The sequence below is a fragment of the Leptolyngbya sp. PL-A3 genome (genome assembly GCF_039962325.1).
Classification (GTDB): domain Bacteria; phylum Cyanobacteriota; class Cyanobacteriia; order Elainellales; family Elainellaceae; genus Vacuolonema.
Genome location: NZ_JAMPLB010000053.1, coordinates 1 through 47,722, shown reverse-complemented (window position 1 = coordinate 47,722; position 47,722 = coordinate 1). Strand labels below are relative to the sequence as shown.

The 47,722-nt window shown below is 49.9% G+C and carries 35 protein-coding genes; 13 read left to right on the top strand and 22 right to left on the bottom strand.

Annotated features, from left to right (window positions below):
* Positions 1–95 precede the first annotated feature (95 nt).
* A complete protein-coding gene (locus NDI52_RS26615) occupies positions 96–515 on the top strand; it encodes an XdhC family protein (protein WP_190771187.1) in 420 nt (139 codons plus the stop codon).
* Positions 516–889: 374 nt separating this feature from the next.
* On the top strand, positions 890–3,241 hold the full coding sequence (locus NDI52_RS26610) for a GAF domain-containing protein (RefSeq protein WP_190771186.1): 2,352 nt from the start codon (positions 890–892) through the stop codon (positions 3,239–3,241).
* A gap of 226 nt (positions 3,242–3,467) precedes the next feature.
* Here the strand turns inward: NDI52_RS26610 and NDI52_RS26605 are convergent, their stop codons facing one another.
* From NDI52_RS26605 to NDI52_RS26595, 3 genes are all read right to left on the bottom strand, one after another.
* On the bottom strand, positions 3,468–5,147 hold the full coding sequence (locus tag NDI52_RS26605) for a hybrid sensor histidine kinase/response regulator (RefSeq protein WP_190771185.1): 1,680 nt from the start codon (positions 5,145–5,147) through the stop codon (positions 3,468–3,470).
* A gap of 96 nt (positions 5,148–5,243) precedes the next feature.
* Positions 5,244–5,705 carry a response regulator gene (locus NDI52_RS26600; RefSeq protein WP_190771184.1) on the bottom strand — a complete coding sequence of 154 codons (462 nt, stop codon included), beginning with the start codon at positions 5,703–5,705 and terminating at the stop codon, positions 5,244–5,246.
* Between the two features lie 220 nt (positions 5,706–5,925).
* A complete protein-coding gene (locus NDI52_RS26595; protein WP_190771183.1) occupies positions 5,926–8,247 on the bottom strand; it encodes an ATP-binding protein in 2,322 nt (773 codons plus the stop codon).
* A 338-nt stretch (positions 8,248–8,585) separates the two neighbouring features.
* Here NDI52_RS26595 and NDI52_RS26590 point away from each other — a divergent pair, with 338 nt between their 5' ends.
* The 3 genes from NDI52_RS26590 to NDI52_RS26580 all read left to right on the top strand — a co-directional run bounded on the left by NDI52_RS26590 (position 8,586) and on the right by NDI52_RS26580 (position 10,941).
* Entirely contained in the window at positions 8,586–9,134 is a 549-nt protein-coding gene (locus NDI52_RS26590; protein ID WP_190771125.1) for a cyclase family protein, read from the top strand.
* 111 nt (positions 9,135–9,245) lie between these two features.
* A complete protein-coding gene (locus NDI52_RS26585; protein WP_199307582.1) occupies positions 9,246–10,496 on the top strand; it encodes a damage-control phosphatase ARMT1 family protein in 1,251 nt (416 codons plus the stop codon).
* A 16-nt stretch (positions 10,497–10,512) separates the two neighbouring features.
* Complete coding sequence (locus NDI52_RS26580; protein WP_190771126.1) at positions 10,513–10,941, top strand: EamA family transporter; 429 nt, start codon at positions 10,513–10,515, stop codon at positions 10,939–10,941.
* A gap of 337 nt (positions 10,942–11,278) precedes the next feature.
* Here the strand turns inward: NDI52_RS26580 and NDI52_RS26575 are convergent, their stop codons facing one another.
* From NDI52_RS26575 to NDI52_RS26535, 9 genes are all read right to left on the bottom strand, one after another.
* Complete coding sequence (locus NDI52_RS26575; protein ID WP_190773835.1) at positions 11,279–11,650, bottom strand: DUF1636 domain-containing protein; 372 nt, start codon at positions 11,648–11,650, stop codon at positions 11,279–11,281.
* A gap of 2 nt (positions 11,651–11,652) precedes the next feature.
* Positions 11,653–12,633 (bottom strand): iron-siderophore ABC transporter substrate-binding protein, encoded by a 981-nt coding sequence (locus NDI52_RS26570; RefSeq protein WP_347279996.1) that lies wholly within the window; start codon positions 12,631–12,633, stop codon positions 11,653–11,655.
* 15 nt (positions 12,634–12,648) lie between these two features.
* Positions 12,649–15,174, bottom strand: coding sequence for a TonB-dependent siderophore receptor (locus NDI52_RS26565; protein ID WP_348256583.1), 2,526 nt, complete (start codon positions 15,172–15,174; stop codon positions 12,649–12,651).
* Between the two features lie 247 nt (positions 15,175–15,421).
* Complete coding sequence (locus NDI52_RS26560) at positions 15,422–16,411, bottom strand: AraC family transcriptional regulator (protein WP_190773836.1); 990 nt, start codon at positions 16,409–16,411, stop codon at positions 15,422–15,424.
* A 402-nt stretch (positions 16,412–16,813) separates the two neighbouring features.
* On the bottom strand, positions 16,814–17,635 hold the full coding sequence (locus tag NDI52_RS26555; RefSeq protein ID WP_190773837.1) for an ABC transporter ATP-binding protein: 822 nt from the start codon (positions 17,633–17,635) through the stop codon (positions 16,814–16,816).
* A complete protein-coding gene (locus NDI52_RS26550; RefSeq protein ID WP_190773838.1) occupies positions 17,632–18,678 on the bottom strand; it encodes an iron ABC transporter permease in 1,047 nt (348 codons plus the stop codon). Before NDI52_RS26550 ends, NDI52_RS26555 begins: the two co-directional genes overlap by 4 nt.
* Positions 18,671–19,696 carry an iron ABC transporter permease gene (locus NDI52_RS26545; protein ID WP_190773839.1) on the bottom strand — a complete coding sequence of 342 codons (1,026 nt, stop codon included), beginning with the start codon at positions 19,694–19,696 and terminating at the stop codon, positions 18,671–18,673. The genes NDI52_RS26550 and NDI52_RS26545 overlap by 8 nt, the downstream gene beginning before the upstream one ends.
* Positions 19,697–19,698: 2 nt before the next feature.
* On the bottom strand, positions 19,699–20,115 hold the full coding sequence (locus NDI52_RS26540; RefSeq protein ID WP_190773840.1) for a biopolymer transporter ExbD: 417 nt from the start codon (positions 20,113–20,115) through the stop codon (positions 19,699–19,701).
* A gap of 3 nt (positions 20,116–20,118) precedes the next feature.
* Positions 20,119–20,769 carry a MotA/TolQ/ExbB proton channel family protein gene (locus NDI52_RS26535; protein WP_190773841.1) on the bottom strand — a complete coding sequence of 217 codons (651 nt, stop codon included), beginning with the start codon at positions 20,767–20,769 and terminating at the stop codon, positions 20,119–20,121.
* A gap of 301 nt (positions 20,770–21,070) precedes the next feature.
* On the opposite strand from NDI52_RS26535, the gene NDI52_RS26530 reads away from it, so the two are divergent.
* Complete coding sequence (locus tag NDI52_RS26530; RefSeq protein ID WP_348256582.1) at positions 21,071–22,870, top strand: TonB family protein; 1,800 nt, start codon at positions 21,071–21,073, stop codon at positions 22,868–22,870.
* A 620-nt stretch (positions 22,871–23,490) separates the two neighbouring features.
* Here NDI52_RS26530 and NDI52_RS26525 read toward each other — a convergent pair.
* A complete protein-coding gene (locus tag NDI52_RS26525) occupies positions 23,491–24,471 on the bottom strand; it encodes an aldo/keto reductase (RefSeq protein ID WP_190773843.1) in 981 nt (326 codons plus the stop codon).
* A 26-nt stretch (positions 24,472–24,497) separates the two neighbouring features.
* A complete protein-coding gene (locus tag NDI52_RS26520) occupies positions 24,498–24,995 on the bottom strand; it encodes a MerR family transcriptional regulator (protein ID WP_190773844.1) in 498 nt (165 codons plus the stop codon).
* Between the two features lie 905 nt (positions 24,996–25,900).
* On the opposite strand from NDI52_RS26520, the gene NDI52_RS26515 reads away from it, so the two are divergent.
* Positions 25,901–26,650, top strand: a complete 750-nt coding sequence (locus NDI52_RS26515; RefSeq protein ID WP_190773845.1) for a hypothetical protein — start codon at positions 25,901–25,903, stop codon at positions 26,648–26,650.
* An 80-nt stretch (positions 26,651–26,730) separates the two neighbouring features.
* On the opposite strand, the gene NDI52_RS26510 is transcribed toward NDI52_RS26515, so the two are convergent.
* Positions 26,731–27,387, bottom strand: a complete 657-nt coding sequence (locus NDI52_RS26510) for an SMI1/KNR4 family protein (RefSeq protein WP_190773846.1) — start codon at positions 27,385–27,387, stop codon at positions 26,731–26,733.
* 699 nt (positions 27,388–28,086) lie between these two features.
* Between NDI52_RS26510 and NDI52_RS26505 the strand changes: the two genes are divergently transcribed.
* The gene (locus NDI52_RS26505) at positions 28,087–28,272 is read left to right on the top strand and encodes a hypothetical protein (RefSeq protein WP_190773456.1); all 186 of its coding nucleotides are present in this window, start codon (positions 28,087–28,089) and stop codon (positions 28,270–28,272) included.
* Between the two features lie 27 nt (positions 28,273–28,299).
* Here NDI52_RS26505 and NDI52_RS26500 read toward each other — a convergent pair whose 3' ends face one another.
* Positions 28,300–28,500, bottom strand: coding sequence for a hypothetical protein (locus NDI52_RS26500; RefSeq protein WP_190773455.1), 201 nt, complete (start codon positions 28,498–28,500; stop codon positions 28,300–28,302).
* Positions 28,501–28,837: 337 nt separating this feature from the next.
* Here NDI52_RS26500 and NDI52_RS26495 point away from each other — a divergent pair, with 337 nt between their 5' ends.
* Together NDI52_RS26495 and NDI52_RS26490 are read left to right on the top strand one after the other, a co-directional pair.
* Positions 28,838–29,203, top strand: a complete 366-nt coding sequence (locus NDI52_RS26495; protein ID WP_190773454.1) for a hypothetical protein — start codon at positions 28,838–28,840, stop codon at positions 29,201–29,203.
* Between the two features lie 434 nt (positions 29,204–29,637).
* Complete coding sequence (locus tag NDI52_RS26490; RefSeq protein WP_190773453.1) at positions 29,638–30,807, top strand: family 10 glycosylhydrolase; 1,170 nt, start codon at positions 29,638–29,640, stop codon at positions 30,805–30,807.
* Between the two features lie 70 nt (positions 30,808–30,877).
* Here NDI52_RS26490 and bcsA read toward each other — a convergent pair whose 3' ends face one another.
* The 5 genes from bcsA to NDI52_RS26465 form a co-directional block, all read right to left on the bottom strand.
* Entirely contained in the window at positions 30,878–33,421 is a 2,544-nt protein-coding gene (bcsA, locus tag NDI52_RS26485) for a UDP-forming cellulose synthase catalytic subunit (protein WP_190773452.1), read from the bottom strand.
* Positions 33,421–35,955 carry a cellulose biosynthesis cyclic di-GMP-binding regulatory protein BcsB gene (locus tag NDI52_RS26480; protein ID WP_190773451.1) on the bottom strand — a complete coding sequence of 845 codons (2,535 nt, stop codon included), beginning with the start codon at positions 35,953–35,955 and terminating at the stop codon, positions 33,421–33,423. Before NDI52_RS26480 ends, bcsA begins: the two co-directional genes overlap by 1 nt.
* A gap of 65 nt (positions 35,956–36,020) precedes the next feature.
* Positions 36,021–37,307, bottom strand: coding sequence for a glycosyl hydrolase family 8 (locus NDI52_RS26475; protein WP_190773457.1), 1,287 nt, complete (start codon positions 37,305–37,307; stop codon positions 36,021–36,023).
* 682 nt (positions 37,308–37,989) lie between these two features.
* Entirely contained in the window at positions 37,990–40,302 is a 2,313-nt protein-coding gene (locus NDI52_RS26470) for a tetratricopeptide repeat protein (RefSeq protein ID WP_190775676.1), read from the bottom strand.
* Between the two features lie 7 nt (positions 40,303–40,309).
* Positions 40,310–42,343, bottom strand: coding sequence for a hypothetical protein (locus tag NDI52_RS26465; protein ID WP_190775675.1), 2,034 nt, complete (start codon positions 42,341–42,343; stop codon positions 40,310–40,312).
* A 187-nt stretch (positions 42,344–42,530) separates the two neighbouring features.
* Here NDI52_RS26465 and NDI52_RS26460 point away from each other — a divergent pair, with 187 nt between their 5' ends.
* On the top strand, positions 42,531–43,259 hold the full coding sequence (locus NDI52_RS26460) for a hypothetical protein (protein WP_190775674.1): 729 nt from the start codon (positions 42,531–42,533) through the stop codon (positions 43,257–43,259).
* 30 nt (positions 43,260–43,289) lie between these two features.
* On the opposite strand, the gene NDI52_RS26455 is transcribed toward NDI52_RS26460, so the two are convergent.
* The gene (locus NDI52_RS26455) at positions 43,290–44,087 is read right to left on the bottom strand and encodes a hypothetical protein (protein ID WP_190775673.1); all 798 of its coding nucleotides are present in this window, start codon (positions 44,085–44,087) and stop codon (positions 43,290–43,292) included.
* Positions 44,088–45,005: 918 nt separating this feature from the next.
* Between NDI52_RS26455 and NDI52_RS26450 the strand changes: the two genes are divergently transcribed.
* Together NDI52_RS26450 and NDI52_RS26445 are read left to right on the top strand one after the other, a co-directional pair.
* Positions 45,006–46,490, top strand: coding sequence for a cellulase family glycosylhydrolase (locus tag NDI52_RS26450; protein WP_347279997.1), 1,485 nt, complete (start codon positions 45,006–45,008; stop codon positions 46,488–46,490).
* 241 nt (positions 46,491–46,731) lie between these two features.
* Positions 46,732–47,613, top strand: coding sequence for an acyltransferase family protein (locus NDI52_RS26445; protein WP_348256581.1), 882 nt, complete (start codon positions 46,732–46,734; stop codon positions 47,611–47,613).
* Positions 47,614–47,722 lie beyond the last annotated feature (109 nt).

Below are 47,722 nucleotides of genomic sequence, written 5' to 3'. Positions count from 1 at the left end.
TGGCTCAAACGTGGGTGTTAAACGTTCAGCTTTTAGAATAGAAGCCTGAAAGCCAGTGATAACAGGGATGATAGAAAATATTAAGAAGCTCTCAAATGACCTTTAGAGGGCTGGACGATCGCCCTGAATGGGCAAATGCTCAGCGTTTTGCGCCGGAAACGTTGATTTTCACACACTCTATTGGCTGTACGGTTTCTCATTTAGCGAACCACCAGGAACTTTACGCGGCCTTGGTGACACGAGGGTATCAATATGATTTAGATGCGTTGCAAGTTCTGGCTAAACGAGAACTGCCCTGTCGCTACATTGGAATGATTGGTAGCCAGAAACGAGTTCGCCAGGTCTTGCAGTCTGCTGAAAAATTAGGTGTTCCCAAATCAAATTTACAAACAATTTATGCTCCCATTGGGCTGAGTCTTGGGGCACTCACTCCCGAAGAGATTGCTGTGAGTATTGGAGCAGAACTCATTATGGTGCGTCGCCAGGGTTCAGGCAATCTCTCTTCACATCATTAATTTTGCCTGTTGCTGGGAGGTATGAAATGGGATGTGAAACCGCAGTTCCACATCCCATTTCATACCTCCCAGCAACACCCAACTCTGGGCCGAGTCTCCATTTTTGCAGGCACCTCCACGCAAGCAACGAGTAGAACCCTGTCGATACAGACGTGAAGAATTTATAAGAAAACCAGGAAAAGCTCCCTTTTCTTAATGCGTATGTAAAAATCTTAAGAAAATCTAAAGAGAACGTGCCTGGCTCATTTGCAGGTTTCTAAGAAAGTGGGCGCAGCTCTCTCTCATGGTGGCTTCTTATTGTGCCGTCTGCTTAGCTTTCTCTTTTCTCGCAGATTGTCTATATGACCTGATAGGCCCAGATGTAGGACGTTCTTATGAATGCTAGCCATCCTGAAGATATTCGTGGTCATTACTTGAGGCAAAGTAAACTTTCTACAGGTTTAGATTCGGAGTTCAACGGGTCGTTCTTACAAAACATTTGGGACTCGGTCGCAGCCTCCATCTTCGTAGTGGATGTTTTGAAGAATGGTGACTTTCGTTATGCTGCCCTGAACCCCAGTTATGAACGCCTGGTCGGAATGCGCTCTCAAGATGTGCAAGGAAAATCGCCAGAACAGGTACTGCCTGCTTCAGAGGCGGCCGCGCAACGACAGCATTACAGGAATTGTGTGCGCTTTGGTCAAACAGTTTCCTATGAAGAACGCTTTTCCTTTAAGGGAATTCCCAGTTGGTGGATTACAACGTTAACTCCGGTACGAGGTGCAAATTCTAAGATTCATCGTCTGATTGGCACCAGTATTGAAATTACGGAACGAAAGCAGGCGGAGGAAACCCTACGGCTTCAGGCTGAACGTGAGCGGTTAGTGAGCGCGATCGCTCACCGAATTCGTGAATCTCTTGATCTCAACACAATTTTGAACCGGGCTGTCACTGAAGTTCGGCAGTTTCTTCAGACTGATCGTGTCCTGATCTATCGATTTGAGGATGACGGTAGCGGTGTGGTGATGGTGGAATCTGTCGGCACCCCGTGGCGCTCAGTTTTAGGAAATCAACTCAAAGATCCATGCTTTGCCGAGAAGCATTTTGAACGCTACCGCCAGGGCTATATTCAGGTTATCGAAGACATTTATGCTATGGGGTTGCATCCCTGCTACATTGAGCTGCTCGCTGCCTTTCAGGTTAGAGCAAATCTTGTAGTTCCAGTTGTTACAGAGCAGACCTTGTGGGGTTTATTAGTGGTTCAGCATTGCCAGGGAGAACGGCAATGGCAACAGATAGACATTGACTTGCTCAAGCAACTGGCTCTGCAAATTGGGATTGCTGTGCAACAGGCAGAACTGCATCATCAAGTTCAATGTCTCAATGTTCATCTAGAAAAGCAGGTGCAGCAACGTACCATTGCTCTACAACAGGCACTAACCTTTGAAACTATTGTTCGACAAATTACAGAGCGAATTCGAGACAGTTTAGATGAGCAGCAAATTCTTCAGACAGTAACCCAGGAACTGGGGCAGGTTCTGCAGTTAAATCGCTGCAAAATTGAGCTTTACGATCGCCACTACAGCACGGCAATAGTTGCCTACGAGTACACAACTCATCTGCCAGATTGCCAGGGGAAAAACAGGCGAATTGATGACTTTTTGGATATCTACCAACCGTTATTAGAAAAAAAGACCCTGCAATTTACCGAACGGGTGCCTGCTCTAAATCTTCCACTGGGGATAGTAACCCGCTTAGCCTGCCCTATTTTTGTGTACGGGTCAAACCCTGAGGAGATTGATCAGGAGGTGCTAGGTAACCTCTGGTTATTTAGACCCCGGGGGGAAGTTTTTTATGACATTGAGATTCAATTGGCGCAACAGATCGCGAATCAGTGTGCGATCGCCATTCGTCAGGTACGGCTTTATCAGTCATCGCAACTCCAGGTTACCGAGCTAGAAAAACTAAACCGCCTTAAGGATGAATTTTTAAAGACTCTCTCCCATGAGCTACGAACTCCAATTACCAGTATTAGTCTTGCAGCTCAAACGCTAGAAACAATTCTGGAACAGGCAGGTGTGTTCAATCGGGAGGATTCTACAGTCAAAAACCTCTTTGAGATGCTGCATCAGGGATGTCAGCGTGAAACAAAAATGATTGCGGATTTACTAACATTGTCCCATCTGGATGCAGAGACGGCACCACCCAGCATCGAGGTTGTTGATTTACACGGCTGGCTACCTACGGTTGCCCAGAAGTTTGAAAAACAAATTTCACAGCAGAATCAACAGTTATATATTATTCTTGATTCTGAGCTGCCGCCTTTATTAACGGACACCTCGGATGTCGAACGCATTGTTGTTGAACTGCTAACGAACGCCTGTAAATATACACCCAGAAATGAATTAATTAGTGTTACGGCTTACACCAATGAGGATACCGTTCAAATTAGTGTCAGCAATACCGGAATTGAAATTGAAACTACCGAAATAAACCAAATTTTCAATGCTTTTTACCGTATTCCAAATCATGACCCCTGGCAATATAGTGGGGCTGGGTTGGGGTTAGCATTGGTGAAAAAACTGGTAGAGCGCTTGGGAGCATCTGTAGAAGTAGAAAGTGCTTCAAACCAGACAACATTCACAGTAAAGTTTCCCTACAATGTAGCAACAGAAAAACTTGAAAATTCCACGCATTGCAGACGAGTGATTACGTTAGGATGCCACTCCACCTCACCCGCGCTGTAATATCACCTCAGTTCGGGATAGGCTGAAGTGCTCATTTTGGCATGCGCGAAGCGCACGCCAAAATGAGCGTTTTCAAGTGCCGCGCAACGCACGGCACTTGAAAACGTCCTTAACCCGAACTCAGGTTAATATCAATTCATGTCAATTTCGTATAGTCATAGAAAGAGTTGGTGTGGCGCTTAGCGCCACACCAACTCTTTCTATGACTATACAACTAGAGGTCATATCAATATTCAGATTGAATCAACTTTGTTCGCTTCGGTAGACAGATGGTAAATTGTGTTCCTTTTCCTTCCTGACTCTGGAACGTGATTTCACCATTGTGCAGATCTACACAAGCTTTGACAATTGCCAACCCCAAACCTGTCCCAGGAATCATGCCGACATTACTCCCCCGGTTAAACGCCTGAAGTACCTGATCGTGGTTCTCCATCGGAATGCCAATTCCTTGATCCTTCACTTCAATCCAGATATGGGTATCGTTACCCGTTAAATGCACCTCAACCTCACGACCATCAGGTGAGTATTTGATCGCATTTGATAACAGATTAACCAATATCAACCGTAGAAGTTTATGATCCCCAAAAAAACCTCTGGTATTGCCGGTAATTCTGAAGCTCAACGGGTAATGCTCACCATTTGTCTGTCGCTGATCGTCAATCACATCTGAAATGAATTGCAGCAGCTCAAAGGGTTGGGGGGCGAAGTTTACCTTGCCCGACTCAAAGGTTTCGAGCACGAGGAGGTCATCAACCAATTGGGTCATCTGTCTGGCTTTCGTCTCAATCATTTGGAGGAACTGCTGCTGCTTGGCTTCAGGCAGCTTACTGCGATGCAACTTAAGCGTTGAAGCAGCCGTTAGAATCACCGATAAGGGCGATCGATATTCATGGGAGACGGTCGCGACCAATTGGGATTTCAATGCACTGAGTTGCTTCTCTGCTTCTAAGGCTTGCAACACTTGAGCCAGTTGCTCAGATTGTTGCAAGGCGATCGCTAGTTGATTGGCCAGCTCCCCTAAAAAATCAGCCTCATCATTTTGCCATTGCCGTGCTGACGTCTGCGCCACCAACAAGCCCCAAACCGTCGATAAGGAGTCGGAAACATGGGCTGGCAGCAGGATAGGAGCGATTAAATAGGGCCCTTCGTGTTCTTCTAACCGCAAAACTGTTGCGACACCTATTTCTGGTGCAGCAGTGGTCTGGGTCGCCTTCCCATCAAGCAAATAGGCATCTGTCAAAAAAGAGGATAATGCTTCGATTGGATCGGGGGCCTGGTCGCTCCTTGGACGGGTTTCACACCGCTTGCTGAGTATTTGTGGACTCGTTCCATACGCTGACGTATTATCGGGGTTAGGGATAACCCGATAGATGACGACGCGATCGCACTCCAATACCTGCTGCACCTCTGTTACAGCCGTATGAAGAATTTCTTCTAGATCGAGCGATCGGTGGAGATGTAGTGCTACCTCTGCCGTTAGTTGACGCGGCTTTGATGTTTGACTGAATTGATTGCGTTGCCGGGATTGCTGAACCGCATTGCGAACCGTAACCTGTAGAACGTTGGGTTCTAAATCTTGTTTGATCAGATAATCTTGAGCGCCCCGTTTCATAGCCTGTACGGCTACCCGTTCATCGCCCTGCCCCGTCACCATAATGACAGGAAGAGGGACCCCTGCCTGCTGATAGAGTTCATCTAAAAACTCAAGCCCTGTCATATCGGGCAATGAAAAGTCGAGTAAGATCGCATCGCAGTGCTGCTTCTGGCACAGGGCCAATCCTACCTCTGCCGAACCCGCCTCAATGAACTGGTAAGACTGCTCAGGATCTCCAGAAAGGTATTCTCGGTAAACCTCTCGATCTTCCTGGCAATCGTCTGTAATTAAAAGCGTCCAAATATTTGACATAGCAGGATACAAAAGGGAGGACTTTTATCTCAAAACTGCCACGTACCTAGAGCTTGTAACGGAAATCTAAAGGGTACAAATACGTGTAGCCCTTGCTTAGTTCCCATCGGCTCCTTCTAGCGGAGGAACGTTGGCCTGTAGCCAGTAATTTACAAATGCCTGAACAGTGCGTTCCAGTTCGTCCGAGTCTACAGGTTTAATCAAGTATCCGTTGGCTCCATTCTGATAGCAGAATTCAATATCTTTGGGATTGGAGGACGTTGTAAACACAACGATCGGAATTTCCCGAAGGCTTTCATCCTGCTTTAATTGCTCCAGCACCTCGCGTCCATCGGTACCTGGCAAATTTAGGTCCAGAAGAATTACCGAGGGCCGTTGGGCATTGTGTTGTAACCCTCCCTCCCCATCTTGATAAACGAAATCTAAAACCTTGTCCCCATTTGTACAACGGTAAATCGGATTTTTAACCTGCATCTGCTGCATTAGCAGTTCAAGTACCTCAAAATCCTCGTCACTATCTTCCGCAATCAACAAAGGGCTAATAGACGAATTTACCATTTTGTATTGCTAAACACGGATCTAATGTCGATATATTACAACATACTTCTATGTTTCACAAAAACCGAACAATATGGCTGGAATTTCATTAGGGGGTGAAAGCTTTCAAAGTTTGAGGCATACTCGGACTTTGAAAGCTTTCACCCCGTAATGGGTTCATATCATTGGAAAAAGTGTTGTGCTACCTGGAGAGTACAGAGATGTCTTTTCCAATGGATGATTACTGCAAAGTGAAATAGAACGTTGAGCCTTCACCATAGCTGGATTCTACCCAGATTTGTCCACCATGCCGCTCAATAATTTTTTTGGCGATCGTCAAACCTGCGCCAGTGCCACCGCCATATAAATTTTGCTCGTGTAGCCGTTTGAACAAGCGAAAAATGCTGTTGAAATGGCGTTCTCGAATCCCAATACCGTTATCGCGAACGTAGAACGTCGTGGAGTAATCAACTGGATAGCTTTGTGAGTGCATTGATGGTGCTTCTGTTGTCTGTCTAGATGTCCACTCATCTTTCCCATCTATATAACCGATTTCTATCCATGGCTCTGGCTTGTCGTTATATTTGATGGCATTACTAATCAGATTAGTCATGACCTCCTGAATGAGGACAGGATCACAGCTCGCTTTGGGGAGGGGACGTGGGATACGAATTGCTGCTCGAAGCTCAGGACGGCTAACGGGAAAATCTTCAAGCACTTGATGTAAGGATTGGTTGAGATCAACGGAATGAAGATGGAGTTCAGTTTGTCCAAGACGTGAGAATCTTAGCAGAGCATCGATTAGAGATTCCATTCGACGAGTTAGACGAACCAGGGTTTGTAGCCGAGATCTCCCGGTCTCATCCAATACATCAGAGTATCCCTTCAATAGCAGGTTAGAAAAGTTATGAATACCACGCAACGGTTCTTTGAGATCATGAGAAGCCGCATAGGCAAAAGAATCTAGCTCCTGAATAGTGCGCTCTAACTCCTGATTCATTCGAGTTAATTCATCCGCCTGCTTAAGCACAATCCCGACGATCGCACTCCTTAAATCTAAAGCATTCTCCAATTCAGAACTTTTCCAGGGCAAGGAGGTTGATTGCACAATCTGCTGCCACTGCTGAAAGGATTTACGAGGGCCAAGGGTCATGCTGCCATCGGTGGTCACATGGAGCGAGGAATGAGGATCGCCTGCCCAAGTGACTGTTTTCAACACTTCTGGGCGAAACCAAAGGATTGTGTAGCGGCGAACTTTAGAGATCTGCAACAGAAGCAACCCACTGGCACTATCTTTGAAGGCCTCTGCTTCAGGGTAAAGCTTGGGTAACGAATCTGTATAGAACAGTGGGGATTGCAGGGTGGGTAGCGCTTCTGCCCATTCTATAAGAATGCGAACTTCTTCTAAAGAAGGGGTTGTGCCAACTAGCGTAATTTCATTATCCAGGCAAATGGCAGCACCCTGGGCACCTACCAGATCTAACAGGCGAGGAGCTGGATGAACGAGGGCTTGTCTTAAGTCATCGACCTGGGAGATGGATTGAACAAACTCTGATTGCAGCGATCGCAGCTTTGTTAAATAACTGAGTTCTTCTGTGTTGACTTTGTTCGCTAATTCCGATGCAACTAACTGAGCCAATAATTCACAGCTTTCCCGAGCCTCATAGGAAATGGTTTTAGGTGTTTGGTGATGGCAGGAAATAAGCCCCCAAAGGGTTTCCCCTTGAGTGAGTGCGATGACAAAAAGAGCTGCTACCTCCATGTTGTGGTGATATTCCACACAGCAAGTATCCACGCTTCGTAAGAGAGATAAACTGAGGTCAATTGGCTGTTCTGTTGTTGGGTTTTTATTCGGAATTAGCTCAACCGATTGGGCCTTTAAGTGGGGGATATAGCGTACCATTCCCCGTCGGTATAATTCTCGAACAGGTTCTGGAATATCGGTTGCAGGGTAGTGGAGCCCTAGATAGGGGGAGAGATGGCCATGTTTGGCTTCTGCTACGACCTCCCCAGCCCCCTGAGCATCGAATTGGTAAACCATAACCCGATCAAACCCAGTGATATGTCGAACTTCTATGGCTGCAAGTTGCAGAAACTCCGTTAGATCGGGGATTTGTCGTAGTCGAGCGATCGCCCCTCTAACGTACGTGTATGGATGGAGAGAACGCGTTTCTGCTTGAACGCTTGCAGGTTCTAATTCTAAAATGATGCTGGTGTCAGAGCTCCGGTGCAGCATGCCATTGAAGACTTGCTGATGCCATGAAATGCACAGATTTAAATGGTTGAAGCCATTAAAATTGATGTGCTTCAGGCGTTTTATAGATTGTTGAATCAGGGCGATCGCTGCTTCATCCAATAACCTTGTTAGTGGCTGACCCAATAAATCTTGGGGTAAAACGCCGAAATATTCCTGTATGTTAGCGCTAACTTGCAGTACAACGAGCTCAGAATCGCTCAATACCAGTAAAACACCATGGGGCTGAATCGATCTTGCAAAGGGATCAGGTTCGACAGCTTCTCTGAGATGATGGCTGGATGTGTTGTTGGATTCTAACCCACTCATGGCGAGACGATGGAGAGCCCAGTCACGGGTCTAAACATCTAAACAAAAGCCAGAGGATGGTCATGAGAATTGCTCCATCAGGAACACTCCATGCCTGCCCTGGTGTTTGCTAGCAGATTTACTTACAGCTAGCAGCATATCAGGTCGCCTAGAAATGTATCGGTATTATTACGACTAATTAAAGTACCTCAAATAAATCTAAAGAAAATACTAAGGAGATTTCCAGCAATGAAATTATCCCCCAGGATGTTGGTGTTTTGCCCGCTTCGCGGGCAAAACACCAACATCCTGGGTAAATTCTTATGCAGAAACCTCCTTAGTCATTGCTTTGATTGTGCTTGTACGATAACCACATTTCAGATGAAAGCGATCGCTCTCTTCAGAATAATGTCGATCCCATCTATTTCGGAGGCACAAGCACAGATGAAATTACTGCCTGGCTTATTCTTTATATTGACTGGATTGTTGTCATGCTTCTGATAGTGCAAGCACGTCCATCCCGTGCACAGTTACCAGTTCCTCCTTTAAGTAGTTGGCAGATTGTTGATCTAACACAGTCCCTAAACCCTGATATTCCGCTCTGGCCCGGTGATCCGACCATTGAAATTCAACCCTGGGCTTCTTATCAAGAGGATGGCTACTTCATCAACCGTATTGCGATAGGTGAGCACAGCGGTACCCATTGGGGAACGCCAAACACTTTCATCGAAGGAGCAACCAGTGCGGAGCAAGTTTCTATTCAGAAATTGGTTGTCTCAGCCATTGTGATGGATATTCGTCAGCAGTCCGCCCAAGATCCAGACTATCGGCTTTCCCGTAGCGATATTGCCCATCGCGGGTGGTTCAGGAAGCCCAGCACGGGTGTTGGCATTGCTTCCCCCATGTAAGGTCAGTCATTTATGTTGTTGAAAGAGGACTCCATACTGTAAACAGCATCAATCTAATGGCTGGCTACACAGCCTAAATGCAATCTTACACATCCGTTGAAAAGGGCAAATATGACACTGCACGCTTCTATGGAATATCCACGGCTACCAATTCCGCCAGCCATCATGGTTTCGGAAGCGCAATCGTTCGCTCAATACACCATTCGAGAACGATTGCCAGCAATTATCAAACAGGCGATCGCCGACAACTCGTTTTCGCAATCTGCCCTCGCCAACCTCCAATCATTAGCCGCAGAACTGCCGAATGGAGCAATTCGGCCCATTCAAGCCGATGGAGGGCCTGATGTTGCTGCCTGGTCAACCTATGTAGAGCCATTCGAGGGTAATTCCTGGCTCAATACTCCCTTCTACTTTGCAGAAGCTTATTTTTATCGGCGTATTCTAGAAGCCATTTCCTATTTTCAAGCTCAACCCGGCCAAGCTATTGACCCCTTTGCGATACAAAAGCATGCGAGCCTCGCAACAGCAATGGCGGCGATCCGATCGATCGCGCCCACCACACAGCCTTCAACCTCACCGGCTAATCATGGCTGGCAACCCATCGATCTGATTCGCTTCCTATCTTTGGCACTCTGGGGTAATCGAGTTGATCTCAGTCTCTGGTCGGCCACTGAAACCAGTCGTGTGCGTACCGAAGTCGAGCAGGATGAGGCAAATATCCTGGTAAATCACAGCCACCTTATAACTGACTATCTAAGCCAGATACGCTCTGCACGGATGGACTTTGTTGTGGATAATGGAGGATTTGAATTAGCCTGCGATCTGCTTCTGGTGGACTTTCTGCTATCAACTCACATTGCTGAAACAGTTCATTTACATCTCAAACCTTATCCAATCTTTGTCTCCGATGCCATGATCGGAGACGTTCACCACACCTTAGCCGTGTTGGCAGCAGACCAGGATGAGGGAGTGCGATCGCTGGCTGCTCGTCTACAGGGTTTTATCAGGAGCGATCGCCTCTCCTTACAGGATCACTTCTTTTGGGTTGCCCCTCTGCCCTTTTGGGAAATGCCATCTGGACTTAAGCAAGAGTTGGCTCAGTCTAACCTGGTATTTGTGAAAGGAGATGCAAATTATCGAAGGTTATTGGGAGATTGTCACTGGGCGTTAACAACACCGTTTGAAGAGGTTGTTAATTACTTTCCGGCTCCCCTGGCTGCCTTGCGAACCATAAAATCTGAGGCGATGACAGGATTACGCTCAGAACAGGCTGAACAGTTAACCCGTGATGATCCCACATGGCTTATTAATGGCCAGTGGGGTATTATTCATTTCGTCAATAAAGCTAAGACTGTATTTTAAGAATTTGGATGATTAAATGCATACTGAATATCATTGGTGGATTTTTGCATTGCTATCTGCAATCTTCGCTGCACTCACCACTATTTCTGCCAAAATTGGTGTTGAATCTGTAAATTCCAATTTAGCAACAGCTCTTCGTACCATTGTGATTTTGGTCATTGCTTGGGGAATTGTTGGGATAGAAGGACAGTTCAAATCTGTATTTCAAATTGCTCCTAAAACGCTATTTTTTCTGGCCCTATCAGGAGTGACTACAGGGTTATCCTGGCTCTGCTACTTCAGGGCGCTACAAATGGCTCCAGCATCCTGGGTTGCTCCGTTAGATAAATCGAGCTTAGTGTTTGTTATCCTATTTGCAGCCTTACTTCTGAAAGAACCATTAACTTTAAAGGCTATTCTAGGCACAATTTTCATGTTGGCAGGCATACTAATTTTGGTTGTTTAGCCTGCTTCATGTAGAGAGATACATCTCATCCATCGAAACTTCTATACCTGTTGCCATTCTTGTTAGGAGATTTCCAGTAATGAAATTACCCCCAGAATGTTGGTGCTTTGCCCGCTTCGCGGGCAAAGCACCAACATTCTGGGTAAATTCTTATGCAGAAACCTCCTTAGAACAGAAAGAGTGAGGCGGCGTACTGCGCCGCCTCACTCTTTCTGTTCTAACAAGAATGGCTAGGAGTATATAACACGAAGAACTAATATCAAATCCGTTTGAAGAAGCATAACATGCTTCTTCAAACGGAGATCATACCATCTGTCAAAATTGGCGTGGTGAAATACTAGGTTGCTTCTATTGGTGGAATCCTGACTAGTAAACGCGATCGCAAATCTCCTGGCATTTTTGGAGGCTTCACATATCCATCTGCACTGTTTATGTAAAGCTCACTGAATTGCTGTAACTCAGACACACTTTGAGAATAGTTCAGGTCCACAAAATGATATGTGTATTTACCGGGGCAAACAAAGGTGATAGAACAGGGGCGATCGCATGTCCATAAACACCCGACAGATTGAACATCCAACTCAGAGGAATGCAATTCCTGTAGCTGCCGAAGTAACAAAACACCCTCTGTAATGGTGTCATCTTCAACATCATCATGGGCGATTGTCGCACTACAGGATTTACAAACAAACAGCGTATGTTTTGTCATGCTTAAGCGCGCTCCACGAGGTATTTGAATAAGTCATCAATCACCAAATTCGCGGCGATCGGGCCACTACCAATCCAATAATTGGGAACTCGATAGACCTTACCCTGTTTCACCGCCTTGAGCTGCTGCCAGAGAGGATCGGCGGATAGCTCATTCAACTTTTGATCAGCCTGGTGTTTTGCCTCAGGGGTGTTTTCTCCTGTCCAGACAAACATGACATCACCATCTGCCTGGTGTAAAACTTCACGGCTGATGGACACCTGGATGGGATTATCGAACAATTGAGAAGCTTTATCAGCCGCGATCGCCTGAGCCTCAGGGCGGGGCAAGCCAGCATCCTGTAATACCTTGCCGCAGAAGGAATCCTGGAGATACAGGTTGATGTAATCCGGGTAGACCCGAACGACGGAAACTTGAGTTTGAGAAAGGCGATCGCCCATCTGTTGCTGTAATTCAGCCAATCGGGCATCATAATCGGCCATGACTTGTTCTGCTGCTTCCGTTTTTCCCAGCATTTGGGCCACGGTCATAAAGACTTCTTTCCATTGACCGCTGTGCTCAGATTTAAACAGAAGTGTGGGAGCGATCTGAGAAGCTTGTGAATAAACTTTCTGGTAATAGTCTCCGCCAACGATGAGATCGGGCTGTAGGGCTAAGGCTTTTTCCAGGCTGGGCTCTCCCGTTGCTCCAAGGTCTTCAACACCTGTCCAATCCTGTTGTAAGCGAGTTGCGAATCCATCTGAGATGGGCGCCCCAACCGGTTTGATTCCCAACGCGGTTAGAAATTCCAGCGTGACGGAATCCAGGGCAACAATGCGTGTGGGCTGGAGCGGGACACAAGTTTCGCCTGCGGCATGGCGTACCATGCGGCAATCCGAAGGAGTTGTGGATGAAGTAGAGGAAGAATTTTGGCAGGCTGTGATGAGGGCGATCGCCATCACCATGAGTAAACCAAAACGAAGATAACGGAAGAGCCGACGCACAATTACAACCTCAATTTAGAATGTGACAGAAAACGATCCGATCACGGTAAAGGGTTCACCGGGTGTATTGGCCTCTCGGTAGCCCTCGCTATAGCGGATGTAGTCTATATCGAATAGGTTCTGGAAGTTGAGGGCAACACGCCAGTTATCCCGGCGATAGAACAAGGCTGCATCCGTCCGAACATAGCTGGGAAGCTGATAGGTATTCTCGAAGTCGCCTTCTCGTTCTCCAACGTAGAACAGCCCTAAACCAAAGCCTAACCCTTGCAAGTTACCCGATTGAATCTCATAGGTGCTCCAGAAACTAGCATTGTTGCGGGGAACGTTATCAGGACGGCTCCCTTCCAGGTAAAAGTTATCTTCTGTCACTTCTGCATCTGTGTGAGCATAGGATGCAATAACATTCCATCCGGGAGTAATTTCACCCGAAACATCTAACTCAATACCCCGGCTGCGAATTTCACCAACGGCAAGGGAGAAGTCAGGATTATCGGGATCAGGACCCTCCACATTCTGCTTCGTGATCTCGTAGGCTGCTAAGTTGGCAATCAGACGACCGTCGAAAAATTCACCCCGCACGCCTACTTCAAATTGCTCACTAATTTCTGGTTCCAGGAAAGAGCCTTCGACAGTTTGTGCAAAGGTATTGGGGTTAAACGACTGGCTGTAGCTGGTGTAAAGGGAAATCTCCTGGCTGGGCTGATAGACGATCCCGATGCGAGGAGTAAATCGCTCCACGGTATCTCCGGTTTCGGTATTCGCAAGGCTATTGACCGATTCAAAGTCAACAATGTCGAATCGTCCCCCTGCCAGGATTTGCAGATTATCCGTCAGGGCTATCTGATCTTGTAGATAAAACCCAATATTGTCCTGCCGGGAGGTGTTATTCCGTACTACCAGGGTCATATCATCCAGGTCAGGACGGGAAATCGGATCACCTTCTTCTGTGAAGATGTCGATGAAAAAGCTGGGATCGCCTGGTAGACGACGCTGTCCTCCCTGACGCGTGCTGCGGTTCCAATCTACCCCCGCTAATAGAGTATGCTCCACACTGCCGGTATTAAATTCCCCGACGACATTAGTTTGAAAGGAGTAAAACTCCGAATAGTCATCGTTAGACCGCCAGCGACGATCTAGAGTACCATCGTCCTCAATTGTCCAGCTATCCAAACGAAAGTCGAAGGTGTCGATGGAGAGGTAGCGAAACTCGTTACGGACTTGCCAGTTATCGTTGAATTCGTGGGTGAGACTGTAGCTGGCACTAAATTCTTCCGTTTCTGCAACGGCATCCGGATCTTGGAAGAGGCGATCGTAGGGAACATCGGCGACTTCATCGCCGATCGCGGGAATTCCTCGGTCAAAGGGGCGATCCTGATTGATGTAGCTCACATTGAAGTCGAGGGAGGTGCGATCGCTCAAATTCAACGTTAGCGATGGAGCCAGAACAAAGCGTTCGAGATCCTGGTCATAGTCGCGGTATCCATCCTCGGTTGCATACAACGTATTCAGGCGATATAGAATGCGGCCATTCGCGTCTAACGGCCCTGTCAGATCGATGCTGGGTCGCAGCAAACCGAAGCTGCCAATTGCGCCTTCCAGCGTGTATTCCGCCACCGACAGAGGCCGTTCGGTAATCACATTCACTACCCCACCCGGCTCGATGTTGCCGTAGAGGACTGAGGCTGGCCCTTTTAACACTTCCAGGCGTTCAATCAGCTCAAAATCCGAAATCCCTGATGAACTGGAGGAGCCACGCCGGAAACCGTTTTCCAGAAATACATCTGTCTGAAAACCGCGAATGTTAATGCGGTCAAGGCTACCACCAAAGCTGTCGTCGGTATTGACCCCACTGACGTTGCGTAGGGCTTCACTAATACTATCCGCCTGCTGGTCTTCGAGAACCTGTTGGGGAACTACCTGAATGGATTGAGGAATGTCTCGCAGAGGAGTATTGGTACGGGTTGCGGTGGAGGCATCATCGGTAACGTAACCAGTTTCTTCTCCCAGAGCTGTGATCTGGATAGCATCTTCGTTGGTTGCGATCGCCGCTCCCCCATCCGGCACCACACTCAACACCAGATTGGATGCCTCAACACTAACCTCGGCTCCGGGAGGTGTGTTTTCTCCGGTAATTGCAATGCGAATGCGATCGCCTGGCAGCCCGCTGACACTCACCAATGCAATTCCTTCAGCTGGATTGCTAACGATAAAGGGATCACCCTCGGGTACATCCAGCACCGCACCGGAAATATCTCCAATTAGGGCATTGCCAACGACGCTGAAGACAGGAGCAGCCAGCGATTCTGCGCCCTCCAGCACCACCCGCAGGCCACCTTCTGTCGCTGTAACCCGAACCCCGGGTACGGTTACAACAGGCATCTGTGCTAGTTGTGTCTGCCATTCGCCCAGGGTTGTTGCAGGCTGTTCCAAACCGTTGAGTGTCGGTGCATCCGTCACAACTTCATTCGCCCACACAGCGGGAGGCAGAAAAACAGACACAAAACCGAGGGCGATCGCCCAACTATGCCATTGCTTCATCATCACACCACACATTAATTACTCACCCTTTGCAGCTCTTACGCCAGGCGCTCTGCGCCTTCATCCCCTGAACGCTGCTTTAAAGCTTGTTTTTGTGTGCGAGGTGCACAAAGAATTTTCAACCAGCTTTAAGGAACGTTGGGAGATCAGAACTGGATTCGTTACTGCAAATTATTCTCAAGAATTAGCTTAGCGGTTGGTGGTGTTTGATTAGAGATGGAATTGACTGCTGGACGGAATAGTTTGAACACTACGCGGAATTTTTATAACTACGATAATCCTTTGGATTGATGCCAAACTTTTTGCGAAACGCATTAGCAAAGTAGCTGCGGTTTGCAAATCCAACGGAACGTGCGACTTCTGAAATATTGCAATCCCTACTTTCCAGGAGTTGGCGGGCCTGCTCCAAACGATAATCGTGGAGCAGACCAAAGGCGGTAGTGCCGAACACTTGACGGAATCCTCGCTTCAGGGTGCAGTCATTGAGCCCTACCTGGCGAGCTAATTCCAGCAAAGATGGAGGATCTCCCAACTGTTGCAACAAAATATCGCGAGCTTGATAAATCCGCTCTACATCCTCAGGCTTGAGCCTTGGACGGGATGCTGGGCGAGGCTGATCCTGGGCGGCTTCCTCCACCAGTAATGCCATTAACTCCCAAACTTTGCTTTCCAAATACATCCGTTTCGTTAATCCCCGATACGGGCATTGGAGAATATGCTGAGCTGCTATTTGCATTGCAGCCGTTATCATCCCGAAATGGGTGTAATATTGCTGATCGGCATCTCGAAGCAATGCCTTTAAAGGTGACGAGGATAACTCAGAACCATGTCCCCAAAATGATTGAAAGACATCTAGATCAATGTGAACATTGATAGCCAGAGTGGATTTGGCTGCAAGGATTTCTGTTGTCTCCTTTGGTGCAAAACCGCTGCCAAATAGCTCGTATCGTCCACTTTTTATGCCTGAATGATTGGATCGTTGTGTAGTTTCCAGTAATAGTATGAACTCTAAAGGATGTGGCCGTTCTGGTAATTGCAGGATACAGCCTGTGTGGAGGCAGTAGTTGGAGATTACTAAACTCATTCCCTCACGCAACTCAATCTCCCGCCAATTACCTTTTCCCAGGACTGCTGGGTAGCTGTAAATTGTATCGAAGGTGTCGGGTTGGGATATAGGCTGATGCTCGGTTTCTTCCTCAAAAAGATCCCAGAAGGCTTTTGAAGTAAGGGTTATAGTCATGGCAGAGTATGTCAGTAGCGCTTGAAAGACTAATTGAACAAATTTTCAATATTCTGATTTCTTGTAATCCCTGCGACTCGCCCACAGACAGCCACGGAGCGACCTCAGAAAACTGACTAGAACGTGTTTTAGAAGATTTTTCGTGCGTAAGGTGCGCAAAAACTTCCAGGTAGCTTTAAAATACGCTCTAATATTTACCAGAATTTCTATAACCTGCTTCCAGTTTGTTCGAGGAGATTCTGTAACCTTATCCCGCACTCAACAGGTCATTATGGATACCAGCAGCAAGATAGCTAAACAGTAGCTATCATTCGTGTGATAAAGCATTTCAATTGATACACATTAACCCAATCATTTTTACAACCATTGGGATCGCCTCTTTACCTATATCCTCAAGCCGAACTAATGCCTTATCATTTGGCTCACAGGAATGCACAGAGGTGTCCCTGATACTGGATCTTGAATGATTCGGCTATCCAGCCCAAACACATCCCGCACGGTTGTTTCTGTCATCACATCCACAGGTGTTCCCTGGGCATAGATGTGGCCGTCGCGCATAGCGACCATAAAATCGGCGTAACGGCATGCCTGATTGAGTTCGTGCAACACCATTACAACGGTGCAATTGCGGCTCTGGTTGAGGGCATACAGCAGATCTAGCACTTCAATTTGATGGGCTAGATCTAGAAATGTTGTGGGTTCATCCAGCAGCAAGATGTCAGTGTTTTGGGCCAGAGTCATGGCAATCCAAGCCCTTTGTCGTTGCCCGCCCGATAGAGTATCGAGGGGACGCTCTGCCAGATCCAACAACCCAGTGGTTTCTAAAGCGGCTTCCACATGCTTCTCGTCTTCCTGAGACCACTGTTGCAACCAGCTCTGATGGGGATAGCGTCCCTGAGCTACCAGTTCCCGCACCGTCAATCCTTCGGGGGCAACCGGGCCTTGAGGTAAAATCGCCATTCTCTGAGCAATTTTACGAGTGGGAAGTTGGGCGATCGCCTTTCCATCCAAATATACTGTCCCCTTCTCGGGCTTTAGCAACCGTGACAGCCCTCGCAACAGCGTTGATTTTCCGCATCCATTGGCTCCTACCAGGGCCGTAATCTGCCCCTGAGGAATGTCCAGGTTGAGGTTTTGAACAATACGCCTGTCATCATAGGCCAGGGTTAGCTGCTGTGCTATCAAGGTCGATTGGGTTTGGACATTCGTGAGTGGGGATGTCATGATGTTTTGCGATTGCGATAGAGCAGGTAGAGGAAGTAGGGAGCACCTACAGCAGCCGTGATCAAACCGCAGGGGAGTTCGATGGGAGCAAAGAGCGATCGCCCTAAAAAGTCGGCCAGAAGCACAATCAAGCCACCCATAAGAGCCGCTGTAGGAATCAAACCTTGATGGGATGCACCGACCAGTTGCCGGGATAAATGGGGCGCCATTAATCCCACAAAACCAACAGCCCCGGCAGTTGCCACACTCGCCCCTGCTAGAGCTACACAGGACACCAAGAGCAGCACACGCTGCCGCTCTACGGCACTCCCTAACCCACGCGCTACATCATCCCCTAAATGTAACGTGTTCAACTCACGGGCACCGACCAGGGATAACGGAATAAATACAATGAGCCAGGGCAAAAATGCCTGAATGTGATCCCAGTTGCGACCATAAACGCTACCTGCTAACCATATCAGAGCTTGACTCACATCATTAATGTCCCCGAAAGTAATCAACAGGCTGGTTAACGCTAACGCGACCTCTCCGATACCAATTCCCACCAAGATTAATCGCATGGGGGAACTACCCCCATCCCATGCCAATACATAGATTAGGAATGCAGAAATGCAGGCTCCAAGAAATGCAACTAGGGGTAACCAGGCAATGGGAATGGATGGAAATAGAACAATTAACGACACAGCCGCAAGACTCGCTCCAGCATCCACTCCCACGATTTCAGGAGCCGCCAGGGGATTGCGGGTTAGACCCTGGAGAATAGTTCCGGCAATCGCCAGCCCCATTCCCACCAAAAACGCCGCTACAATGCGTGGTAATCGCAACATGTAGATGACGAATCCATAGTTGCTGTTGGTATTTAAACCAAAGAAGGTTTTCACCACATCCACAGGGGGAATCGGAAACTCGCCGTAGCTAGCACTGAAGATAGCTGTGATCAGGGCGATCGCTCCCAACACCAACAACACAAAAGGAACCCGTCGATCGACTCGGAAGGACAACGGTAAAGATTGGGGCCTAATTGTCAGCCAGCTTTTAACCATTAGAACGAGCAAGATAGATAAAGAAGGGTGCCCCCACCAAAGCGGTCATGATTCCCACAGGTAGTTCTTGTGGACGGATGATCAGACGCGCAACCAGATCAGAGAAGGAAAGCAAAATAGCGCCCCAAATGGCGGCATAGGGCAAAATCCAGCGATAATCCACCCCAACCCAAAATCGCACCACATGGGGGACAATCAAGCCCACAAAACCGATGGGCCCTGCCAGGGCTACAGAACTTCCAGCCAGAAGGACAATGGCGATCGCCACCAATCCCCGAGTCCATCCCGTCCGCAGCCCCAAACTTCGTGCCACGTCCTCCCCCAGGGCCAGCGTTGTCATCGGCTTGCCCAGACTAAAGGCCAGCAACAGACCAACTACCACATAGGGCAATACATTTCCTAAAATGTCCAAGTTTCTTCCGGCCACCGAACCCGCCAACCAGAACCGCACCTCATCCAAGGTGCGTTGGTTGAGAATGAGTAAACCTGTGGTGAGAGCTGCAAGCAGATAGCTCATCACGGAACCTGCCAACACCAACTTCAACGGGCTGGCCCCTTGCCGCCCTATAGAACCGAGGGTATAGACAGCGATCGCCGTCAGTGCCGCTCCCCCAAAGGCAACCCAGGTGTAGACCTGCATGGATGCATTGCCAAAAAGAAATGTAGTCCCCACTACCGCCAGAGAGGCCCCCGAACTGATTCCTAGAATTGTGGGATCAGCCAGGGCATTGCGGCTGAGACCCTGCATCAACGCTCCCGCTACCGCCAGAGCTGCACCAACGGCTGCGGCAATCAAAACCCTGGGGAGGCGTACGGTTTGGATGATCAAATGCTCTGTCGAGCCATCGAAGGTGATGAGCGATCGCCATACGGTGATCGGATTAATATCGGCAGCCCCTAAGGTCAGATTGAGCAGGAGACAAACCATAAGAACGGCTATGCCAAGCCCTACCCCCAGCCAGCGCAATGGGATCCGGGATGCAGAGTTTGAATCAGTCGGCAAGGATGTTCGAGTCATAGTTACTGGGCTGGGGCCGCTGAACGTTGGGTCGCTATTCCTACCTGCGCTCCTTCCACCGTTCTCAGAGCATCCATCACGGCGATGACCTGGCCATGCTCTACTTTGGTATCTGCATTAATGACCACCAACGCTGTTGTCTGAGTACCCATCAGTGTTTGAATTTGAGACGCCAACTCATTCAGGGCAACCGTCCGGCGATTGAGAGAAATTTGCCCTGATTCATTGATGGTGATAGCAATTTTGCTTTGCTGTTGGGATTGTGCCGTAGATGCCTTTGGCAAGTTAACCGGCAACCCTTCAGAACGACTTAGGAACAACGATGCCATGATAAAAAACGTCAAAATGGCAAAGATGACGTCAATCATCGGCACAATATTGATCTGCGGAGTTTCTTCAAATTCGTCTGGGATATTCATGCCTTACTCCACCGTTGCAAGAGCTGCTTGAAATCCTTCGTGGCGGCCCATATGTAGGACTTCTAGCTGCGTACCATATTCCCGCAGGGCAGCAATTTGCCGCCGATAAAACCCACGAAAGACATTGGCAAAGAACAAGGTAAATACAGCCACAACCAATCCTGCCGCCGTCGAGACCAGGGCTTCACTGATCCCTCCCGTCACCTGCATCGCACTCTCAGAACCGACGCTACCCAGGTTTAGTGACGCAAAGGAGCGAATCAAACCCAACACGGTGCCCAGTAATCCCAACAAAGGAGCCGTTGTTGTAATCGTGTCAAAAATGGTGTTAAACCGCCGTAGTAGGGGTAATTCGGCCTGGGTGGCACCTTCCAGGGTCAATTGAAAGGCGTGGGGAGGGAAATGTTCCACTTCCATGGCTTCCAAGAAAATGCGGGCTACAGGCAAATCAATATTTTGCTTCAGTTTCAGCAGGGCAGCCTGGAAGTCGTGGGGGTAGGTCCGCAGCACATCTCGCACGATGCGCCGTTGGCGGCGATTAATGCGCGTCCAAAAAACGAGTCGCTCTACAATCAGGGCGATCGCTACCACAGAAAACCCCAGTAGGGGCCACATGACAACTCCCCCCGCCCAGAACAGGTCAATAATCAGCATTTCGATTCTCGCTAAAATTCAGGCGAATCAACGGTTGAGAGAGATAAGGCTTTTGGATTATTGCAAACTCTTCTCAAGAAAAGAGAGTAGTAGGTGGTGGAACTGATGTCAATCCTTATAGAAAGAATTGATTTTTGATGCCCTCTTCAAAGGGGCTATCTGGTTTCAAGTACCTTTGGCGATGCCTTTGAAAAGCTGCGAATTTTTAGGTTTTTAATTGACAGTGAAACCTTTGAACTTTAGGATAAACAGGTTAGTTGGAACTATTCTCAATAAGCATCTTACAAATTAGGTGGGGCGCATGACGTTCTCAAGCACGGTTGCCCAGCAACGGGAGAAGCAGACCGTTACCCTCAAACGGTTTATCACCTATAGCTTGGCGGGATCGCTAACCATTCATGGATTAGGGTTGTTTCTTAAGGTGGCCCGGCCAGTGGTCAGCGATGAAATAATTCAGGAAGAAATTGCCATCGTGGTGACAGAACCGCCTGTGGAATCTCTTGCTGAAGAAACGGCGATCGCTCCTACTCCTGATTCAGGCTCTCCTGGAGGAGCGGCGCCCCAACCAGGGGCAGCTGCTGCGGCTACCGTTGTTGAGGCCCCGACGAGAACCGCACCAACTGAGGAGATCGCCGTAGAAGAGCCTGTTGCAGAACCAGAAGTAAGCCCATCACCTACGGCAGAAGTTCCTATCGAAGAAGTTGCTGAAGCTGTCGAAGAGACAACACCCGACGAGCCAGTTGAAGAAGTTGCTGAAGCTGTCGAAGAGACAACACCCGACGAGCCAGTTGAAGAAGCTGAAACCCCTGCTCCCCCTCCCCGTAATTTGCGTGACTTGCTCAACGATTTGCGGCAGGCACAGCAGTCCTCTGCACAGACAGCAAATTCCTCTGCGGTAGACACAAATGCTAATCGAGGACCTCGAGGCTTTAACCCTAGCGATTTTGCCCGTCCTGGCACTACAGAAGGTGTGACAACGGCAACGGGGCCAACGTCATCGGGGACGGGGATAGGCACGGGTACAGGTACAGGTACAGGTACGGGTGTAGGTACAGGTACAGGTACAGGTACAGGTACGGGTGCAGGTACAGGTACAGGCTCAGGCTTAGGTGAGCCTAGAGAGGAAAATAATGAGCGTCCTTCCTCGGGCTCCCGTGAAATTACTTGTCGGGGCTGTGACTTCGATTACCCAGACGCAGCCGACGGTGCTGAAGGACAAGCACAGGTTATTGTGGAAACCGACGAACAGGGACGAGTCGTGTCCGTAACTCTGTCTCGCTCCACGGGTAATGCGGCCTTAGATCGCGCGGCATTACAACAGGCCCGTGAGCGGGTTCGTTTAAACAACGCTCGGGCTGGCGAAAGCTATCCCCTGGAGATTGACTTTGTGCAACCCAACTCGGATGCAGCACGCCGGGCCAGGGAACGGGGCGATCGCCGCAGCATCACTGTGGCTGAACCCACGGTTGCAGAATCCCCCTCACCATCGCGTAGTCCCTCAGTCCAGGCAGAGCGTTCTGCCCCAGAAGAAGTTCAACCCACATCCGAACCTTCGGTAGCGCCATCCCCAACAGGTGCAACTCCCAGTCCAGAGCGGGAAGCAGTAGAGCGTCCTTCAGAAACGACAACCGAATCAACTACACCAGTAGCAGAACCTTCTCCTGATAACAACGCGCCCCCGGCTGAGCCAAGCCAATCCCGTCCTTCTCCCAGACCCGACACCTCTCCCACACCTACATCCAGACCTACCCGGCCTGCAAGACCATCTCCTGCGGTCGATCGTTCTCCTGCCTCTGCCCCCACAACCGAGCGCCCTGATACTTCTCCAAGAAACCGCCCGGCCTCAGAGCCTGCTCGCCCTACTGCACCAAGGAACCGCCCAGCCTCGGAGCCCGCTCGCCCTGCTGCACCACAGCCTACAAGACCATCTCCTCCTAGGTTCAACCGTTCTCCTGCACCCGCAACTACGCGCCCTGATACTCCTCGGAGAAGCCGTCCGGCCCCGGAACCGGCTCGCCCCGCTGCACCACCTCGATCTGAAAATGTAGCCCCGCCGCGAGAAAACACACCTGAGCCTCCAAGCAATACGGCTGAACCATGAACTGGATGATTCACGAGTATTGATAATTCCTCATGAGATAGGTAGTAAGGAGATTTCTGAGAAACAATATCCCCATTATTTGGGAAAAAGGCGCGGCGAAGCCGCGCCTTTTTCCCAAATAATGGGGAAGTTCTTATCTGGAAATCTCCTAAGTTTACGGCCCTACATCTAATAACCTGTAATTCTTTTTGTGAGAGGGGTGACAAATCCACCGCTCTCACAAAGAACTACAGGTTGTTTTATTTGTGATCTTTGGTGAACAGACCCTTGCTATAGGTGTGGTTTCCTTTTCATCGTGGATAGGTGAGTAATCTCGCGATCGCTTCAGTATTATGTTGCTGCAGCCTAACACAACTTCTTAAGCAGAACCTTAATTTGATAGGCAATAGAGCGCACCAATCATAAATAGATAAATAGATAATAAGTAGTTCAACTTACTTAGAACTTATGCAAGTTCACTATATTTCATGCATTCTTGTTATATGTGCTTTGCTTTGCACACAACGCACAACAAGAGTACCTACTTACGTTTCTGCATATTGAGTTTTATCAGTATCCAATGAAACCGCTTTAAAGGCTTTTCGAGGAACTAAGGGTTCCTCGAAAAGGTTGACCGATTATTAACGATTAACGGTAGACATATCTGAATAGCGATCGCCTGCCGTAACTCCCTTCGGTGCTACTGCATTAATGCGCTCTAAATCATCTGCTGTCAATACAATTCCTGTGGCAGCCACATTCTCCTCCAAATACTGACGACGTTTCGTCCCAGGGATGGGAACAATATCATTTCCCTGCGCCATAAGCCATGCCAATGCTAGTTGGCTAGAAGTAGCGCCCTTTTCCTGAGCGATCGCCTTCACCTGTTCTACCAATTGCAGATTCTTGTAAAAATTCTCTCCTTGAAAGCGCGGTGAATTGCGACGGTAGTCGTCAGCCGCCAAGTCCTCTGGTTTTGTGATAGCTCCCGAAAGAAATCCTCGTCCTAAGGGACTGTAAGGCACAAACCCGATACCTAACTCACGCACCGTTGGCAGAATTTCATCCTCTGGATCGCGGCTCCACAGGGAATACTCCGTCTGCAGCGCACTGATGGGATGCACAGCATGAGCTCGCCGGATAGTTGCTGGAGCCGCTTCCGAAAGCCCCAGATAGCGAACTTTGCCCTGTTGTACGAGTTCAGCCATCTCTCCCACTGTTTCCTCAATTGGTACTGTTGGGTCAACGCGATGTTGATAATAAAGGTCAATCGTCTCAACACCCAGGCGTTTTAGCGATGCATCACAAGCTTGCCGTACATACTCGGGCCTGCCATTAATTCCACCCCAACCACCATCCTCTGTTCGCACATTGCCAAACTTCGTAGCGAGAATGACCTGCTCTCGCCGATCTTTTATGGCTTTTCCCACCAGTTGCTCATTAGTGAAAGGCCCGTACATGTCAGCCGTATCGAGAAAGGTTACACCCAGGTCAAGGGCATGGTGAAGCGTGGCGATCGCTTCCTCTTCATCACGACCACTATAAAATTCAGACATTCCCATACACCCCAGACCCAATTCCGAAACTGTTAATCCCTGGTTTCCTAATGCACGCTTTTTCATAGTTTGCTCCTTAAATTAGTGTTGGTTTAGTGATTAACGTTGCTCATAAGTGGTGTGGAATAGCGATCGCCCACTACACCACTCTTGGTTACTACATCAACCCGAACTAAATCATCATTGGTCGTTACTTTCGAAGAAGCATGGGTAGCATCAATTTGTTGTTGCTCTTCCAATCCCTTGTAATACTGAATCTTCCAACGAATGGCTTCCAGATTGCGCTCCAGTTCTTGAATATGAGCTTGCACCTGTTGCTCATGGGTTTCCAAAATAGCGCGACGTTCAGCGATCGCCTCCGGTCGCTCTCGGAACAATTGAGTAAACTCTTGCATTTGCCGAATCGACATTCCTGTAGTTCGAAGGCGGGTCAAAAACTCAATCCGAGAAATATCCTCCGCTGAATAACGACGATGTCCACTACTGGCTCGGTTGACAGGCTCCAGTAATCCATTGCGCTCGTAATAACGCAACGTATGAACTGACAACCCGGTCTGCTGCGCAACCTGTTGAATCGTTAGGGTCTGCATGGGATTCACCTTCAAAAGGTTAACCCTACCTTAGAACTTAGAGTGCACTCTAAGTCAAGTAACTTTGTTCAGATCTTGTACCAAACCCTGGAAGTCCTATTTTTCGTGCACGAAGCGCACGAAAAATAGGACTTCCAGGGTTTGGTTTTAGAAAGGTGCAAGATGTCAGTTTACTCGAGTAGTACTGAAATAAGCTGGGATGCTTGCCTAAGCCTGGCTTGGGGGCACGTCGCCCCCCAACCCCCGGCTGGAGAGACGACTGTCCGTTCCCCAGACCCCCCTCGGTAAGGAGACCTTGCATAGGATGCGTTAGATTGCTTCGCTTTGCCGGGGTTTTGAAGCAGATCCCGGTCTTTCTCTGGCCCAGGTTTGGGCTTATGTTAGTGCTATTCAAGTTTACTTGTATCTTGCACCAAAACCGAGAACCGTTATTTCTTCGTCGATTCGCAATGAAGAAATAACGTGTCATAAGCGCAGGAAACTGTTGATGATTAGGAGATAATCTTTGCCTTTATAGGAGCTTGGATCAAGCTTCTTGAGGGCGAGTGGAGGGCGATCGCCCTCCATTCGCTCATATACAGACTAGAGTTTGGACTAATTCTGTCTGCCGTGCAGCGAAACGTGCTCTGTGAGCACGTTTCGCTGCACGGCAGGTTTCGGGTTTCGCTTCGCTGAAAAGCTTGCCTAGTAAGCTTTTCAGTGAAACGAAACCCAATTTAGTCCAAAGTTGAGATACAGAAGAAATTGAGGGTTTCTCAAAATAGAATCATTTTTCTACACAGTTCATATATCTCGAATTATGTCGTTAAGCTGGAGAATACAGCTTTAGACCTGAAGTGACTTTTACCAAGAGTATCAACTCACGATAGTGATACTGATTATTTATAAATGCTGAGGCACTCAAAATGAAGCTTAATGGCAGTAAACAGCGACTCATTACCGCTGCTATTGGTTTTTGGGTGATGAGTAGTGCGATCGCCGGATGTAATACTATCAACCCACGATCCCCCTCTGCAACCACTACACCGACTCCTGTACCGACGGTCAACCCTTCATCCTCAGCAGCGGCCCCATCCTCAAGTGGCATGCCAGAGGTACAGCAATGGACAGCAATTTTGAAAGGCGACTCCGTACAGGGGTTGACCTTCACCATAGATGGAAGCTTGTCGTTTCAGGGTAAGGTTTTGCTTACAGAAATTCCAGTGACCTATGTAAGCGATGGGGATGTGATGTATGCTCAGCGGCTCATTATTTCTGACCCATCTCCATCTGGCAGATTTAACGTAATTAAAGCGTGCGAAGGCACGACGAATGAATCAGGGCTGTGTTGGGCAGTGTTTCTAGTCGATCGCCAATTAGAATCGGCTGAGAAAATCGGCATTGCAAAATATGGTGGTCAAGAATGGGTGCAATGGACTGCAGACGAACGCTACGCTGTGTTTGCAGAATCTACAGAAGGTATTACCTTTTTTGTCGCCCTCGATTTGGAGAGTAGAGAATCGAAGATGTTTGAGCAGACGTCTGCTAGTGCCGATTTGAGTACGTTTCGGTGGATAGATGATCGCGCCTTTGAGGCCAAGATTCTCTGCGATAATCAGGCTCCCTGTACAGCATCACCATTTCGCGGCAACATTACTACCTTATTCGCTCAATAGTCCGTTAATCATCTAACGTCTTATCTTCTGGTTTCTTTATATACGTTATGGCATTCTTACACTTTTAGTCATGGCAGCTATTACAATAGAGAGCCTCGGCTTCTACCAAACAGAGATGGTACTGCATCCAAGAAGTGTGTATTTGGAGGTTCCTTAAGGTTTAATGAATGCTCACTTTTCTGATAATTCTCCATTTGGTACTGAGTGATTATCCAAGTAACAAAGTCTGTTAAGGAAGACGCTATTACAAATTTATTATTTTCATCAGGCCCAAAATTAATAACTTGTCCTCTTACTCCTGCAACGCCAGGGTCTAAATCTATGCCCAAATGATTGCCTGATCCATCATGGGAAAAAGGAATCCATCTAAGGTTAATGTATATGGGTTTGATGGCATCATGTGGGTAAGATTCCCCAGTAATCTTTGTGGCACGGCTTTCCTCATTAAAATCCTCAGCTTCTTTCGCAAAATCCTCAGCAAGACCTTGCCACGTACACCATTCACCGTAAAGTGCATCCGTGCTCAAAAACGGCAATCCCAAAAACAATCCCGGAGCTTCTCCGATTTGACCGTTATGCCGTTTATAAAAAGCTCTAAAGTCTTCTGGTAAGCTGCAGTTTAACCAACGCTCTAATTCATCAAGCTCTTCATCCGAGCATCCAGGGTTGAGATCTGCAAGTACTTCAGGGAAGTGCTGACTTAACCAATGTTCTAAAGTGAACCAAAGTTCATTCATAATTTATCTAATCAGTAGCCCAACCTAATTAAGCATAAGACCCAAAGGGCTGTGCCGCTCGCTTTGTGGATGGCATAGCCCTTTGGGTCTTATGCTAATTGTAACCACTGACTTCCCAATGCATAGCGGGTTATATCATATCGGGTTAAATGCTTATGACAAAAAGTGTCGTGGTGCAAAGCGCCACGACACTTTTTGTCATGAGCATTTAACTTTACTTGTTATTACACCTGCCTGTATAACCTGAGTTTGGTCATGAACGTTTTCGAATGCCGCACAACGCGCAACACTCGAAAACGCTTATCCCTAGCTAAGATTACATAGAATCTAGAAATCTGTATTTCCCACTGCCGTCGGTGTTACTCGACAGCAGAAATACCAGCAGATTCACAGTCATGATCAACCGGGTTACGTGGACTTGCTGAGAACGGTAACTACCTGGATACCTGATAATTTCTTGTGGGTCATAGTACTTATCGTGAGAGGCTGTTTGGAAAATTAATCCTTCGCGGACTTCAAACAGCCTCTGGGATATGTACTATGACATGTTTCAATGTCTGGAAGGGTTGTTCTTTCGTGCGGTTTATAGACGAAAAAATAACCCTTCCAAACCGGCTCTAGTTCTGATAACATCCACCTCCCAACTCGTTATGGGTTTCCATAGTGGGTTGTGAGGCATTACCAGAAGGAACAGGATCAATGATTACCTTGATGGGGTACGCTTCTATGTTGGCCTACAAGCTTGGATATTTCCTTGGAAGTGTTGAGGAACAGGAGGGAACACACTATGTCCTGATCCGCATTGAAGACCGATCCTGTATTGCCTACAAGTCGCTGGATGGAGTTCTCAACTTCCTAGCCGAAAAGAATGAAATCAATAGCTAACAGGAAAAAGCTTATCTATCTTCCAAATTACATCCCTGTCAGTATTGGTTTACTATCCTGAATGCTTTTGGATTTGGCACCCATTTCCTTAGCCTCATTCCATCCGCCCATATAGGCGTCATCATGAGGCAGGCGAGGAAGTGCTTTGAAGTCCAGGTAGTAGTCAACGAATCCAACTGATTTTCGTCGTGCTGGAGATAAAACAATCAGCCACGTCAGGTCTTCCACAAGTCCGTCTCCTACAAAATGTAACAAAGGGACTAAACTCTAAGCACTTGTTAGGGAACAAAAGCCTACGTAGGCTGCGTATACATCTTAAATTGAACTAGGCAATTATACCATCCCCTGATAGGGGGGTTAATGCTAGAGCGATCGCCCCAAAAAGACACGTCTTATGGGTAGGCACAAACCAGAAGATTAGACGCTGTAGCCTTTTATGAAAGGAGACAGCAAATCATTAGGGTATTGTAATCACTCTTAAGGAATAATGTTAAGTTCGTCTATGCAATCCATAGATCTGTGCCTATATGAGGTAAATACTGTTTAAGTCAGTAATCTTTAAGCCATGAACAGCGACGATGACCCGTCTTTTCGTGCTGTATACCCCTCTAAAAGGCTGTTCTATGGAGTGGCTCTCATTAAACTTGCAATTCTGCCAATTGTTGCCATTGCACGTATGCTCTTGCACCCGACCACGTCTCCGGTGATTACTCTGGATGAGTACAATCGCATTCAACCCGAGATGACAATCAGCCAGGTGCAGGCGATCGTTCAGCATCCTGGGGTAGAACTTGAGAAGCGCCATCCAAAGGGCCCAGGCATGGCGAATTTACAGATATATCAGTGGCGAAATGATAGTGGTTCCCATGCTTTAGTTTGGTTTCAGAATGGGGAAGTGGCAGGAAAGGTCAAGGTCAACTTGAAAGAGTGAATAGCTCTTGAAAGGGGTGGATTGCAACAAAACGCAGATGTAAGACTCGGCCGTTCAAAACTGTTGGCGGTTCTGAGTTGTGTTCTTCATTTTTGAGAAGTCGCTCTCCGAGCGGCTTCTCAAAAATGAACTACCCTATTCAAGTTGCATAACCTGAGTTCGGGTTAAGGGCGTTTTCGAGTGCCGCGCAACGCGCGGCACTCGAAAACGCTCATTTTGGCGTGCGCAAAGCGCACGCCAAAATGAGCACTTCAGCTTATCCCGAACTGAGGTTTGCATAAGGCCATAACCCAGATCCGAAAGGATGAGAGATGATGGAGTGAGATTTTATCTGTTGCCGCTTACCAATGTCACGATCGCTCACATTTCTCCTCAAATCCGACTGATAACCAGACATCAGAGTCAATCAGTAGATTTGAGTGAGTGGATTCAAGATGCCCGTTAATCATCCGTCAAAATCTATACAGCGATCGCGTCTGCCGTGGTGTTCGTCTTTTCTGCTCCTGCTTTGCTCGCTCGCCCTCGTATTAACCTTATGGCAAGCTCCAACTGTACGGCATAGCGCCGGAGCCTCGACCGAGCTTCGGGGTGTTTGGATGACCGACATCGGTGCGGCATTGATGTACTACACAACTCGGCTGGATGATGCGATCGCCAATCTTGCCAAGCAGGATCTCAACACCCTCTATCCCTCCGTCTGGAACAGCGGTGCAACCCTGCATCCCAGTGCGATCGTTCAACGTGCCAGTAACACAGATCGACTGTGGCAAAAGCTGCCTCGTCCCGACCCGCTTTCAAGTCTCCTCAGGCAAGCCCATCGACAGCATGTGCGACTAATTCCCTGGTTTGAATATGGGCTGATGATTCCGCCACAGTCTGCGATCGCGATCGCACATCCTGACTGGTTGAGCAGCACTCGGGATGGAAAACAGCAGGATGAGGTGAATGGTCAATCCTGGTTCAATCCTGCTCATCCTGAAGTGCAGCAGTTTCTAACCGATTTAATTGTGGATGTTGCCAAACGTTATCCGATTGATGGCATTCAGCTTGACGATCATTTTGCCATGCCCATTGCCTTTGGCTACGATGCCTATACTGTCAAACGTTACCAGGCTGACCACCAGGGGCAGGCTCCACCCACAGACGCACGCGATGCTGAGTGGGTGGCCTGGCGAGCTGCACATGTGACAGCATTGATGACAAAAATCGCTCAGGCTGTCAGAGCAGTTCGTCCGGATGCCGTTGTCTCGCTCTCCCCCAATCTGCCAGATTTTGCCTATGAAAATTATTTGCAAGACTGGTCTCGCTGGATTGATCTCGGCTTGCTGGATGAAGTTGTGGTGCAAGTCTATCGGTCAGAATCATCCGCATTTGCCAATGAATTATCCAATGCTCGACTGCGCCAAGTGCGATCGCAAATTCCAGTCGCTATTGGAATTTACACAGGTCCGTTCCTTTCCCCCCAATCATTGGAGCAGATTCGCCAACAGGTTGATCACGTGCGTCAATCACAATATGCAGGTGTGTCATTCTTTTGTTGGGAAACAACATTTTGGTGGTTCCGCCATCCGTCTACGAAGGGCGATCGCATTTTCCAGGAATAGGACAGTTTATTGTTAAAAAGCCTCGCTCCGCGAGGCTTTTTAACAATAAACGCTTTGAAGAAAAACACTCCTATTCCAGGGAGTTAATTAACTCCCGAATACGCTTGCCCTGTTTGGGGTCGAGAGCTTTTGGAAAGGTAATATCCAGCAGTAGAGCGGAGCTTCCATCAGTGTGGTCGGACTCGGGCTGAGGTTTCACCCGCTTGATTTCTGCCAGTAGTCGAGTGGGGGTTGGCTCATCTTCATACTGTGAGAGAAGCAATCCAACAACAGGAACTTGTTGAAGCTGTTCCGGTGGAATGTTGGGAAACGACGGTAAATGCAGACGCAGGTTACGCGTGTTGATTTCAGTCGCAATGGCCGAGTAAAAATGACCCTCCCAATACACTTGCGCTGCTGCCCGAATTTGTTTGCGAATCTCCACATTCTTAGCAGGTTTTGGGTCTTTGAAGGCCCGAGGCAGTCCAGAAGCGAGAAATGCCAGAGCTGCAAAGGGGCGATCGATTTCCTGGCGGTACTGGGAATACCACTGCTTCACATCGGAGTACAGCACCAGTACCAGGGCATCGGACTGGGCCTGGGAGAGGTCAACAAAATCCATTGACACCACCACATGATCCTCATCCTGGGGAGTGACGCGCATGACACGGGCATTGACGAAGGCACGAGCCCCGTAATCACCAATTAACTCTAGCTCCACTTCATCGGGTAGATTGGGCCAGGTGGTGAGCTGGATTCTAGCTCCCGTCTCACTCACATCAATCGTGCGGCCATGCCAGGTCTGACGGTTACCGTAGATCACGGCTTCTAACTTGCGATCCAGTCGGTGCGATCGCCGTAACTGCGGCTGCTCAAGGGCCACCAGAATTGCGGCTGATAGTAACAACAGATTGAACACACTCCAGCTCGCGTTAATAATGGCAGCCTGAGTTTCCTGTGGCCGTAGGATCAACCAGAAGGGCACTGCCATCAACGACAGGCCAATCAGAATGGCCACAATCACCGAAGGCTTTGCCGATTCCCAGTCAAAGGAACGCTTGGCAACCACTTGCCCCTTATCGGTCACATTAAAGTTGCCAAGCTTCGGATTGATCAAGGCCATGAATGTGACAATGCCATCCTGAAACGCCATGGCGTATTCAAAGATCTCATTCCAGAAGGAAAAGCGAACGGTTTTATAGGTGATGTAGTTCGCATTCATGGCCAACAAAATGTGGGGCAAGGCATAGGCCAGGGTAACGACCCCCAAACCCCGAATAGAGTTAACCCCAAACAGCAGGAAAAGGACGGGGGCGATCGCATACATCAACCGAGGAAACCCAAAGAAGAAGTGGGTCGTGGCTGATAGATAACAAATGCGCTGAGGTAAGGATAGTTTCAACTTGCGGTTAAACATGGGATTTTCTAACCGCAGAATTTGCGCCATACCACGTGCCCAACGCACCTGCTGGCCCACATAGGAGGAGAACTTTTCGGGCGCTAACCCCGCCACCATAATTTTGTCGTAGTAAACCGACTTGTACCCCAGGGAGTGCAGTCGCAGGGACGTGTGGCAGTCCTCCGTTACTGTTTCCACCGCAATGCCGCCTACCTTGAGCAAATGGGCTTTGCGAATCACGGCCGCCGAACCGCAAAAGAAAGCAGCATTCCAAAAGTCATTTCCCTTTTGCAACACCTTGTAGAACAGCTCATTACCCACCGGCACTCGCCCCTCGGTCAGCAGGTTGCGCTCAAATGGGTCAGGGTTGAAAAACCAGTGGGGCGTCTGCACCATAAAGACCTTAGGGTCCTGGAAAAAACCGACTGTGTTTTGCAGAATGTCGCGGGTAGGAATGTGATCACAATCCAGAATCAGAATCAGATCACCCCCAGTGCGCCGCATGGCGGTGTTGATGTTTCCCGCTTTAGCGTGATCGTTGTTGTCCCGCACCAGCATCGTGCAACCCACCTGGTCACACATCTCCTGGAGCAGTTTGCGGCGATCGGGGAACTTACGCCCATCATCCAGCACATACACCCGCTTGCGTTGGCTGGGATAATCAACAGCCATTGCCGCCAGAGCCGTCTTACGAACAATCTCAACATCCTCGTTGTAAGTGGGGATGTAAATATCCACGTTGGGCCACTGGGCCTGGGGAATTGTATCCAGGGGAATAGGGGTTCGGTGCTTCAGTTTAACGGTCTGGAAATAAGCCAGAATCAATGTGACAACCGCATATAACTCCGCACCGTACAGCAACAAACTGAAAAAGGTATTAACAGCCCCATCAAAGTTGAGGGTGTTGAAGGTGCGGTAGTAAAAATAGCGCAGGGTTGTAACGATGCTGAGCCACACCAGAAATAGGTGCAGGTACTCGCTGGTACGGGGCGAATCCTGATACCCTTCCAGGTGCACAATGAACCAGCCCAAACCAATCAGCAGGACGGCAATCCAGAACTGCGGCCAGAAGGGGAGGGGCGTCACAATGAGCGGAATGGACACCAGGATGACAGCACCGATGAGTGCTAACAGGGGCCATTGTTGCCGCTGGAATCGTCGCTCAAACCCGTCAGGCAGGCTCCGGAGCAGACGGACTAACCAGTGGCGTTGTCCAGGGGTTGCACGGGAAGTCATCACTCATCTCCGGAACGATTGAACTGGTTCAGATAAAACTGCGATGCACCAAACAGCAGCAGTGCCGAGCAGAAAATTCCAACGGGTAGGGCCAGCCAGTGGTCTTGCAAAAACTGGGAGGCCACGCGTAGGGGCGATCGCCGTCCAATCTGCACTTGGGGCACGGATTGCAAGAACTTTACGGTGTAAGCATTGGCATCATAGGGAGCTGGGTTATCAGTGTTACTGCTCACCAGAGCCGTATCTCCCTCCAACTGGAAGAAGAGGGAGTCGTTGCGGAAGAGGTCGCGCACTTCACTTAACCCGGCATCACTTTGAGCTGTAAGCCCCAACAGAACGCGATGAGAGTTCCAGGGTGACACCACTGATCGCACCACTCCTTCTCCATCAGGCAGGGTTTGAATCTGGGTCTGATCTTGCTGTCGAGCGAAGAAGTTGCCCAGGGTAAACCCATTGCTGGCGAACACGTCGGGGAGGGGGAAGCGATCGCGCACGCCAATGCCCACCAAATTCTTCTGGTCTCGGGCTTCCTGCGGCAAGCTATTCTGCCGATGTACGGCCAGTTGGATGGCGTCAGAGTCGCTCAGGCGGCCCAGGCGCTCGGCTACCTGCACCAGGGTGAGCAAATCCCCTCCGGTGGGTTCGTTGGGTAAAACAATTGCCGTCGCGGATAGATCCTGAGGAGCGGTCAGGGGAAAGCCCGCTTGCAGCAGCTTCAGGTCAGGCAAATTCACCACCTGTTCGCGTTTTACCTTAAACCGAGTGCTGTCCGCGTAGACCGTCGCCCACATCTGGTTATCAATGCTCTGAGTACAGGTGCTGCCCTGAAGGGGGGGCAGAATGAACTGCACCGTCAGCTTTGAGGTGGGCGTAATCAGGTCAGCGGGTAATTCCACACGTAGACGATCGTGTCCTCCCTTGACGGAGGTTAGCTGCTTTCCGGCGATCGCCACATCATCCAACCGCACCTCCACTGAAGCTCCTCGGGGATTGATCTGAGGGCTGTAGCTATAGTCCAATATCAGGGAGCTACCGGGTAGGAGCTTCTCATCGGGCAGGGGGCGAAAGTCGATAGCGATCGCAGGTGGCAAAGCACCCCGTACCGTCATGTCCTGATAGGAGCTGCCATCTCCCCGTTGTAAATCAGCCAGGGTGAACGAATTGCGATCGCTGGGCAGATAACGGGGCCACTGCCGGGGCGCAGGCGATTCTGCCTTGCTCGTCTGGCTTACTGTAATGAGCTGTCCGGCGCTGAGTTGGCGATCGGGTTGCACCAGAAACTGCACCGCTTTATCGACCCCGGCTGCCGTATTCGCCGTTGCTACCAACACTGGCGCATCGCCATCCCGAGTGGTGGCCAACATCAAAACTCCTGTATCTCCTCCCAGGGGGGACTTATTGGCATCGACCAATTGCCCATCTTTTACCGGGAGTGGTAGAGACAGGGTGCTGAGAACGGGTTGCTCTGCTGGGGTGCCCAGCACGATCAGCCGTTCATTTGAACGCAGATCATCAACTGATTGAATCAGGCGAGTTTGGATAGGACGGAACCGTTCTTGCCGCCCAAAGGAGGCTTGCATGCGGGCCACTGCCGTCAACCAGGCATCGGTCATCTGGGCCGGTTGGAGGTAGGCCAGTTGCTCAGGATCTAACCCCAGTGGATCGAGGAGAGGATAGGGATAGCGGGCAAAATCCAGGGGAACATCCTGAGATTCAAAGCTGAAGATTAGTTTAGAATCGGGCAAAATCTCCGTCCACAAATCCGGGTCATTCAGGGCGGGGCACTCAGCGGAATCGGTCTGTTGCACCAGCATGGAGATTTCGTTGAAATTCTGAATCAGGTTGGGTGGAATGTTGAACAATGCCTGCCCAATTTCAGAGCCCTTGCGATTGAGGGGAATGGTGCCGACGCTAGTGCCATTCACCCGCACCGTCATGGAGGAGCGATCGCTCAACAACTGCGGCGAGTGTTGAAACCGAATCATGGCCTTAGCCGATCGCACTTTCCAACTCGTCGGTCGGGTAAACCCAAGGCGGGCCTCGTTCATCCGTCCTTCTAACCGAAAGCGATTTCCCACGACTGGGCTGCGGTTAAATTCCAGAATGTATTGGTTGAGGGTGGGCTCCTCGGCGGGAGCCGACGAACTCGATGGGGCCTCGGTAGCAGTCACCGCAGGGCGATTAGAGGGACGGGAGGAACGGGAGGGACGGGAAGCAGGCTGGGTGCGGGGCGAGCGAGGTGCAGACTCCGCAGTTGCAGGACGCTCACGGCGGGGTGCCGCTGCCGGACGAGGACGGTAAACAGGTCGACTCGCAGGCTTTGGGGTTTGGACGGGAACTGGAGCAAATTGCTCAATCACCTGGTTTTCTTGCTGCCGGATAGGAGCATCAGTGGATTGGGCCAGGGAGGGCAAGCCCTGAAGCAGCAAAATCCCCAGACATCCGCTGAGTGATACCACTAAAAAACGCCGCCATCGGGGCCAATGGCACAATCGGGTGAACGGGTTAGAAGTTGACCGACGTGGGTGAGACATAGAAACTCTGTAGGACAAAAGGGTGACCGGAAAGCCCCGATACGACCAGGGATACAACGTTGTCGTTAAGGTGTGGGCCGGGCCTGCAGGAGCGTGTCCGGCACCAGCACCGGCGTGGATAAACCAAACCAGGCGAGGTTTTGCACGTAATAAGCATTGGGGTTATCCCAGATGCCATTTTGGTAAGTGGATAGAAGTTTGGGGTGGAGTTCAGCGGCGATCGCCGGGTCCACCACCTGGAACGCTGCGTAGAGCATGGCGTACTGGGCGGTTGCCTCGTAGGGCACTAGGGGTTTTCCGGCTAGATCAATGCGAGCGGGAATTTGCTGCTCTGCCTTCCATAAGGATTTGGGATGGTCAAGGCTCTGGCGTAGAAATGCGATCGCCCGCTCCTCCTTAAACCACTGGGCGTCTAACGTGACCCGCCACCAGACCCGGTAGGCATCAAACCCATACTGAGAGGACAACGACTCCTGATTGAGGACCGGTTGAACACTTTGGGTGCGAAGGTTGACCCGAACCCAGTCGCTGGGCAACCCGACATTCGAGAGCGTGGCAGCATTTTCTAACAAGCCATAGCTGTCCTCCACGAGCCGCATCCAATCATGGGTGTCATCCACCTGGGCAAACAGCCGAAATGCTGAGGGAAACAAGTAGGAGGGGTTGAGGAGAACCTCGTCGGGTTGGGGGCGGAACGCCTGTGCCGGGCCGGGAAGCAGGTAGAGAGTATTGCTTTCGTCAATGACGGCTTGTTGCCACAGATCCTTGAGTTTGGTACGGGCCAGCGTTAGGTATTCGGGCTGATTCCAACGGCGGGAGGCGAGGATGAGGGCGGCGATCGCATCCACATCGGCATCGCTGGCAAAATTGGCATCAATCGTGCCCCAGCTCTGATCCGGCTTCTGGCCCCACTTCCAGGCCCAGAGTGAATCTACCTGGCGATCGCCCTGCCACCGTTGCAGGTTGCTCTCGGCCCAGGCAAGGGTTTTCTCAAAAGTTTCGGGGTCATCCATCCACACGGCTCGGAGCATGGCGTAGGCTTGCCCTTCAGAAACGGTGCGGCTCTGGCTCTCCCAATCAATCACGCGGCCATCGTTCTGGATGAACCGTTGTTTGTAGGCTTGCCAGCTCTCTTTCAAAATGGTCTGGTCCGCGTCAGATAACCCGGCCAACCAGGGTTCTGCGGACAATGCTGCACCATTCGATGTGGGTGAGGCCGACGCTGTACTGGTTTCTGGTGGGGGTGTGGTATTAGAAGCTTTTGCCTGATCCTGGACGTTGACGCATCCTGTTAAGCCCCAACCCATCACGCCAATCAGTGACCAGCCCATCAACGAAAGGGTCAGCCTCATGGGGGAATTCGGTTTATGAAACGCCCAGAATGTGCGGGCGATGCTCGACCATCCAAATGATTTCGGCATGGAACAAATTAACCCGACCTGCTCATGGTTATAATTGCGGATTTTTGGATCTAAAGAAGATGTTTGAGGCCTACTTTGTAATCTCTTAATGAAAACGTTAGGTAATTCCAACGAAACATTAAATCCGCTCAATATGGATAACTCGTATAGATAGCTTTTAAAGCTGTCTATCAACCAAAAGGCTTATTTCCTAGTAGTTTATTCAATAAAACTACAAATGGATAAAATCTAAATTAAGATCTGTGATCCTTGCTAGACAAGGAATAGAGAAAATTTTGCCGACTGAAGCCATAGCTCAATCTGGCCTTCTACTTTTAGAGATTGATATGACAAAAAGCATGGAATTTTTCAAAAAATAACTACTTTTCACTTTGTATCCTCCTAAAGACATATTCAGGGGTAGCCGAAAGTAGGAGGTTTGCAATATCTCCACAATGGGTGTTGAAGGGTGGTATTTTCTGTTAGCTAATCTTGATGTTGCTGTACGAATTTAAGTCGTGTTTTTCGGCAGAAGGGCTATAGCAGCCCTTCTGAATCATTTATAAGGAGAGCCAGTTAGAAAACAGCTTGCTAGGGGCGTCGAATAAGTAGAGAGGCGATCGCCCTCCGCCTTCTAATACCGCTCCCACGGGGGTTGAAATCCCCGTTGTTGCAACATGCCTTCCTCAATCCGCTGAACTTCTGCGGCAAGGGCCGGATTGACACTTCCGGTAGCTGCCTGTTCTTGCTGCAACCCTTGCAGTTGTTGCCGTGCTTCCATGGGCCGCCCCTGGGCAGCCTGTAGTTGAATGCGAGCCGTGCGGGCTGTCATGTTTTGGGGATTGAGGTCGAGAACTTCGCTATAAAGCCGCTCGGCCTCCTGAAATTGCCGCTGCTGGAATCGCACCCCAGCGAGAGCCGATAGGGCATCGGCATTATTGGGATCTCGAGCCAAAATCCCCTCGTAGGTTTCACTGGCCAGGGTTAGGTTTCCTAACTGCTGAGCCAGTTGCCCCTGCACAAAGTAACCCCCCAGGTTATCGGGGTCCTGGGCAATCAACTGGCGGATGAGCGCTTCTGCCTCGGCTGGGTTACGCAGTGCAATCACCTGGGCCAACCGTAGCTGTAGCCCCGTATCCGTTGGGTTAGCAGCTAAAAGCTGCCGATACAGGTTCTCCTGCTGAGGATTGGGAGGCAGAATACTGACCAGGCTCACCAACTCCGGCGATACCTCAGCATTCGGCGTTTGCAACCAGGCTGTAAGATACGCTGTCGCCTGAGCTTCAGAGATCAGATTGGCCTGGTAAGCGAGGCTGGCCCGTCCCAATTGCCGGTTGAAATCTTGAGGATTACGGGCTACCAGTTGGTCATAAATAGCCAGGGCTTCCCCCACTCGCCCCTGTTGTTGCCGGATGCCGGCCAGTCCTTGCAACGCTCCATCAATTGCAGCAGGGTCAGTAATGCCGCTGGTCAGCAGGCTGGTATAGCGTTGGGCCGCTGCCTCTAGGTTGCCCTCCTTCTGATCGATGGCGGCCATCAGGAGTAAGATGCCGTTCATGTTCCGGCTTCCAGCAGGTGTCGCAGAGTAGGACGCCAACAGGGCTCTTGCTCCTGCCAAGTCATTCGTCTGAATGCGCATTTGGGCCATGCGGAAGGTCAGCAGGGGTTCATTCACCCCTGCCCCCTGGAGTGCCTCAAATAACGGCAGCAATTGGGGATCGGGTGGATCGAGAAGGACGAGAGCCTGGGCGATCGCTCGCAACTGCCCTGCTTCTCCTGGCAAGGTTGGAAATGTCTGCTGCAACTGCTGAGCCAGAGCCGAACGAGACAATCGCCCCGCCTGGGTCGCCAGCACCAATCGACGGATCTGCAAACCATAGTCGTTGGGCTGTTGTAAGACCAGTTGCTCGTAAAGCTGCAAAGCCAACAACCGTTCTGAAGGGATGCCGCTCAGGACATCGGCAGCTTCTCGGGCGATCGCCGTGTCCACCGTCGGTGCTTCCGTCAACACCTGCCGATAGAGCGCCGCCACCTCCGCCTGGTAGCCCGGTTGCAATGCAGCCATACTATTGAGCGCCCGAGCTAAATCCAATCGGGCATCCTGCCGCCCTCGCAGGGGAGCAACGGTGGCTTCCGCCTGAGCTAATTGCCCCAGGTCGGCGTAGGCGATCGCCAATGCCGAGCGTAGTCGAATTGCATTCTCATCTAACCGTTGGGAGCGGCGCAGTTGGGCATCTAGCAGGGCCGCTGCCTGAGCCGGATCGCCTGTTTCTCGCAGGGCCACCGCATAGGCAAGTGTGCTACTGGGGGAAAGCGTAGCTCCCTGGGCTCGCAGGCGATTAAATAACTCCAGGCCACGGGCCGGATCACCGCCATAGGTGTAAACTTCTGCCGCTGTGCTGAGAACGGCTGGATCAGGGTTTTGGGCGATGACTCGATCGTAATCAGCGATCGCCTCGGCTAATCGCCCCTGGTAAAAGTACAGCTTGGCCCGCTGAGCGCGAGCTTCTGTATTATTTGGCTCCCGTTGCAATAGGGTTGTCAGGGCTTCAATGCCTCGGGCCTGCCACTCGGGGCGGTACTCGCCCAATAACCCAATACTGGAGAGGGCCAGCGTATTGCCGGGGTCTAGTTGCAATACGCGCTCGTAAGCTTGCAACGCATCCGCATCACGGCCGGCCCGGCGATAGGCGATCGCCACCCCCAACTGTCCTTCCAAAGATTCGGAGTTTTGCCGCAGATAGCGCTCAAACTCGCTAATTGCCTGATCGACCAATCCCCGTCCTAGCAAACCGTAAGCTCGCTGAAGGGCTGCGGGGATCGGGGTGGTCTGAGCGATAGTCAGGTCTGGGCTTGCCTGAGCCAGCCCGACGATGGGTGAACCGACGATGATGCTGGCTATGGCCACGCCCATCAGGGTTGGAACCCCTTTATAAGCTTGCATCATGCTCTGCCTACCTTGATCTGGGTGTAATGTCAAAATCCGTGCGAACCCGCAACCCTGCAATAGTTTCTGAGAAATCATCAATCTGTTGCAGGGTAAATCCTAGTCGCAAATTGGGTAAGACCGGGAAGTCGTAGAAAAGCTCCAGGGCATCCGGCACGGGATTATTGCGATCGCGGTTCACCTCATCCGAGAGGTTGCGACCATAGGCCACTCCCAGGCGATCGTTCTGCATCAGTAGATCCAGGAAGCTGAAACCAAAGCTATAGGTATCGGCCTCAAAATCATCTCCCAGGCTATTGAGTTGGCCGTAGCGCGCAAACAATCCCAGGTTAAGGTCGGGGATAAACGTCTCTGCGTTCAGGCCGTAAGCTTCCAGGCGATCAGAATCGGCATCACCGGAAATATCAGTGTCACGCGAGGAGACATAGGTGCCTCGCAAAATGGCGTTCCCCACCCGAAAGCCCAGTTCTCCCGCAAAGCCATCCAGTTGAAAATCTCCAATACTTTCACCGGAAGAGAACCCTGCAACTCGTGCTTCCAGGTTGTCATTGAGGCTCCAGTTCACCACAACCCCAGGACGCGAGTCGATGTTGGCCGCAGCTAACGCCGGATTAGTCTGAAAGATGTCGTTAAAAAACTGGCTCGCTCCATCCTTCGCAAAGCTGTTGCGATCGAAGTAGGACGTGAGATCTACCTGACCCACTGTAAAACGAAGGTTAGGCACGCTCTCAGGAGCCACAGTTACATAGAGTTCATTAATATCAACCCCTTCATCCCCCAGGTCGGTAATCTCTTCATCCCCGGTAATCACGTCCAGGGTGCCGCCCACCACTACTCGGGGACTGAGGGGATACACCGCTGCTAACCGGGCTCGGGCTGAGAAGTCGTCGGCTGCATAGATGGCAACCCCCTGAAAACCCAGAGAGGGGGGCGTCAGAGCACTTGTGGGAATTGTGGGTTCAGGAGACTGAACCACTGATGCCGGAGGGGGCGCAACTCCCGGAGCCACCGCCGGGGCTCCATAGGTTGTTGCCGCGGGATACCCCGGAATCCCATAACCTGCTTGAGTGGGTGCAACCGTCGGATTTGGGTATCCCCCTGGGGTTGCATAAACCATGGGAGGGGGATAGCCCGCCGGGACTCCATAAACCACGGGAGTTGGAGCCGCCATTGGTGCTGGGTAAGCTCCAGGCGTCGCATAAACCATAGGAGCTGGGGCCGCCATTGGAACTGGATAAGCCCCAGGAACTGGATAAGCCCCAGGAGCGGGATAAGCCCCAGGAGCGGGATAAGCCCCAGGAGCGGGATAAGCCCCAGGAGCGGGATAAGCCCCAGGCGTTCCATATACAGGTACTGAATTCGCAGGAACCGGATAGGCTACTGCCGGAGTTCCAGAAGCCAGCGGTGCTGAGGGATACAGCGGGATCGCACCGGGTGTTGTAGGCGGCACGACCAGAACATAAACCGGGGCCTGGGCCGAGGCTGGGTCGGGGGGAGCTTCAAAGACCTCCTCTCGAAAAGTGGGTATAGAAGCGGGAATCGGGGGCGGGGGTGGTAAAGTTTGGGCGATCGCCTGCCCCCATTGCACCTGCACCGTTCCTGAAGATGGGGCCCCTACGGGAGTTGCCGTTGTAACAGGCGAGACCGGGGAAGGTGGAACGGATGCACTGGACGGTAGAACCTCAATCTGTGGGAGTGATTGAGCAATGATTACCGGAGTCGGTACGGCTGAAGCTGTAACCTGTGTAGCGGTATTCAAGGCAGAAGCCTCTACCTGCCTATCAGAGACAGATGCTTCTACGGGCGGTGCGGTAACATCTTGCACCAGAGCGACAACAGAATTTGGGTCAGAACCCGGCGAAGCAGGCAATGACTCAGCTGCACCTTGAGGGTTTTCCGTGAAAAACGGCTCCTCTAGCCCATTAGCCAGGACAGGGAGCTGCCAGATGTTCGTGATAACAAGGGTTAAAGCCAGGGGAGTTGAAAGGCTCAGCCAATAAGAAATACGAGTGATAGGAGCCAACCAGACATATTGTTTCATCTGTTTATCCACAGAACGGCACACGGCTGAGAGAAACTCCTAAAATGCAAGTATTTATCTTTACAATTGGGGCTTTAGCGCGCGCCCCATAATCGAGATGCTGCGGCATTTTTGGAAAGGCGCATTTCAGTGGCATACGTATATTAGAAATTGAGTTACCTGATTGTTGTCGCACCCTGAATACACCATGTTTCTACTCAAACCCCTCTCAGTGCTCCTTAAATGTTTGCTTGTAGTGGTGAGCTTGTGGGCGATCGCCGGATGCACCTCTATTCCTCTGTCAAGCCCATTTGTCTCACGAGAACCCGTCGACGTCAATCTCAGTATCGATGCAGTAGAAGCCACAGAAACCGGAGGGGTTTACCGCCTAACGGGCCATACTAATCTACCGGAAAGCACAAAACTGAGCCTGTCGGCCATTCGTCGTCTGGACACGACGGAAGCTGCGTCCTTTAACCAAGAACCCAGCTACACCATCCTCGACCGCCAGATCACCACCGTTCAGCAGGGAACCTGGGAAGCGGCCTTAAATCTGTGGCGCGTTGCCCCCTCTGGCCAGTACCAGGAAGCCTGGCAACTGGAGGCGAAAAACTTGGGTGTTGCGCCCAAGCCTTCGGAAACTGTGCTGTTTCAGGCTACCCTTGAACCAACCCAGCAATCTCAGAACCTGGAGTCAGCCCTGGAGCGATCGCGCGTTCTATTACGGGGCGATCGCGTTCGCTTTACGCCCGATGGCGAGGTCTACGTCTATACCAGTCGAGATCTAACCATTGCTCTCCCGACAGGTCGTACGACGCCCCCTGTAGCGCAGCAGCCAGCTTCACCTCCTGTTAATCAGGCAGCTCAACCCAGCCCTGCGCCACTCACGTTGGACGCCACCAGTGCACCCCTTAACCCTGATGAAATGTTGCGATAAAGCGTAACCATTCCGGGTTGTACCATCGAGCTAGGCAGCCCGGATGTTCTGCTTTTCTGCACTGTGTTCTAATACACTGTGCTTTTCTACTTCAGCCATCAGAACTTTGATCTGGTGCAGAAGTTCACTGACGGTTTGGTTGCTAGCAGCAGTCTGCTGGGGAAGATGGGCTTCCTCAGAGCGGGTCTGGCGCAGGTAACCGGTGTACGCCTGTGCTCCTGGCATAGCCATCCGTGCTTTTTCCAGCACTTGCTTGTGGCTCGTGCTGTTCAGTGTGTTTCCAGATGTGGCGGAAGTAGACAAACTATGTAGCATGGGCTGAGACGAGTGGGTGTCAACGTTAGGTGACACAGCCTTCACCGGGTGATCCGGCCCTGTAGAGCCGTTGTAAACGACCGTGAAGCTAGATGTCTCCAGGCCAGAGCCAGATGACAAGAGAGGTTGTTCTTCAGCTTCTAGAAAATAGCCCAACGAGGACGACTGTAATCGCGCATCTGAGAACCGGAGTTCTTCAATCAACGCTTCTTTTTCACGTAGATGTTGCTGTAAAACCGAAATTTGTTCTTCAGTGCGAACTGATTTTCGGGCAGACATCCGCCATCCCAGTAATGTCGCACTAGTCAAGCCAATGCCGAGGCTACAGGCTGTAGTGAATCCCAAATAAGGTACTGCCAGCTCTTCAATACTTCCTTGGTAGACGGGTTGCCCCTTCAACTCAACAAGTACAGGTTCTTTCGGCACAGAAACGAACGGTAAGGCCAGAGCCGTGAAAACGGCTCCTGACAGAAGTGTCGCGGGAACTAAAACACGATGGAATAAGGAAGGCATAGCGGTAAATGTGGATAGATATGCAGGGATCCGAGAAAGGAAATTGCCCATCCAGGTTTGGACAAGCCAAACTCATACAGTTAGCCAGGACCTTCTCAACGCTGTCCTTGAACAACCTGGTAAAGATACCGAGATTGTTATGTGCAAGTGTATCGGTAAATATATGGAGCTAGATTTAGGCAATGTGAACTTTCAGGCCGATATGTGAACTTCCTGTTAACTTGCCTCTTGGAAATCCAAAAAATGCTTGATAGTGAAGGGTTTTAGAAGAAGTAGATTTTCAATATCTTTCTAACTTAGAAATAATCTTTATTGGAAATAGTAATAAATTTTGTTTCCCTTTTGATAATCTCCGTCTTTAGGCGGATGGGCTGGTCTAAAGCATGTAATAAGGCAATTGCTTCTTAAGCTGAAGTGCTTGCTATACAAATACTTCACCGAATGTGTCTAGTAGCGTAAGTGGGTTTTAATGTAGCGAGTTATATGAGTAATTCTTGTTTTATTCATAAGCACTATTTTAGATATAGCTTATTTAGAAGTAATAGTTTTTGAAGAGTTTTATATCTAAACGGCACCTGTCTAAAGTCAGATTTTGCACGTGAAATTGCCTGTTAAGGCATAGGTGGAGAAGTTTGCTAGCTGCCTCAGCAATAACACGTAGATTTATTGGCTTAGTAAGCGGCAACTTTTTTATTTTTTTACGTCTTTATCAAGAGATGGCTTGTTCAGGGCCTGTCCACTACAGCAGTTGGCGAGGGCATCAGCATGAGCATGTTGACGAGACGGCGATCGCACAACCCGAAATGGCCTCCCCCTTATGGCAACCTTGCCCCATGGCGTCGGCTAGTTGAGCGTTTTCTATTACCCGGTGTACTGGCCTTTGGCCTCGTTGTCTTTAACGCCTGGTGTAGCGTTCCGATGCAAAACAACTCAGTATTGCCTCCCCTATCTACTCAAGGGGAACGCATCGTTGACGCCCAAAATCAACCTGTCCTCTTGCGGGGTGTGAACTGGTTTGGCATAGAAACTGAAACCCAAGCTCCCCACGGCCTTTGGGCACGCGACTATAAAGACATGCTGAGTCAGATTCGTCAGCAGGGGTATAACGTCATCCGGTTACCCTATTCTGTCCAAGGATTGCGGAGCGATCGCACCAACAGCATCAACTTCAGCATCGGCAGTAACCGTGAACTGGAAGGCAAAACTCCCCTGAAGGTGATGGATGCCATTATCCAGGAAGCAGGCCGCCAGGGTTTAATGATTCTGCTGGATAGTCACCGCCTCAACAATCAGCGTATTCCCGAGCTCTGGTATGGTGACGGGTTTACCGAGGAGGATTGGATTAACACCTGGACGATGCTGGCAGAGCGTTATCGCGACCAGCCGAATGTGATCGGGGCAGACTTAAAGAACGAACCCCATGGAGCAGCAAGCTGGGGGACAGGCGATCGCGCGACAGATTGGCGTCTGGCTGCTGAGCGGGCCGGTAACGCCATCCTCCAGGTCAACCCTAACTGGCTGATTGTCGTAGAGGGAGTGGAACGCAATGTACCGGGGCAACGGTTATCGGCGCACTGGTGGGGTGGCAATCTTGAAGGGGTACGAGACAACCCGGTGCGGTTGTCTGTGAACAACAAATTGGTTTACTCGCCCCATGAGTATGGCCCAGGAGTAATCAATCAGGCCTGGTTCTCAGAGTCCACCTTTCCCCAAAACCTGATAGAACGATGGGAAACGGGTTTCAATTACATTGCTCGGCAGGGTATCGCCCCAGTCTTGATTGGTGAGTTTGGTGGACGACAGGTGGATGAGCGATCGCCCGAAGGCGTCTGGCAACGGCAACTCGTGACTTATATTCAGCAAAATAATCTGCACTTTACTTACTGGAGTTGGAATCCCAATAGCAGTGATACTGGCGGGATTCTGCTGGATGACTGGCAAACAATCGATGCTCCTAAGCAGAATCTCCTCAATCAGCTTCTCCCCGTCTCTGGTTACAGTGGTTCCTCTTCACCCTCACCCACTCCCTCCACTTCTCCTACTCCCCCTACTCCGAGTCCATCCCCCAGTCCCACTATTAACCCTGGTTCTTCACCTGATATGAGTTTGCAAGTCATAACGCAAATTCAATCGGATTGGGAAACGGGTTTCTGTGTTGCCTTTCAAGTCCGTAATAGCGGCACAACCCCCGTGAATAATTGGCACCTGCGATTTCAGATGAATCAAGCAACGATTAACAATAGTTGGAATGGTACTTTTAATCGCCAGGGTAGCGATTACACGGTAGAGGCACCGGACTGGGGACGGACACTTGAGCGCGATCGCTCAGTAGATATGGGCTTCTGTGCTAACAAGACTGGCAGTGATTACCAGCCGCGTCAAGTTCGGGTTGAATTGATGTAATTTTCGAGTGCCGTGCGTCGCGCGGCACTCGAAAATACCATTTTGACGTGTATTCTGTTCATGCCATAATAAGCACTTCAGTTTGTTGCTTATTATGGCTATTCAACTCAGTTCGATATAACTGAAATCTATCTTTAGTTTTGGATTATGCTGTTGAAATTCCTCTAACTGATAGGTGAATTCTTCTAAAGAATACCGTCTAATGAGGTGTTTCATTCTATAGCTATTTAGAGCGAAGCAAATGCCTCAATCTCTTGCTCCGCTTTCTCTATATCAAACATCAATTCCTAAAGAGCCAGAACCGAAGCGACTGGCCTGGCTAGAAGGCATTCGGATCATTTCTGCTGTCATGATTTTGCTATATCATGCCCAGCTGTATTTCGGAAATTATGCATTCACACCGCAGCCCACTGGATTGCTTCACAATCTAGAAAATTTATTGGAGATGGGCGATCGCACGGGTATTCCACTACCCATGCGAATGGTTGCGATTCCATTTTGGTTTGGCTTTCAGTTTCTAGATATCTTTATCTTGATGAGTGGCTTCAGCCTGGTGCTTTCTTTAAAGCGACAACCATTAGCCACAGGTCAATTTCTTAAGCGTCGCCTATTGCGTCTACTCTTTCCTTTCTGGACAGTCGCATGGTTGTCCTATCCCGTATTGTGGATAATTGGAACGCTAACAAATAGTTATAAGCCTGATGCATGGCATAGCTTCACAGGCCTAACCTTTCCGCTCACGATGGACTATCGGGGCACCTTGCTCCTTTCCACCAGTGGTCCCTGGTGGTTTATTCCTCTGGTTATTAGTTTTACTCTGGTTTTTCCCCTCCTCTGGCATCTGCTACAGCGTTGGGGTGTCCGTAATCTCCTATTACTGAGCTTGCTGCTAACGATCGTCTATCGAATTCTGGCTATCTATGTATTCGGTGGGCATCCTACTTACGTTGTCATCGATACACCCGCTCATGAAGCTCCCTTTCAGCTATTTTTATCGAAACTTTGTACCTTTGTTGCTGGAATGGCGATCGCAGTAGCTTATCAAAAGGGACGTGGGCCTATTTTTTGGAGCCAACGTCGAGCTCTTATAATGGGTAGCCTGCTTTATATAGCAGGGTTCTAGGTACAGGACAAAAATTGAAGGACGTGGAAAAACTCATCGATGAATAACTCCAGATTCAGTAGGATTTGACGCAGGTGGTCGAAACCATAGCGAAAGATACTCTTGGCTT

Coding starts and splice junctions, on each gene's coding strand:
- NDI52_RS26615 (WP_190771187.1), top strand. CDS start 96: ATGACCTTTAGAGGGCTGGACGATCGCCCTGAATGGGCAAATGCTCAG.
- NDI52_RS26610 (WP_190771186.1), top strand. CDS start 890: ATGAATGCTAGCCATCCTGAAGATATTCGTGGTCATTACTTGAGGCAA.
- NDI52_RS26605 (WP_190771185.1), bottom strand. CDS start 5,147: ATGTCAAATATTTGGACGCTTTTAATTACAGACGATTGCCAGGAAGAT.
- NDI52_RS26600 (WP_190771184.1), bottom strand. CDS start 5,705: ATGGTAAATTCGTCTATTAGCCCTTTGTTGATTGCGGAAGATAGTGAC.
- NDI52_RS26595 (WP_190771183.1), bottom strand. CDS start 8,247: ATGAGTGGGTTAGAATCCAACAACACATCCAGCCATCATCTCAGAGAA.
- NDI52_RS26585 (WP_199307582.1), top strand. CDS start 9,246: ATGACACTGCACGCTTCTATGGAATATCCACGGCTACCAATTCCGCCA.
- NDI52_RS26580 (WP_190771126.1), top strand. CDS start 10,513: ATGCATACTGAATATCATTGGTGGATTTTTGCATTGCTATCTGCAATC.
- NDI52_RS26575 (WP_190773835.1), bottom strand. CDS start 11,650: ATGACAAAACATACGCTGTTTGTTTGTAAATCCTGTAGTGCGACAATC.
- NDI52_RS26565 (WP_348256583.1), bottom strand. CDS start 15,174: ATGATGAAGCAATGGCATAGTTGGGCGATCGCCCTCGGTTTTGTGTCT.
- NDI52_RS26560 (WP_190773836.1), bottom strand. CDS start 16,411: ATGACTATAACCCTTACTTCAAAAGCCTTCTGGGATCTTTTTGAGGAA.
- NDI52_RS26555 (WP_190773837.1), bottom strand. CDS start 17,635: ATGACATCCCCACTCACGAATGTCCAAACCCAATCGACCTTGATAGCA.
- NDI52_RS26550 (WP_190773838.1), bottom strand. CDS start 18,678: ATGGTTAAAAGCTGGCTGACAATTAGGCCCCAATCTTTACCGTTGTCC.
- NDI52_RS26545 (WP_190773839.1), bottom strand. CDS start 19,696: ATGACTCGAACATCCTTGCCGACTGATTCAAACTCTGCATCCCGGATC.
- NDI52_RS26540 (WP_190773840.1), bottom strand. CDS start 20,115: ATGAATATCCCAGACGAATTTGAAGAAACTCCGCAGATCAATATTGTG.
- NDI52_RS26535 (WP_190773841.1), bottom strand. CDS start 20,769: ATGCTGATTATTGACCTGTTCTGGGCGGGGGGAGTTGTCATGTGGCCC.
- NDI52_RS26530 (WP_348256582.1), top strand. CDS start 21,071: ATGACGTTCTCAAGCACGGTTGCCCAGCAACGGGAGAAGCAGACCGTT.
- NDI52_RS26525 (WP_190773843.1), bottom strand. CDS start 24,471: ATGAAAAAGCGTGCATTAGGAAACCAGGGATTAACAGTTTCGGAATTG.
- NDI52_RS26520 (WP_190773844.1), bottom strand. CDS start 24,995: ATGCAGACCCTAACGATTCAACAGGTTGCGCAGCAGACCGGGTTGTCA.
- NDI52_RS26515 (WP_190773845.1), top strand. CDS start 25,901: ATGAAGCTTAATGGCAGTAAACAGCGACTCATTACCGCTGCTATTGGT.
- NDI52_RS26510 (WP_190773846.1), bottom strand. CDS start 27,387: ATGAATGAACTTTGGTTCACTTTAGAACATTGGTTAAGTCAGCACTTC.
- NDI52_RS26505 (WP_190773456.1), top strand. CDS start 28,087: ATGATTACCTTGATGGGGTACGCTTCTATGTTGGCCTACAAGCTTGGA.
- NDI52_RS26495 (WP_190773454.1), top strand. CDS start 28,838: ATGAACAGCGACGATGACCCGTCTTTTCGTGCTGTATACCCCTCTAAA.
- NDI52_RS26490 (WP_190773453.1), top strand. CDS start 29,638: ATGCCCGTTAATCATCCGTCAAAATCTATACAGCGATCGCGTCTGCCG.
- bcsA (WP_190773452.1), bottom strand. CDS start 33,421: ATGACTTCCCGTGCAACCCCTGGACAACGCCACTGGTTAGTCCGTCTG.
- NDI52_RS26480 (WP_190773451.1), bottom strand. CDS start 35,955: ATGTCTCACCCACGTCGGTCAACTTCTAACCCGTTCACCCGATTGTGC.
- NDI52_RS26475 (WP_190773457.1), bottom strand. CDS start 37,307: ATGAGGCTGACCCTTTCGTTGATGGGCTGGTCACTGATTGGCGTGATG.
- NDI52_RS26470 (WP_190775676.1), bottom strand. CDS start 40,302: ATGATGCAAGCTTATAAAGGGGTTCCAACCCTGATGGGCGTGGCCATA.
- NDI52_RS26465 (WP_190775675.1), bottom strand. CDS start 42,343: ATGAAACAATATGTCTGGTTGGCTCCTATCACTCGTATTTCTTATTGG.
- NDI52_RS26460 (WP_190775674.1), top strand. CDS start 42,531: ATGTTTCTACTCAAACCCCTCTCAGTGCTCCTTAAATGTTTGCTTGTA.
- NDI52_RS26455 (WP_190775673.1), bottom strand. CDS start 44,087: ATGCCTTCCTTATTCCATCGTGTTTTAGTTCCCGCGACACTTCTGTCA.
- NDI52_RS26450 (WP_347279997.1), top strand. CDS start 45,006: ATGCAAAACAACTCAGTATTGCCTCCCCTATCTACTCAAGGGGAACGC.
- NDI52_RS26445 (WP_348256581.1), top strand. CDS start 46,732: ATGCCTCAATCTCTTGCTCCGCTTTCTCTATATCAAACATCAATTCCT.